This window comes from Azospirillum sp. Marseille-Q6669, assembly GCF_965111635.1.
In genome coordinates this window covers 115,344-173,014 of record NZ_CBCOOP010000007.1, presented here as the reverse complement: position 1 = coordinate 173,014, position 57,671 = coordinate 115,344, and the positions used below count along the sequence as shown (strand labels likewise).

40 protein-coding genes (2 of these 40 cut by a window edge) are annotated in these 57,671 nt (G+C 66.8%); 20 read left to right on the top strand and 20 right to left on the bottom strand.

The window, feature by feature from the left end:
• The 5 genes from rfbD to ACWPXE_RS32155 all read right to left on the bottom strand — a co-directional run.
• Positions 1-117, bottom strand: the 5' portion of a protein-coding gene (rfbD, locus tag ACWPXE_RS32175; RefSeq protein ID WP_454021098.1) for a dTDP-4-dehydrorhamnose reductase. It extends 813 nt beyond the left edge of the window; 117 of the gene's 930 nt are visible here — the first part of the coding sequence; the start codon lies at positions 115-117; its stop codon lies off the left edge, out of view.
• The gene (gene rfbB, locus ACWPXE_RS32170) at positions 110-1,183 is read right to left on the bottom strand and encodes a dTDP-glucose 4,6-dehydratase (protein ID WP_237908217.1); all 1,074 of its coding nucleotides are present in this window, start codon (positions 1,181-1,183) and stop codon (positions 110-112) included. Before rfbB ends, rfbD begins: the two co-directional genes overlap by 8 nt.
• A 92-nt stretch (positions 1,184-1,275) precedes the next feature.
• Positions 1,276-1,839, bottom strand: coding sequence for a dTDP-4-dehydrorhamnose 3,5-epimerase (gene rfbC, locus ACWPXE_RS32165; protein ID WP_237908218.1), 564 nt, complete (start codon positions 1,837-1,839; stop codon positions 1,276-1,278).
• 226 nt (positions 1,840-2,065) lie between these two features.
• Complete coding sequence (locus tag ACWPXE_RS32160; protein ID WP_454021097.1) at positions 2,066-3,748, bottom strand: glycosyltransferase family 4 protein; 1,683 nt, start codon at positions 3,746-3,748, stop codon at positions 2,066-2,068.
• Between the two features lie 112 nt (positions 3,749-3,860).
• The gene (locus tag ACWPXE_RS32155) at positions 3,861-5,552 is read right to left on the bottom strand and encodes a M10 family metallopeptidase (protein ID WP_454021096.1); all 1,692 of its coding nucleotides are present in this window, start codon (positions 5,550-5,552) and stop codon (positions 3,861-3,863) included.
• A gap of 457 nt (positions 5,553-6,009) precedes the next feature.
• On the opposite strand from ACWPXE_RS32155, the gene ACWPXE_RS32150 reads away from it, so the two are divergent.
• The 3 genes from ACWPXE_RS32150 to ACWPXE_RS32140 all read left to right on the top strand — a co-directional run bounded on the left by ACWPXE_RS32150 (position 6,010) and on the right by ACWPXE_RS32140 (position 10,485).
• Positions 6,010-7,149: an NAD(P)/FAD-dependent oxidoreductase gene (locus ACWPXE_RS32150; RefSeq protein ID WP_454021095.1), complete on the top strand. Its 1,140-nt coding sequence runs from the start codon at positions 6,010-6,012 to the stop codon at positions 7,147-7,149.
• Between the two features lie 496 nt (positions 7,150-7,645).
• Positions 7,646-8,782: a dTDP-4-amino-4,6-dideoxygalactose transaminase gene (gene rffA, locus ACWPXE_RS32145; RefSeq protein WP_454021094.1), complete on the top strand. Its 1,137-nt coding sequence runs from the start codon at positions 7,646-7,648 to the stop codon at positions 8,780-8,782.
• Positions 8,783-8,901: 119 nt separating this feature from the next.
• Positions 8,902-10,485, top strand: coding sequence for a hypothetical protein (locus ACWPXE_RS32140; protein ID WP_454021093.1), 1,584 nt, complete (start codon positions 8,902-8,904; stop codon positions 10,483-10,485).
• Between the two features lie 30 nt (positions 10,486-10,515).
• Here the strand turns inward: ACWPXE_RS32140 and ACWPXE_RS32135 are convergent, their stop codons facing one another.
• Genes ACWPXE_RS32135 through ACWPXE_RS32115 form a run of 5 tightly spaced genes read right to left on the bottom strand, consistent with a single transcriptional unit; the run spans position 10,516 to position 14,444 of the window.
• Positions 10,516-11,460, bottom strand: a complete 945-nt coding sequence (locus ACWPXE_RS32135) for a hypothetical protein (RefSeq protein WP_454021092.1) — start codon at positions 11,458-11,460, stop codon at positions 10,516-10,518.
• A 17-nt stretch (positions 11,461-11,477) separates the two neighbouring features.
• Complete coding sequence (locus tag ACWPXE_RS32130; RefSeq protein WP_454021091.1) at positions 11,478-12,140, bottom strand: acetyltransferase; 663 nt, start codon at positions 12,138-12,140, stop codon at positions 11,478-11,480.
• Complete coding sequence (locus tag ACWPXE_RS32125; RefSeq protein WP_454021090.1) at positions 12,137-12,775, bottom strand: class I SAM-dependent methyltransferase; 639 nt, start codon at positions 12,773-12,775, stop codon at positions 12,137-12,139. Before ACWPXE_RS32125 ends, ACWPXE_RS32130 begins: the two co-directional genes overlap by 4 nt.
• Entirely contained in the window at positions 12,772-13,743 is a 972-nt protein-coding gene (locus ACWPXE_RS32120) for a glycosyltransferase family 2 protein (RefSeq protein WP_454021089.1), read from the bottom strand. Before ACWPXE_RS32120 ends, ACWPXE_RS32125 begins: the two co-directional genes overlap by 4 nt.
• Positions 13,740-14,444: a WbqC family protein gene (locus tag ACWPXE_RS32115; RefSeq protein WP_454021088.1), complete on the bottom strand. Its 705-nt coding sequence runs from the start codon at positions 14,442-14,444 to the stop codon at positions 13,740-13,742. Before ACWPXE_RS32115 ends, ACWPXE_RS32120 begins: the two co-directional genes overlap by 4 nt.
• Positions 14,445-14,548: 104 nt before the next feature.
• Here ACWPXE_RS32115 and ACWPXE_RS32110 point away from each other — a divergent pair, with 104 nt between their 5' ends.
• Positions 14,549-14,911, top strand: coding sequence for an EamA family transporter (locus ACWPXE_RS32110; RefSeq protein WP_454021087.1), 363 nt, complete (start codon positions 14,549-14,551; stop codon positions 14,909-14,911).
• 71 nt (positions 14,912-14,982) lie between these two features.
• Entirely contained in the window at positions 14,983-15,834 is an 852-nt protein-coding gene (locus ACWPXE_RS32105) for a class I SAM-dependent methyltransferase (RefSeq protein WP_454021086.1), read from the top strand.
• A gap of 146 nt (positions 15,835-15,980) precedes the next feature.
• Here the strand turns inward: ACWPXE_RS32105 and gmhA are convergent, their stop codons facing one another.
• From gmhA to ACWPXE_RS32075, 6 genes are all read right to left on the bottom strand, one after another.
• Complete coding sequence (gene gmhA, locus ACWPXE_RS32100) at positions 15,981-16,556, bottom strand: D-sedoheptulose 7-phosphate isomerase (RefSeq protein ID WP_454021085.1); 576 nt, start codon at positions 16,554-16,556, stop codon at positions 15,981-15,983.
• An 87-nt stretch (positions 16,557-16,643) separates the two neighbouring features.
• Positions 16,644-18,197, bottom strand: coding sequence for a class I SAM-dependent methyltransferase (locus tag ACWPXE_RS32095; protein ID WP_454021084.1), 1,554 nt, complete (start codon positions 18,195-18,197; stop codon positions 16,644-16,646).
• Entirely contained in the window at positions 18,194-19,441 is a 1,248-nt protein-coding gene (locus ACWPXE_RS32090; protein ID WP_454021083.1) for a glycosyltransferase family 4 protein, read from the bottom strand. The genes ACWPXE_RS32095 and ACWPXE_RS32090 overlap by 4 nt, the downstream gene beginning before the upstream one ends.
• Before the next feature lie 70 nt (positions 19,442-19,511).
• Positions 19,512-20,117, bottom strand: a complete 606-nt coding sequence (locus tag ACWPXE_RS32085; protein WP_237908234.1) for a class I SAM-dependent methyltransferase — start codon at positions 20,115-20,117, stop codon at positions 19,512-19,514.
• Between the two features lie 20 nt (positions 20,118-20,137).
• The gene (locus tag ACWPXE_RS32080) at positions 20,138-24,322 is read right to left on the bottom strand and encodes a glycosyltransferase (protein WP_454021082.1); all 4,185 of its coding nucleotides are present in this window, start codon (positions 24,320-24,322) and stop codon (positions 20,138-20,140) included.
• Between the two features lie 212 nt (positions 24,323-24,534).
• The gene (locus ACWPXE_RS32075; protein ID WP_454021081.1) at positions 24,535-25,563 is read right to left on the bottom strand and encodes a calcium-binding protein; all 1,029 of its coding nucleotides are present in this window, start codon (positions 25,561-25,563) and stop codon (positions 24,535-24,537) included.
• Positions 25,564-26,112: 549 nt separating this feature from the next.
• Here ACWPXE_RS32075 and ACWPXE_RS32070 point away from each other — a divergent pair.
• Entirely contained in the window at positions 26,113-27,069 is a 957-nt protein-coding gene (locus tag ACWPXE_RS32070; protein WP_454021080.1) for a glycosyltransferase family 4 protein, read from the top strand.
• 90 nt (positions 27,070-27,159) lie between these two features.
• Positions 27,160-27,996: an ABC transporter permease gene (locus ACWPXE_RS32065; RefSeq protein WP_237908238.1), complete on the top strand. Its 837-nt coding sequence runs from the start codon at positions 27,160-27,162 to the stop codon at positions 27,994-27,996.
• Between the two features lie 78 nt (positions 27,997-28,074).
• On the opposite strand, the gene ACWPXE_RS32060 is transcribed toward ACWPXE_RS32065, so the two are convergent.
• Together ACWPXE_RS32060 and ACWPXE_RS32055 are read right to left on the bottom strand one after the other, a co-directional pair.
• Complete coding sequence (locus ACWPXE_RS32060) at positions 28,075-30,276, bottom strand: FkbM family methyltransferase (RefSeq protein WP_454021079.1); 2,202 nt, start codon at positions 30,274-30,276, stop codon at positions 28,075-28,077.
• Positions 30,277-30,309: 33 nt separating this feature from the next.
• Positions 30,310-31,713 (bottom strand): ABC transporter ATP-binding protein, encoded by a 1,404-nt coding sequence (locus ACWPXE_RS32055; protein WP_454021132.1) that lies wholly within the window; start codon positions 31,711-31,713, stop codon positions 30,310-30,312.
• A 199-nt stretch (positions 31,714-31,912) separates the two neighbouring features.
• On the opposite strand from ACWPXE_RS32055, the gene ACWPXE_RS32050 reads away from it, so the two are divergent.
• The 6 genes from ACWPXE_RS32050 to ACWPXE_RS32025 all read left to right on the top strand — a co-directional run bounded on the left by ACWPXE_RS32050 (position 31,913) and on the right by ACWPXE_RS32025 (position 46,788).
• Positions 31,913-35,845, top strand: coding sequence for a glycosyltransferase (locus ACWPXE_RS32050; protein WP_454021078.1), 3,933 nt, complete (start codon positions 31,913-31,915; stop codon positions 35,843-35,845).
• A 149-nt stretch (positions 35,846-35,994) separates the two neighbouring features.
• Positions 35,995-40,683, top strand: coding sequence for a glycosyltransferase (locus ACWPXE_RS32045; protein WP_454021077.1), 4,689 nt, complete (start codon positions 35,995-35,997; stop codon positions 40,681-40,683).
• Positions 40,684-40,799: 116 nt separating this feature from the next.
• Positions 40,800-41,840 (top strand): UDP-glucose 4-epimerase GalE, encoded by a 1,041-nt coding sequence (gene galE, locus ACWPXE_RS32040; RefSeq protein WP_454021076.1) that lies wholly within the window; start codon positions 40,800-40,802, stop codon positions 41,838-41,840.
• Positions 41,837-43,510: a glycosyltransferase gene (locus ACWPXE_RS32035; RefSeq protein ID WP_454021075.1), complete on the top strand. Its 1,674-nt coding sequence runs from the start codon at positions 41,837-41,839 to the stop codon at positions 43,508-43,510. Before galE ends, ACWPXE_RS32035 begins: the two co-directional genes overlap by 4 nt.
• 2 nt (positions 43,511-43,512) lie before the next feature.
• Positions 43,513-45,765: a glycosyltransferase gene (locus ACWPXE_RS32030; RefSeq protein WP_454021131.1), complete on the top strand. Its 2,253-nt coding sequence runs from the start codon at positions 43,513-43,515 to the stop codon at positions 45,763-45,765.
• A 189-nt stretch (positions 45,766-45,954) separates the two neighbouring features.
• Positions 45,955-46,788 carry an FkbM family methyltransferase gene (locus ACWPXE_RS32025; RefSeq protein WP_454021074.1) on the top strand — a complete coding sequence of 278 codons (834 nt, stop codon included), beginning with the start codon at positions 45,955-45,957 and terminating at the stop codon, positions 46,786-46,788.
• Positions 46,789-46,801: 13 nt separating this feature from the next.
• Here the strand turns inward: ACWPXE_RS32025 and ACWPXE_RS32020 are convergent, their stop codons facing one another.
• Positions 46,802-48,433 carry a hypothetical protein gene (locus tag ACWPXE_RS32020; RefSeq protein WP_454021073.1) on the bottom strand — a complete coding sequence of 544 codons (1,632 nt, stop codon included), beginning with the start codon at positions 48,431-48,433 and terminating at the stop codon, positions 46,802-46,804.
• A 141-nt stretch (positions 48,434-48,574) separates the two neighbouring features.
• On the opposite strand from ACWPXE_RS32020, the gene ACWPXE_RS32015 reads away from it, so the two are divergent.
• Positions 48,575-49,564, top strand: a complete 990-nt coding sequence (locus ACWPXE_RS32015; RefSeq protein WP_454021072.1) for a lysylphosphatidylglycerol synthase transmembrane domain-containing protein — start codon at positions 48,575-48,577, stop codon at positions 49,562-49,564.
• Positions 49,554-51,041 carry a glycosyltransferase gene (locus ACWPXE_RS32010; RefSeq protein WP_454021071.1) on the top strand — a complete coding sequence of 496 codons (1,488 nt, stop codon included), beginning with the start codon at positions 49,554-49,556 and terminating at the stop codon, positions 51,039-51,041. Before ACWPXE_RS32015 ends, ACWPXE_RS32010 begins: the two co-directional genes overlap by 11 nt.
• A gap of 87 nt (positions 51,042-51,128) precedes the next feature.
• Here ACWPXE_RS32010 and ACWPXE_RS32005 read toward each other — a convergent pair whose 3' ends face one another.
• Positions 51,129-52,421, bottom strand: a complete 1,293-nt coding sequence (locus ACWPXE_RS32005) for a nucleotide sugar dehydrogenase (RefSeq protein ID WP_454021070.1) — start codon at positions 52,419-52,421, stop codon at positions 51,129-51,131.
• Positions 52,422-52,660: 239 nt separating this feature from the next.
• On the opposite strand from ACWPXE_RS32005, the gene ACWPXE_RS32000 reads away from it, so the two are divergent.
• The 5 genes in view from ACWPXE_RS32000 to ACWPXE_RS31980 are tightly spaced (at most 43 nt apart) and all read left to right on the top strand, a layout consistent with a single transcriptional unit that may run on beyond the window.
• On the top strand, positions 52,661-53,830 hold the full coding sequence (locus ACWPXE_RS32000; RefSeq protein WP_454021069.1) for a DegT/DnrJ/EryC1/StrS family aminotransferase: 1,170 nt from the start codon (positions 52,661-52,663) through the stop codon (positions 53,828-53,830).
• Between the two features lie 43 nt (positions 53,831-53,873).
• Positions 53,874-54,818: an NAD-dependent epimerase/dehydratase family protein gene (locus ACWPXE_RS31995; RefSeq protein ID WP_454021068.1), complete on the top strand. Its 945-nt coding sequence runs from the start codon at positions 53,874-53,876 to the stop codon at positions 54,816-54,818.
• Positions 54,819-54,836: 18 nt separating this feature from the next.
• Positions 54,837-56,369 carry a B12-binding domain-containing radical SAM protein gene (locus ACWPXE_RS31990; RefSeq protein WP_454021067.1) on the top strand — a complete coding sequence of 511 codons (1,533 nt, stop codon included), beginning with the start codon at positions 54,837-54,839 and terminating at the stop codon, positions 56,367-56,369.
• The gene (locus tag ACWPXE_RS31985) at positions 56,359-57,084 is read left to right on the top strand and encodes a nucleotidyltransferase family protein (RefSeq protein WP_454021066.1); all 726 of its coding nucleotides are present in this window, start codon (positions 56,359-56,361) and stop codon (positions 57,082-57,084) included. Before ACWPXE_RS31990 ends, ACWPXE_RS31985 begins: the two co-directional genes overlap by 11 nt.
• On the top strand, positions 57,081-57,671 hold the 5' portion of the coding sequence (locus ACWPXE_RS31980) for a GHMP family kinase ATP-binding protein (protein WP_454021065.1). It continues 423 nt past the right edge of the window; 591 of the gene's 1,014 nt are visible here — the first part of the coding sequence; its start codon is at positions 57,081-57,083; its stop codon lies off the right edge, out of view. The genes ACWPXE_RS31985 and ACWPXE_RS31980 overlap by 4 nt, the downstream gene beginning before the upstream one ends.

The window sequence follows — 57,671 nt, the reverse complement described above, 5'->3', positions numbered from 1 at the left end:
GTCCAGCCCCACCGGGGTCAGGTCCGGCGCCCAGGCGGCGCGCAGCAGCTCAAATCCGACCTGACCGTTGGAGCCGAAGACGAGAACGGCGCGGGGGTGAGACGTTGCTTCAGCCATGGGTCGATTCGGCGACGGGAGCCACGCCGAGACGCTGGCCGCCGTAACCGGTGGACAGGCGCTCCCACCAGGCACGGTTGTCCAGATACCACGCGACGGTGCGGCGGATGCCGGTTTCGAAGGTTTCAGCGGGCGTCCAGCCCAGCTCGCTCTTCAGCTTGGAGGCATCGATGGCGTAGCGATGGTCGTGGCCGGGCCGGTCGGTGACGTGGGTGATCAGGTTTCGCCGCGGTCCGCCGGGCAGCGGTCCGGCCAGCTCGTCGACCAGATCGCAAATGGCGTGCACGACGTCGATGTTCTGGCGCTCGCTGTCGCCTCCGACGTTGTAGCTCTCGCCCAACCGGCCGGTCGTCAGGATGGTCCAGAGCGCCGAAGCGTGATCGTCCACATAGAGCCAGTCGCGCACGTTCAGCCCGCTGCCGTAGACCGGCAGGGGTTGCCCTTGCAGCGCCTTCAGCGTCATCAGGGGGATCAGCTTCTCCGGAAACTGCCAGCAACCGTAGTTGTTGGAGCAGTTGCTGGCCACGGTCGGCAGGCCGTAGGTCTCGTGCCAGGCCCGGACAAAATGGTCGGACGCCGCCTTGCTGGCCGAATAGGGAGAATTGGGGGCGTAGGGCGTGGTCTCGGTGAAGCGCCCATCGTCGCCCAGCGTGCCGAACACCTCGTCGGTGGAAACATGGTGGAAGCGGAAGGCCGCCTTCGCATCGCCTTCCAGCGCACGCCAATGATCGAGCGAGACCCGAAGCAGGGTGACGGTGCCGACCACGTTGGTCTGCACGAAGGCCATCGGACCGTCGATGGAGCGGTCGACGTGGGTTTCCGCCGCCAGATGGATGACCGCCGTGGGGCGGTGGTCGGCGAAGACGCGGCGCAGTTCCGCCTCGTCGCAGATGTCCACCTGTTCGAAGGCGTAGCGCGGGTTCCCGGCGAAGGGAGCCAGGCTTTCCAGATCCGCGGCGTAGGTGAGCTTGTCCACGTTGACGATCGAGGCCGTCGTGTTCGCCAGGACCCAACGGATGAAGGCCGAGCCGATGAAGCCCGCACCGCCCGTCACCAGTATGCGCATGCCATTTCCCCCTACCGCGCCTTTTCGAAAGGCGCCATCAAACCGTCAAAGAGCCCACTCTGAAGCCCCCACCCGGCCGGATCGTGCCGGCCTCAGGATGGCTGGAAATCAAACAGGTCGACCGTCTCGGCCAGCCGCGGAGCCACCGCGTCCTTGTCCGAAACCGACACGCCGGCCGTCGCCGGCCAACCGATGCCGAGTGCCGGATCGTTCCACAGGATGGACCGCTCGCACTCCCGCGAATAGAGCGCATCGACCTTGTAGGCAACGGTCGTGTTCGGCTCGAGCGTGCAGAAGCCATGCGCGAAGCCGGCGGGGATGAAAAGTTGCTCCAGCCCGTCGGCGGTCAGTTCCACCGCAGCGTGCCGCCCGAAGGTCGGCGATCCGCGGCGGATGTCCACCACCACGTCCAGGATGCGTCCGGCCAGAACCCGGATCAGCTTGGTCTGGGCGAAAGGAGGAAGCTGGTAATGCATGCCGCGCACCGTGCCGGGCGTGGCCGACAGCGACTGATTGTCCTGAACCCAGCGCCGTTCCAGGCCGTTCAGGGCAAAGGCCTGCTCGTTCCAGGTTTCGACAAAATATCCCCGCGCATCGCCGAACCGCTTCGGCACGACCAGTCGGACATCAGGCAGTGACGTTGACGTTACCTGCATAGGGAGGGATCCCATCGATCAGAAAGCTCCGCGCGTCGAGGCCGAAGGCTTCTCGGGCGGATTGCGGTGAATGGCAAGGCGACGTGCCAAGGCAGGCGGATGATCGGTTGCATCGAACGTTTCGTCAGGACGCCTGCATTCGGCAAAGAATAAATGGAATAGACCGTTCCTTAGCGCAAACACCTGTTGCATCGCAAGCAAAAGCCGGCTGGAACCCGTGCATAACTTAGGACATCATCCCCTGTGCCGGGGCGGCCTCCTGTACGAAGCCGTACTTCATCAGGTGGACGAGGCTGCGCAGCAGCAGCAGGCGGCGCTCCTCGGGGACGAGCGTCAGGATCTGGGCGACCGTGCGGCCTGGGGCGTCCAGGGATTCCAAAGCCATCAGCAGATCGGTGGCCGGTGATACGGTGCCGCCGCGCGCCGTCGAGTTCAGCGGATCGGCGTGCAGCGCTGCCAGGGCCTCGGCCATTCCCGCGCGGGTCAGACTGCCGGCCCGCGCCAGCCGGGTCGACGGGGTCAGGTGGCGCGTCGGGTAGGACGCGAACATGCGCAGGGGATCCGGGCGCAACGGGTTGCCGTCGCGGTCGGGGCGCCGCGGGGCGAGTTCCGCGGCGTGGTTGCGGATTTCCGCCAGCTGGCGCCAGACGTCGAGATACTGCGGGATGATCGCCCGCCAATCGAAGGCGGCAATGGCGCGGGCCCGGCCGGCCTCACCCATCCGCCGCCGCAGTGCGGGGTCCGCAGCCAGCCGCGTGTAGGCGTCCGCCGCCGCGGCCACGTCGACGGCGCTCACCTGCGAGACGCGGCCGATGTAGAAATCATAGGTGTCCAGCCCGGCGGCGTAGCGGTCGGCAAAATCGGGTCCGGTGCCCGGCGGCGGCAGGATGGTGGGAATCCGGAATCCGTCCACTCCGTCGCGCACCGTCTCGCGGTAGCCGTTCCAGTCGGTGACGACGCAGGGCAGCCCGGCCGCCATCGCCTCCACCGGGGAGATCCCAAAGGTCTCCTGCACGTTGTCCACCAGCGAGGTGAACAGGTCGGCGGCGGCCCAGACGCGGGTCCGCACTTCCGGCTTGCGACCGTCCAGGAAGATGGCGTTGACGCTGGGGCAATAACGTTTGGCACCCTGGATGAAGGCGGCGCCGATGGAGTCGTTGCCGAACCAGCCGGCCTGGATCAGGTGGATCCGCTTGCCGGTTCGCCGGACAGCTTCCTCCAGCGCCAGATACATGGCGATCGGGTGCGCCTTGGCGTGGAAGCTGAGGCGTCCCATGAACAGCACAGCGACGTCGTCCTCGCCGATGCCCAGCGCCGCGCGCTCCGCGTTGCGATCCGCCGGGCCGAAGCGGAACGCGTCCGTGTCCACGCCGAGCGGGATCACCGGCAGATGAGGCATCGGGACCCCGGCGGCGCCCAGCCGGTCGCGCAGATACTCCGCGTAGGGCTCCAGAACCGCCTCCACCGAAGCGCGGGCCGCCCAGGATGTGCAGATCACCGCGTCCCACGGTTGCACCGGCGCGGTGGCCAGGGCGCCCAGGGTCTGGGGCGATTCCGAGGTCGTGTGGGTGATGCCGCACAGGCTGTAGCCCCGCTGGTCGCGGGAGCGGCGGCGCCAGGCGAACTGGTCGATGCCCGGTCCCGGCAGGAACAGGCAGCCGACACGGGCCAGCCGCGACGGTTCTCCGGTCGGGTAGAGCGCCACCTCCCGCCCCGGCGCGTGACGGGCGGCGAGATCGGCGAACAGGCGCGCCTGCTCCGCTCCGTCGGCGTGACAGGCGAAGCTGTTCAATCCGGAGTGCCGGAAGAAACCGACGAGGAAGGATTCCCCCGCCACATGGCGGCCCTTCAGGTCCGCCCGCGCGGTCTCGTAACCGTCGGGGTGGAAATAGATGGCGGCGTTGGACACGGGCGGTCGGGGTCCTTGGCGGTTGTGCCGGCGCTGCTCGGGCAAGGTCGGCGGGAGAGTAACCGCCCATCCTCGCCAGAGCAACGCGCCCGAATGTCCGTCCGCACCCCGTTCAGCCGTTCAGCCAGACCGCCAGATAATCGGTGCCGTTCACCGTGCCGGGCATCGCCGTCAGGGACCCCACGGACTTGCCGCTCAGTGTCAGGCTGGCGTCGATGTTGCCGTCGCCGTTGAGATCGATGTGGGCCGTGGCGCCGGTGAAGCCGCCGGCGCCGCCCATCTCCGCCCAACTGATGACCGACGTTCCCGGTTGCCAGCCCCAGACGGTCACGATCTCCCCCGCCTCCAGGTCGGTCACGGTGGACCAAACCGGCTCGCCCGAGCGGGCGTCGAGGAAGAAAGTGTCGTGGCCTTCGCCGCCGGTCAGGAAGTTGGACCCTGTTCCGCCGTCCAGCACATCGTTGCCGGCGCCGCCGTCGATGGCGTCCGTGCCGCCCCGGCTGTTGATGAAGTCGTTGCCGTTGCTGCCGACGATCGCCTCGCCGTCGTCGCTGCCGATGAGCTGCCATTCCAGGGTCTGGACGGGTCCGGAGTAGGTCGAGGCCTCCTGGAGGATCCGTTGTCCCGACGCGCTGTTGGCCACACCGAAGAAGGTGCTGGCCACCGTGCCGGGCGTCGCGTCCCGGCTCAACGCCAGGGTCATGTCGCCGAAGGACAGATGTTCGATGCTGCGCAGGGTGTTCGTGCCCTGCGGGCCTTCCACCATCACTTCACCCGCTCCGCTGTGGCGGATGGTGTAGGACGAGGGCGCCCCCTCGAACACCGCCGTGTCGAACCCGTTGCCGCCGTCCAGCAGGTTGTTGCCGGCCCCGCCGATCAGCGTGTCGTCGCCGGCCCCGCCGTACAGGGCGTTGTCCCGTTCGTTGCCGATCAGGACGTCGTTCCCCGAGCCGCCGATGGCGTTCTCGATCCAGCAGTCGTAGGCAATGCCCAGCGTCCGGGATTCCATGTAGAAGCCGGCCCGCCAAGCCGGTCCCAGGTCGCTGTAGGAACCGGGGCGCAGGTCGATCCGGGCGTCACTGGTCTGGTTGGCCCAGCTTATGGTATCGTTGCCGCCGCCGTCCCAGATGGTTTCGAAGATCGCCTGTCCAGGCGCCCAGGAATAGACGGTGTCCCCGGCGTTGGTCGACATGTTGGCGCCGTACAGATACTGGATGGCCGCGATGTCGTCGACCATGGGGGTGGTCGGAAAACGATCCTGCCAATAGCCCATCTCCGGAGGCGCCCCGGGGTAGGACCGGTAGCTCATCGTGCTGTAGAGCTGGCTGTCGATTCCGGTGGGAGCGATCGGAAAAGCCCCGTATTCCTCATGCAGGTGCTTCAGGCCGAAGGCGTGTCCGATCTCGTGGACGATGGTCTGGTAGGTGTAGGAGCCGGCTGCCCAGGACAGGGTCGGATCGGCAAAGAGGGAGCCGAACCACACGTCGCCCGCTTCCGGCAGATCCACCACGGGCAGAACCGTGTAGGCGGTTGCCGGGGCGTTGCTCCCTCCGAAGCGGAGGTCGCCGCAGGACAGGGCGTTGTCGGCGACCTCGGTACAGGTGATGTTCGCCACCGCCGTCCAGGTGCCGAGCGCTTGGCGGATCGCCGCCTGTGCCGTGCCGGACAGGGTCCAAAGGCTTCCCGGGTCTGGGGTCAGATAGCCGTCCCGATAGGCCGACAGGCCGGCAGTACCGAAAGAATAGGTCAGGGAAACCCCGGCCCCCGGATTGCTCCCTTCGCCCCATTTGTATCCGGAAAGCAATGAATCGATTTCAATGCGTCCGTTTCCCATGATTTCGGATACCGGGGATGTGTAATCCGGTGCGCTCATGGCCACCACCTTTTGAATAAAAGAGGGTTGTTTGTAAAAACATCTCTTCAATTCAGAAACGGAGCGCGGTCATTCAACGAATTCTGAGGAGATATAAACTAAATAATTAATGTAAATAAATAAATTAAGGCTTTAGCGCTTAAGTTACCGTGCTGGGTATTTGATTTTCCTGTGGGGCGTAACGCGGGTGACAACAATGTCTTGGCGGGTGATCTTTCTTGGGCTGACCCTATCCGTCCGGACGTCACTTGCGGGGGCAGTGGGCTGAAGGGGAGTGGTCCGTCTGGACGCGCCGTGCCCATTCCTCTTGCGCGACCGGATGCTTTCGCGGCCTTTTGGACCTGATCGATCCTTGGGATCAGCCCTTTGGAAAGACCGGAGAGGGACGATGGAGCGGGTGGACTGTGTGGTGGTCGGGGCCGGGGTGATCGGGCTGGCGGTGGCCCGCCGGCTGGCCCGCGCCGGGCGGGAGGTGGTGATTCTGGAGGCGGCGGACGCCATCGGCACCGGCACCAGCTCGCGCAACTCCGAGGTCATCCACGCGGGCATCTACTACCCCACGGGCAGCCTGCGGGCGCGTCTGTGCGTGGCCGGGCGTGACGCGCTCTACGCCTACTGCGCGGCGCATGGTGTGGAGCACAAGCGCATCGGCAAACTGATCGTCGCCACCGAGGAGGCTCAGTTGCCCCGCCTGGAGGCCATCCGCGCCCAAGCCGCCGCCAATGGGGTGGCGGATCTCGTCCCGCTCTCCGCGTCCGAGGCCGTGACGCTGGAGCCCGGCCTGCGCTGCGTGGGCGCCCTGCTGTCGCCGTCCACCGGCATCATCGACAGCCACGGTCTGATGCTGGCCCTGCGGGGCGATGCGGAGGCGGCGGGCGCGATGCTGGCCTTGCTCAGCCCCCTGGAGCGCGCCCATCGGGCCGCGGACGGTTTCGAACTGGAGGTCGGCGGGGCGGAGCCGATGCGCATCGCCTGCGGCACGCTGGTCAACGCCGCCGGGCTGGGCGCCTGGGGGGTGGCCCGCAATCTGGAGGATTTCCCGGCGGAGCGTGTGCCGCCGCGGGTGCTGGCCAAGGGCAATTACTACGCGCTGGGGCAGGGGCGCTCACCCTTCGCGCGGCTGGTCTATCCGGTGCCGGTGGATGGCGGGCTGGGTGTCCACCTGACGCTGGATCTGGCCGGGCAGGCCCGTTTCGGCCCGGACGTGGAGTGGCTGGACCCCGCGGGCTACGACCGGCTCGACTACCGGCCTGACTACCGGGTGGACCCGAAACGGGCCGACGGCTTCTACGGTGAGGTTCGGCGTTATTGGCCGGGCCTGCCCGACGGCGCCCTGGTGCCGGCCTATTCCGGCGTCCGTCCGAAGCTGAGCGGCCGCGGCCAGCCGCAGGCCGATTTCCTGATCCAGGGACCGGGGACGCATGGAATGCCGGGTCTGGTCAATCTGTTCGGCATGGAATCCCCGGGCCTGACCTCCTGCCTCGCCATCGCCAACGAAGTGGCGGAACGGTTGGGAGGTTTGTCGTGATCGAGGGTTGGCATGGCCGCAAACGGTGTTCTCATAACTTCGAGCGTAAAGCCTGATTCATCAGGCTTTACGCTCGCCCTCAAACGGCGGGTACGGCTGTCCGGCCGCTTGCCTTTGCAGGTATGGGTCTTCGCGGCCGCCGTCGCGGCCCCTACCGTCGAGTGTAAATGAGGAATTACGCTCGACGGCATCCAGTCCATGATGGGTTCCGCCTGCCGGGCATGGGCCCAAGGCTGTGGTTCGTCGGGCTTGGTAAACGCGTGGCCGCTGGCGATTCCGAGGCTTGAGCCGTTTTTGCTGCGGGGCAGGGGGCAAGCAAATGAAATTTTGCCCCCAATGGTTGCGTTGCCGGCCCGACACTTTGGTATGGACGTCTTCCGGTTGGCCGTGTAACAGGAACCGAGATGCGCGGTGCGGGTTGCAGAAACGTTGGGAGCACCGATGCATTCCGGTCTGCGACGCTCCTGTTGCGACCCCATCCAAGAATGCGTGCTTGATGAAAATCCCATTTAACCTTCCTTCCATCGCCGGCAAAGAGATCGAGCATATTAAGAATGCTATTGAGCGCGGGCAGTTGGCTGGTGATGGGCACTACTCTCGACAATGCCACGCATGGCTGAAAGACTTCACAGGTGTTCACGCATCCCTTCTGACGCATTCCTGCACGGCAGCGTTAGAAATGGCCTCCATCCTGCTCGACATTGGGCCTGGGGATGAGGTCATCATGCCGTCCTTTACTTTCGTCTCGACCGCCAGTGCGGTGGCATTGCGAGGTGGGGTGCCGGTGTTCGTGGATATCAGGCCGGATACTCTGAATCTTGACGAGACCCTCATCGCCGATGCAATCACGCCACGCACGCGAGCAATCAGCGTGGTCCACTATGCTGGTGTTGTCGCCGAAATGGACGCTATAGGTGCCATTGCCCGCCAACACGACCTCGCTGTGATCGAGGACGCGGCACATGCTTTCGGTTCCAAGTACCATGGACGGGCGGCGGGTTCGATCGGCGATATGGCTGCCTTCAGCTTTCATGAAACGAAAAACATCATTGCGGGTGAAGGCGGGGCCCTGCTTCTGCGCGACGCCACCTACAATGAGCGTGCAGAAATCATCCGTGATAAGGGAACGAACCGACAGAAATTTTTCCGTGGCCAAGTCGATAAGTACACCTGGGTCGATATCGGCTCCTCTTACCTTCCAGGCGAGTTGATCGCCGCGTTTTTGTTTGGGCAGCTTGAGCAGGCGCACCGTATACAGAACGAGCGCATGGGATACTGGACGCGGTACGACAAGGCACTCCATGGTTATCGATCGCAGGGCATTGGCTTGCCGAATATTCCAAGCCACTGCACTCATAATGCACACCTCTATTACGCTCTGATGCCAGATTGTGAGACCCGGCAGGAGATGATCCGTCGGTTGCAGTTGGAGGAGATTTTTGCCCCGTTCCATTACGTCCCGCTGCATACGGCGCCGGCTGGCCGACGTTTCGGCCGTGCGGCAAGTGATCTGGCGGTGACGGATGCCATTGCGCAGCGGCTTCTAAGGTTGCCTCTTTATCCAGGAATGGGAAACGATGCTGTCGATCGGGTGATCGAGAGCTTCGGCAGGCATCTTGAAGACATTCTGTGAGCTTTCCCAAGGAAATGGCAGGGATAATTCGAAATTAAATCGGGTGTTTCTATTTCCATAAATTCTTTTTGTTAATTCCTGGATAGAATCCTGTATTATTCCAATCTGGAGTGGAGTCAATGGCAGATAATTTACCAAAAAAGAAGAGATTGCTCTCCATATCAATTTATTTTTTAGTGCCTGCTATTGTTTTTATCTGTTTGTTTTCCTGGCGCCCATTATTTCTTGGTTTCTACCACGATGACTGGTATAATATATTAAGACCTTTGCGTTACTCGGAATACGATGAATTCATAAATCAAATTACCAGACCTCTGTATTGGGCGGGAACGGCTTTTCTCAGGCACACGATTTTTGACAACCCTGTGGCCTGGCACACTGTTCTTGCCGGACTGGTGACGTTGAATGCGGTCGCGATCGGCGCCGTCGGCCATCGCCTTGTCGTGCTCATCTCGGATGATCGGGACATGGCACGCTGGAGCATGGCCTTGTGCGCCAGCGTGTGGCTTGCACTCCCTTGGGCGTTGGGCCTGACCGTTTGGCCAACGCCGACCGTTGGGCAACTGGCAATCACCTGTTTCTGCGGTGTTGCGCTTGTCCTTTTATCGGAGGCTCCCCTTCGAAACCGGCTTTATGCGGGAGGCGGGCTCTTTTTACTTGGTCAATTGATCAATGAACTGTTCTGGTTCGCCTTCATTCCTCTGTTGATAATCAACGCCGCTGCGGATCGTACTCGTTACGGTGCGGTGCGATGGCGCCATATTGGGCTATTGACCGGTGGCTTTCTGGCGCTCCAGGCCATCCCTTTGTTTGCCAACCGGGCTTTGCACGCCTTCGGCATCGGCATCAATCGATCATTCAACCCGAATTGGTTCGACACGATTTTTCTCAGCCTGCGTCTTTTGCCGCAGGAGGTGAACCGTGCCGTAGTCTACCCTCAGGCCTTTTGGGCGGTGCTCGCTGTTCTGTTCGCCGCCATCGCTTACGGTCTTGCAACACACCGCAACCGGTTGCTGATTTTTGCATGTCTCATGGCTGTCATAGCGGGCGGGGTGGGCTCGGCGATTATGTTCGCATTGGCTGGCTATCGGTTGGAGTCGGTCGGTGTTTTTTCCCGGACCATGAGCACAGCCAGTGTGTGGTTCAGCCTGCTGCCGGCGCTTGTCCTTGGCGCGTTCGGAGCGGTGGGTCGGTTGGGGCGCCACGCCGCCATCTTGGCCCTCTGCGCACTGATCGCCATCCTCGGCGTTTCGACGCAGTACCGTTTAGCGGAGTGGGCAACGTCCTGGGAGCGGCAGAAAGCCCTTCTTGCGTCCTTCCCTGGTGAAAAAATCGCCGACACTGCGTCGCCGAACGCCTTTATCGTCGTCTATCTTCCAAAGCAAGAAACGGCGGTTGAAGGGTTCGAGGCCTTTTGGGACATGACCGGTGCGCTGATGAACGCCTTCCCAAGGCTTCAAGAGCGGCTTGCGCCCGAACAGGTCCGTTATTTTGCCACCGCTGTGCGGGCCGACCGCCATCATGTGAAATGGGATGGCGCCGGTATGACGACATCCTGGTGCGCTCCCGCGCAGGGGGAACTTTGGCGTCTTACCGCCGAAGGAGAACTGTATGTTTGGGAAGCTGAAACGGGGAGACTTCACCGTTACGACAAGGGGGTCGACTTTGGGTGCGACGCCCCTCCGCCAAAAAGCGGGTCATGACGAAACGGGAAACCCGCTGTGCAGCCGGTGTCATCGCCGCTCTTCCTGGATCGCCAACCCGAACCCTTCGCGGCCATAACCGTTGCCGTTGTAGAGCATGTAGCGGTGGCCGGCGTGATCGAAAACGCATGGATAGGTTCGTTCCCGACTCTCCCATGGTTCAGGAGCACCCTGGAAGCGGATCGCTGCATCGTCCCGTTTCCAGGTCGCGCCATCGGCCGAGCGGGCAAAGCCCAGCGCATAGTCCGGCCGCCGCCGCGCGTACCACATGGACAGGCTTCCATCCGGTTCACGGATCACCGAAGGGCGGGAAACGGCGAACTCGTCCGGGTCATCGGCCCCCGCGATGTCAATGACCGTTCGATCCCCAGGCGTCCATGTCGTCAAGTCAACGGATCGCGCCTCCTTGATCACGTGGGTCATCTGTAGCCCTGTGTCGCCCCAAGCCAAATGCGAACCGAACCACATGCGCCAGCCGATCCCATCGCGGATCACCCACGGATATCCAAGGGTGAAGGGGTTCTCCCGGCTGCGCCCGACTATGGGAACGGGCGAAACCCGGATAAGCGCCCCGTCGTCCTCGCCGACGGCAAGACCAATGAAGTTCGTGAACGGCACTCGCTGGAGCACGGTCCAACCGAGATAAAAGACGTATGTTCGGCCGTCATGACGAAGGACGCAACCGACCGTCACACCGTCGGCATCGAAAGCCCCTCGCGGTCCTGGTGAGAGAAGAGGGCCTCGGGGCGCCCCCAGCACCTCGAAGCGGTCGCCTTCAAGACCGAGGTCAAGCGCGGCGATGGACGAGCGTTGCTGCGCGTCACGGGTGGAAAAGAAGACGCGGACCCGTTCGCCATCGAGCGGCAAGACCGTCGGATAGCTGGCGTGACTCATCCCCCAGGGGGCAATTCCCGGTGCAGCCTGTACTTGGCCAAGCGGGCGCCAAACATTCCCGATACCGAGCAGCAGAGCCACGTCCTGCCCCCCTTCTGTCAGATGGATTTCAGGCGTGTACTTTTCACGCGCCGCTCTTCCGTATGGTCAATGGGCATATGGACGCTTTCCGCGGCGGTGTCTTTTGTAATCAGCCCTCCTGCTCCCACGAGGGTGAACGCTCCCAGCGAGACATGGTCCCGAATTGTCGTGTTGACGCCCAGGAAGCTGTTTTCGCCGATCGTTACTCCACCGGACACCACCACATGGGACGTGATGAAGCAGTTCGATCCGATCACACTGTGGTGTCCGATGTGGTTGCCGCTCCACAAGGTCACGTTGTCGCCAATGGTCACAAAGGGCTGGATGGTGTTGTCTTCCAAGATGAAAGCGTTTTCCCCGATGCGCTTCGTATAGACGGTGGCCCGCGGACTGATGTAACTCGCCAGCTCATAGCCGGCCTCTTTCAGGGCGGTGCATTTGGCGGCGCGGAGCCGGTTCATCGACTGATAGGAAAGCGCGACAAAAGCGTCGTGCGAAGCGGCTGGAAAGCGGGCTGAGATCTCATCAAGGGCAACCAGCGGACGGCCGAACCGAGTGTGCGCATCAAGATAGCCGGCGTCGACAACAAAAGCGGCGACCACCCGCCCGGCCTCGCGCGTGAAGTAGAAGTCTGCCAATTCGGCAATGTCGCCGGCCCCGAAGATCACGATGGGCTTCATGGCCGTTCCTCCGGGGTGTGCCGAACCAGCAGAGTGAACTCGTAAAGCCCATAATCGTGCCGCAGGGCGACGTGCCGCCCGAAACGTTGGATGCACCAGTCCAGAAGCTCCGCCGGCGAGGCATAGTAGAGGCGCGGGTCCATGCGGTCACGGTCGGAATGGGCGGTCAGGACGTTGAAGGCGATGCCACGCCGTGCCTGTGCCGCCATCGCCGCGATCGTCTCCTGAACGAATCCCAGCCATTCCTGGTCGGGAATGTCAAAGCGGACATTGAAGATGCCGCTGGCAACGACGTAGTCGGCCGGTGGAGGAGCATCGCTTTCCTCAAACACCACATCCACCAATCCGCCATGGGTCTGGCGTGCCGCTCGCACCATGTCGGGGGCGATGTCCACCCCATGGTAAGGATTGGGTCGGCCGTTGCGGCGCAAAAAGGCGGCAAGCGCTCCATATCCGCAGCCCAGTTCGGCGATGCTGCCGCGGTTGTCGGTTCCGACAAGGTCCAACAGCCGGGCGAAGCGAAGTTCCTGCGAACACTCGTCACGCCAATCCGCGCCGCGGGCGGTCGGCCCATGGGTCGCCAAGCGGTCACTGTAATAGGCTGCAACTCGGTCGAGGAATGGCCGGCGGCTCATGGGCTTGCGTCTTCCAGGGCATTGACAGGGGATACGGTGCTCGGTGGCGCCGTCGAACGGTGGATCGCCGTTATGATGGTCCGCGGACGCCGCTTGACCTCAAGAAAGATCGTCCCGATGTAGATGGCAATCACACCGTTGATGAACATTGACAGGCCGCTGAACAGCAGAAGCCCGATCATCACCGAGGTCCATCCCGGAACCCCAATTCCGGTGATGAAATACCGCAGGACCAAGAAGGCGATCAAGAGAACCGATCCGGCGCTGATTGCGAGCCCCGTTAGAAACACCCCGATCAGCGGCGCGATGGAAAACGCGGTGACCGCCATCAGGAACAACCGGAGCAGTTTGCGGAGCGTGTATTTCGTCGGTGCGAGCGCTTCCTTTCTGACCGGTAGCGGAACCTGCCGGAAGCCGGTCACGTGCATGATTCCAACCAGAAAGATTTCCCGCTCATCGAACGTCAGAAGCGCGTCGATGTACCGCCGTGACATCAATCGGGCCGTTGTCACATCGCGCGGAAAATCAAGGTCGCTGAGGAAGCCGAGCAGGCTGTAGAACGCGTTGCGGCACATCTGATAAAGCGGGTTGCCCTTGGGCCGAACCTGAACGCCGTAGACGACATCCGCCCGCTCCCTGACCATGGCTTGATGAAAGTCCACTGCCCACAGCGGGTCCTCTTCCAGGTCGCCGTCCATCATCATGACGAGATCGCCGGTTGCGATGCCCAGCCCGGTCCATAATGCCTTGTGCTGGCCAAAGTTGCGGGACAAGTCCACGACGACGACGCTGGGGTCCCGTTCGGCAAGCGCCACGGCGACGGCCGCCCCGTTGTCGGGAGAGCCGTCGTTGACGAAGACCACTTCATGGTCGAAACCGAGCCGTCGGGCCGCCTCCGCCGCCCGTTCCGCGAAAGGCTCGATGTCATCCGCGGTGCGATAGATCGTCGTGACGAAGGATATCTTCACGGACCGTGAACCTTGACAAGGGACTGGCAATAGGCCGGCGCATCGGGCCCGACCGCGAACAGTACGTCGATCACGGAAACGGCATGGTCGAAAGCCGGCCCCCGTTGGGGATAAGGCGGATAGGGACCATAGCTCATCCAATCGACGGAGATTCCTGCCGCCGTGAACGGCGCCTCGTCAAGATAATCGCGTGCCGACGGGCCGGACAGATAGCGGGTGGCGCCCGCCTTGCGGCAGATGTCCAGCAGCCGGTCTCCACGCTTCCCTTCGGGTTCGAAGTTCCGGTCCCGCACCACGCGGGTGGTGATGCCAAGCCGTTTCAACAATCCGACAAGGAACAGTTCGTTCACCTCGGTCAGCGTGGACAGGCGGTCGGCCTGCTCGTACAGCGTCCGCAACGCCGGAGCTTCATCGGCGAAGAAGGGCGCGCGCCGGTAGGCAAGTTCGATCGCGCGCCAATGCTTTTCCGCCCAAGGTTCGGCAAAGCGGACGTCCTCAATTGACTGTTCGAAACGCGCCTTCGTCGCCACCGGAATGGTAAGCCAGATCGGGCCGTCGGTCGTCATGATCCGGTTGCGGTTATGCCAGTGCCGCTTGACATATTGCGCGCCATCCAGAATGACGTGGACGTCGGTTCGGCCGATCAGATCGAAGAAGCCCTTCCAGGGAATGTAACAGGACTGGATGATCGAGACGTTCATGAAGGGTCCGGTCGGCTGGTGCGTCGTGGGGCTGGCGGTCCGCCGAGAGCTGGTGGTATGCCTATGACGGGGCGGGGTGGCCGCTTGGTTGGGTTGTGCATTCCATGTTGAAATATCTGTTCCTTGCCGGAACTCTGCTCTTCACGGTTTATGGCCAGTTGATCATTAAGGCCCGCGCGGGCGTTCTGGCAAGCGATGTGAGCGAAGGCGCCGGTTCTTATCTCCTGCGCATGTTCCTCGATCCGCTGGTGATAACGGGTTTCGCAGGGGCTGGGATGGCCGCGCTGTGCTGGCTGCTCGCCGTGCGGTCCCTGCCGATCGTGTATGCCTATCCGTTCATGGCCTTGAGCTTCGTCCTGGTGCCTTGTGGTGCCGCCCTGTTCTTGGGCGAGGTCATCAATTGGCCCCAGATGGTCGGTCTCGCTCTTATCGTTGCGGGCGTGGCTCTCACCGCGGTGTTTCGGTAATGCCGTCCTTGGCGATGGGGCTTCGGTTGTGCCCAACCTGCGGTGCTGGCGATACGGTCGAGGTCGATGGGATGCTCTGGCCCACCGGCTGGTGCTGCCCGGCGTGCGGCGGCGGTGTGTCCAGGGTTGACGGTATTCCAATGTTCGCCCCGGATTTGGCAGACACAGTGTCCGGCATTGATCCGTCCGCTTTCGCTGCGCTTAAGGAGGTTGAGCAAAGGCATTTCTGGTTCCGCACCCGAAACCGTCTTCTCACCGGCCTGATCAACCGGCATTTTCCGCAGGCGCGCTCCTATCTGGAAGTTGGCTGCGGTAATGGTGCCGTGTTGGCCGAGGTGGCCGGGCTGCGCCGCTGGACTCGTCTGGTTGGCAGTGAGCTGCATCCTTCCGGCTTGGTCAACGCTCGGGAACGCCTGGAACCGGGAGCGGAGTTCATGCAGATGGACGCGCGGCGCATTCCTCTGCGCAGCGCTTTCGAACTGGTGGGCGCATTCGATGTGATCGAGCACATCGAAGAAGATGAGGCCGTGCTGACCGAACTGGCGGCGGCGTTGGTGCCCGGTGGCGGTTTGCTTTTAACCGTGCCTCAGCATCCCTTTTTGTGGAGCGAAACGGATGCGGCGGCGCATCATGTACGGCGGTATCGCCGTGGCGAACTCGACGCCAAAGTCCGCAAGGCCGGTTTTGAGATCCTTCAGTCTACGTCCTTCTTGTCTTTGCTGTTGCCATTGCTGATGACCTCGCGTCTGGCGTCTGGCCGCCGCTCGTCGCAACGCGCTGCCCACACGGCCGAATTCGCCATAGCTCCCGCATTGAATCGTATCCTTGGTGCCGTCACGGACCTGGAGGTTGGATTGACGCTCCGCGGTGCTTGTTGGCCGGTCGGCGGCAGTCGTGTCGTGATAGCCCGGAAAACGGCCTGAAGTGGGCTGAACCGTGCCGGGTTTCCCGGCAACTGCATTCAGGTTGCTGCTGGCTGTCGGTAATCGGTGCCCGTTGCGGCCATGGCGCTGAGGGTGACGGCGTGCACTGAGTCGAGGAGGAGCCGCTCCTGGGTAGGGGGCCTTCGTCAGACGAAGGCGTTCTCGACCAACTCGCACAGCATGTGGCCGGCGGCGATGTGCATTTCCTGGATGCGCGGGGTGTCGGTGGACGGGACGCACAGGCAGACGTCGCACAGCTCCTTCATCCGCCCGCCGGCTGCGCCGGTCAGGCCGATGGTGCGCATGCCGAGCGCGCGTGCGGCTTCCAGGGCGGCCACCACGTTGCGGCTGTTCCCGCTGGTCGAGATGCCAACCAGCACGTCGCCGGCCCGCCCCAGTCCGCGAACCTGCCGGGCGAACACCTCGTCGTAGGAATAATCGTTGGCGATGGCCGTCAGGGCGGAGGTGTCCACCGTCAGGGACACCGCCGCCAGTGGCGCGCGGTCCCGCAGATAGCGGCCCGTCAGCTCTGCCGCGAGATGCTGGGAATCGGCGGCGGATCCGCCGTTGCCGCAGAACAGCACCTTGCCGCCACCCTTCAGCCCGTCGATCATCAGCCCGGCGGCGGCGTCGATCTGCTCGGCCTGCTGGGCGAAGGCCGCAAAGTTCCGGGACGTCTCAAGCAGGGCTTCGCGGACGCGGTCGGCGGCGGAATGGCTCATCTTCAAGTCCTGGGGTGTGGAAAACGGACGAACCATACGACGGGGCGCCGATGGGCGCCACAGCCCTTTCCGGCGCCCCGCCTTCCATCACAGGATGCCGAGCCGCTGCCACACTGGCAGCTTCTGCGGCAGGAAATCGGCCAGCTTCGCGGCGACCAGCGGGCGCATGACGTCCGGGTCGGAGATGGGTGAACCATCCTCGGCGAAGATCGTGCGCCCAAGCGTGCGCAGCGCGTCCATCACAAAGCCGCTGAGGGGCTGGATATCCACCGGCTGCCCGGCCAGAAGACCGGCCAGGACGAGACGCTCCAGAGAGTCGGCCCCGATGCCCAGCCCGATCGTGGGCGCCGCCAGGAAGAACAGGCTTTCGTCGACCAGCATGCGCCGACCGATCGCGCGGTTCAGCCGTCCGGCCGCCTGATGGCCTTCCTCCGCAGGTTCCACCAGGGGATGGACTTGGTTGGCGGAAATCAGGAGCGCCACAAAGCGGGAGATCGTGCCGAAATCGTGCCGCGCCATCGTCGGCAGCGCCGCGATCTCGCCGAGGCTCGGCGTGCCCGTGGCAAGCGCGTCGAGGATTGGCAGGCCGAGCCCCGGATCGTGGCGCAGTTCGCCCAGCGGAACCGGAACCGCCAGCCCGGCGCTCTCGCGCGGGACCGTCAGGGTGAAACGAAGCCGCTGGAGTTCCGCGGTGGCTTCCGCGGCGGGCAGCCGGTCCAGGCCGCGGACGAAGATGTCGCGGCGGAACACCTGATTCATGGCGAAGTCGCGCACCGTCTCCGCCAGCGTCGGGTCGGCGATCTCCGCCAGGATGGCCCGCAGTTCCGGACGGACCGACAGCTCGTCGAAATTGTGCGGGATGTTGGCGGAGCAGGCGTAGCCCAGCTTCGCTCGTGCCATGTCCTGCGCCACCTGGGCATGGCCCAGAGGCTCCCAATGGGTGTTCAGATACTCGTGCGTCAGATAGTGGCGATCCTGCTTCGCGATCGTTTCGAGATGCTGCCCGGGGGTGGCGTTGGCGGCGAAATAGCCGGCCCCGCCCTCGCTCAACCGGCCGATGAAGCCGAGCGCCGCGTCGAGCTGCCGGTCGCTGCGGGCCGGGTTGGCCGCCGCGTGCGCCAACATCAGCTTCTGCAGAGGAAGCAGCGGCGCCCAGCCGGGCATGGCGTTGTAGCTGACGAAGACCAGCCCGCCGGGCTTCAGCGCCTTCTCCAGGATGTCCACCACCGCCCGGCGGTTCTCCGGGCTGACCCAACTGTAGACGCCGTGCAGGACGATGACGTCGAAACCCTCGCCGGCCTCGTCCGCCGGCAGCGCTCCGGCGGCCACCTCCTGGAAGCTCCGCTCCAGAAAGGTGACGTTGGACAGCCCCGCCTCTTCGGCCAGCCGGCGCGCCCCGGCGACGTGCAGCGGGTTGAAGTCGATGCCGGTGAAACGCCCGTGGGGGTGGGTCGCCGCCAGGATGTTCAGGGTCATCCCCTGGCCGCAGCCCAGCTCGCAATAGCGGAAGGCCCGGTCGGTGCGCGGCGGCCGGATGCCGTTCAGCAGGCAGACGTAGGACAGGTAACCGGGCGTCAGCTCGCGATAGGCACCATGGGTGTAGGCGATGTCGGCGTTGTAGCCGTCGCTCCACGCGCTCATGTCGGGGTCCTTTCCGCGGGGTTCCGTCCGGCGATCAGATCGTCGATCAGAGCGAGATGACGGGGCAGGGTGACGGTGCGGAGATCGTAATTCTCGACCACCGTCCGCCGCGCCCGGTCGCGCAGGGTCTGCATACGGTCGGGATGCTCGAACACCTCGTCGACCCGGTCGGCCAAGGCCGCCCCGTCGAAGAAGTCCACCAGCAGGCCGTTCTGCCGGTCGCGCAGGACCTCCTCAACCGGGATGGTGGCGGAGCCGATCAGCAGGCAGCCCGACGCCATGGCCTCCAGGAAGGACCAGGACAGAACGAAGGGATAGGTCAGGTAGACGTGGGCAGACGAGACGCGGAGCACCGACAAATAGGTGCCGTAGGGGATCTTGCCCAGGAAATGCACGCGGCTTCGGTCGATACCCGACCCGATCTCGGCCATCAGGATGTCACGGTAGCTCCTCCCGTCACCGGACACCTGCCCGTAGCTGACCTCGTCGCCGCCGACGATCAGCACATGGGCCTTGGGCCGCCGCTTCAGGATCTCCGGCAGGGCGCGCATGAAGACATGGAAACCCCGGTAAGGCTCCAGGTTGCGGGCGACATAGGTGATGACCTCGTCCTTGCGGGTCAGCGTCAGGCCCGACGGCAGGCGCAGCCACGCGTCGGGCTCCGGGTGGACGATGGTGGTGTCCACGCCCTCGTGGATCACGCTGATGCGCGAACGCATGTAGTCGGGATAGAGCGACCACTGCCAGCCGGTCGGGGTCTGGCCCCAGTCGGCGGCGTCGAAGCCCAGCGTGTTGATGACGTTCTTGGTGCGCACCCGTGGGCCGTCGTTCTCGGTGACCGGCACCGTTGGATCGAAGCCGATGTCGGCCCCGTGCAGGTGATAGAAGAACTCGAAATAGGCGAGCAGAGGAACATCCGGCCAGACGTCCTTCATATACAGCGTCTCGCCCCAGCCGTTGTGCCCGATCATGATGTCGGGGCGGAAGCCTTCGGCCTTCAGGCGGCGGCAGACCTCATGGACGCTCTGCCCATAGACGACCGCCAGCTCCAGTTCCTGGATGTAATGGTGCGTCGTCGGCTTCGCCGTCCGGAAGGGCTGGTAGACCGCGCGCTCCACGCCGGGAATCTGGGCTGGGCTGTCGTGCGAGATGAAAACCACCCGGTTGCCCGGCTGGGCTGCCAGATGCTGCACGATGTGCTGGTATTGGCCCGGAAAGTTCTGGTGGACGAAGAGATAGTTCATCGCGTGCCGCCGATTCCGCAAAGAAGGCCCGCCATCCGCTGCGGGCCAGGATGAGCATGGTTCCCGAGCCTCAGCCGGCGGACGGCGGGACGAGGCCAAGCTCCTTCAGCGCGTCCGCCGGCGCGGGTGGACGGAAAGCCTTGACCTGCAATTCGTACGCCTCGGCCCGCCGCCAGATCGCCACCGGTTCGAAACCCGCCTCCTGCAACAGGCGCCCGAGCAGGTTCGGGGTGAAGCCGGTGCGGTGGGCCATGAAGCGGTTTCCCATGGCCAGGGCCGGACCATAGCCGTACACGACGTCCAACGGCCGGATCGGGCCGTTCCTGGAGTCATAGAGGGGCTCGTCCAGCCGATCCTCAGCCACCAGCTTCGCCACCGCCTGCAGGTCGGGCACGCTCAAGAAGAGCGTGCCACCCGGCGTCAGGACGCGCAGGAACTCCCGCAGCGCCACCGGCACGTCGTGCGGGTCGAGATGCTCCAGATTGTGCGACGACCAGACGGCATCCACCGACCCGTCGGGCACCGGAACCATGTCCGTTATCGAAGCGATGATGTCCGGGTCGACCTTCGGGTCGATGTCGAGACGCAGCTCCCGCCACCCATCCGTCGGCAGGGAGCTGCCGAGGATGGAAATGGCGCGCTGACCGCATCCGACATTGAGCACGGTCTTGAGCATCGGCCTGTGGGCGTTCCGGATCAATAGGAACGCGGCTGGGTGCCGCCGGCCTTCTCGACGAAGCGCAGCAGGAAGCCTTCCAGAGCGTCGCTGATCGCGTCGGAGCGGCAGGGGCTGCCGTTCTGTCCGGCGGGCGAGCGGTAGCCGCTGACGAAGGCCCCCTCATAGACGCAATCGAAACGCTCGGCCGTGGCGCCGCGCAGGCGGATCGAGAAGCCGACCAGGGGCGTGCCCAGGCCGCGGCTGCCGCACATGCCGCCACCGCTGATCCAGGGGGTTTCCCAGCCGTTCGCGGTCAGGCCCTTGTACTCGATGTCCTCGGAGGCGATGCCCTCGACCGGGGTGATCGAGAAGGCCTCGATCCACAGACGCTGTCCGACCGCGCCGGCCCAGTTGGAATCGGCGAAACGCAGATCGCCCTGGCGCTGGATGTGGGCCAGGATTTCGGTGCGCGGACGGACAGTCGATGAAGCTGCCGGCGCTTGGAACTGCGCGCCCTTGACCGGAGCGGACGCTGCCACCGGAGCGGCGGCCTGCTGAGCCGCGGGAGAATCCGCCGGGGCATCGTCGATGCGGGCGAACTGGAGCGAGAGCAGCGCGTTCTGCCGTTCGGTGTGCTTGTAGGAGGACAGGATCAGGTTCGCGGGCCCACCCGACACCTTGATGATGATGGTGTCGCCCGGCTTGCTAAGCCAATTTCCGGCCACGCTGCCAATCATCTCGACGGTGGTGCCGGAATGGTTGTTGGGGGACGCAGCGAGCTGAACGCTGGGAAGAGGAAACTCGCCGGCCGCCGCCATGCCGCCGCCGCTCGTGACGATCAGCGAATAGAAACCGGGTGCCAGCGACAGGGTCTGGGCCGTCGCCTTGATCTGAGAGGGTTGTTGGGCTTCTGTGGACGCAACTTTACCGATCATCGACGACCCCCCGCGGGACTGGGAAATTGAACAGAAGGCGTTCGGACCATCCGAATCCGCCCCCGGAATGCTTGGCCTGTAATCTGACCGAAAGGAAGAGGACTGCCCGATTGCTACGCCATGCGGCGTATGAGCGTCAAGAATGCCCAGGAGGGCGTCGTTGATTGTCGCAGCCTCCAGCAACGGTGGCAGCAGATGGCCGCCACCCTTCTCATGGATGCGCTCGGACATCGCTCCCAGGTCGAAGGCCACCACCTCCAGTTCGGCCTTCCAGGCGGTGGACAGGGCGTAGCACCAGGTCTCCGGCGAGATGGACGGCAGAAAGGCGATGTCGGCCTCCTGCGCCCGCACCAAAGCCACCGCCTCCGCCTCCGTGAAGCGGCCGGTGACGAAGCCGTGCCCCGTCTCGAACAGGGGCGGGTCCGCCTCGCTGAAGCCGACCACCACGAATTCCAATGGCAGGCCGCGCGCCGCGGCGTCGCGGGCGCAGGCCAAGAGAACCTCGTAGCCTTTCTGGATGCCGACGGCGCCGATCGTGCAGACGCGCCACCGGCGGCCGTCCCGGCGGCGGGGCGGCTGGGGTGGCGGCGGGGCGATATCTTCCCAGGGCCTGACCTCGATGGGGCGCGGGGCGATGTGACGCAGCAGCCGCGCCGCCACATCGCGGGTCGGCGCCGTCACCCGACGCGCGCCGGCGGCCAGAGTGCGCGTGCGCCGGCGCAGAGCACCCACCGTCAGTTCCGGGTCGGCACGGTCGTCCGGATCGGCGGTGCAGCGTTCGCAGGCGGCCAACTCCGGCTCCCCGCAATAGCGCCCGTCCTTGTCCACCAGGCTGAGGCGCGGGCAGATCAGGCCGTAATCGTGGATGGTGAGATCATAAGGAACGCCGAGCCGCCCGGCCAAGTCCAGCACCGCGGGGTCATGGCCCAGCAGATGATGGATCTCCACCGCCGCCGTGCCGGCCAGCCGCAGGGCCTCGACCAGTTCGTCAAGTTCTCCGCGGGTGCGGAACACCAGATCGCGCAGGTCGGGCCGGTCCATGGCCTCGATCCGGCAGCGGCGCTCGGACGGGATGGAAGGATGGCGCCGGGCATTCTCCTCATCGTCCTCGTCATCGTCCTCGTTTCCCTCCGCGGCTCCGGCGGTTTCGGGAATGAGCCGCAGGACGCGCCAGCCCTCCGCGCGCAGAACGTCGGTGCGCTCCTCGATGAAGCGGGCGACCCCGCCACGCCCGGCGAGCGTGACCAGCAGGACGGCGGGTCCCTGTGCGGTTCCGCCCCCCTCCGCCCAGCGGGCGAGGTCGAGGCGTCGGCGCGCGGCCATCAGCGGGTCGGCGGCGATAAAGTCCTGGACCAGCGCGTCGTATCCGGGATGCAGCCGTTCCAACAGGTGGCTGTTGCGCGCGGCGAGGATCGCCTTCTGCCGTCCGAAGGAGCGTCCGCCCACATGTGCTACGAAAACGTCGGCGGCCCCGAGATGGCGCCAACCCAACCGGTGCGCGCGCAGACAGAAATCGTTCTCCTCACCATAGCCGCGCCCGAACAGCCACTCTTCGAAGGGGCCGGTCTCCCTGAGGCAATCGCGCCGGATGTAGGCGCAGAAGCCGACCGCCGTCGGCAGGTCGACCCGCAACCCGGCGTTCACCGTGCGGGCCAGCCGGTCGAGCGCCGCCGTTTCCGTCAGGGACGGCGGGAACGGCCGGTCCGCCCCCGAGGGGTAGTTGAGGATCGTTGCGTCGTTGGACAGGGGGGTGACCGTGCCGACGTCCGCCGCCGACCAAGCCGCGGCGCGCAACCGTTCCAGCCACGGTCCGGCGACCAGCGTGTCGGCGTTCAGCAGCACGGCGTCACGGTCGGGATGCAGGGCCAGCCCCCGGTTGACCGTGGCTGGAAAGCCGAGATTGTGCTGGTTGCGGAGCAGCGTGATGCGTCCCGCCTCGGCGAGCGCCTTCAGTTCGCGGACAAGGTCCTCATCCGGGCTGGCGTCGTCGATGACGACGATCTCGCACGGCGTGGCATCCCCCGCCGCGAAGACTGACCGCAGACAGGCCATCGTCTCCTCCCGCCCGCGGTGGACCGGGATCACGATGTCCACCATGGGCGATGCCCCAGTGGTTGGCGAAGCGGCTGGAGGGCGCCCCGTCCCTGCCGGACGGGATGGCCGCGGACCGACCGGCGTGGAACGCCGTCCGATCCGGCGGGGGCCGGGCCAGGGAAGGGGGCTGCCAGCCAGGGGAGCATGTCCTGGTCCGGCGGTGACGTGGAGACGGCCGGGCGAGAGGCCGGCGACGACCGGATCGATGAGGAAGCCGTAATGGCCGTCCTCGACCCCTTGGGCTCTCACCCCCTGTACCGGACGGTTCGCAGTCACGGTCACGGTGCGTCCGGCCTCGTCCGTCACTTGGACGGTGACGGACTGCGGCGGATCGCCGGGGCACCAAGCCCAGCCGGAAAGCACCGCTTCGGCGGCCCCGCCGGGTCCATCATCAAGCAGGACGCTTCCTTCGACCGCTGCATGGTGCCTGGGATGCAGGGGCGTGCCGAGCAGGGGCTCTCCGTCCAGGGTGATGGAGAGTGGCTGCCCTTCCAACTCCGGGCCGACGGGAAGAACGAAACGGATCGGCCCACCGTCGCCCTGCTGGCCATATTGCCGCAGGAACGACGCCCGGCCCATGACGAGCAGGGCGGCATCCTGGGAGGATCCGATTCGGATTAGGCCGTTCCGGTTCGGTGACGACGAATCCGGCGCAAGGGCACCGACGATCCTCAGGCCTATGTCGGCAGTCGCCCAACCGACGGCCTGCCCGGTCAGTACGGCGTGGTCGGCAAGGTCTCCCAACAGGGGGGCGACGCTCACCGGGAAACGGTTCAGTTGTTGGACGATCAAGGGAAGCAGGCGGTCCGCCGCTCCCAGACGGGCCAAGGCCTGTCCCAACGCGATAGCCGCGGTTGGAACGGCGGCCTTTTCAACCGTATCGCTCAGCAACGGCGGCACCTCGGCCGGGCGGTCCGCCGCGATCAGCAGGGCGGCGAAGAAAGCCTTGAGCGCGATGTCGTTCGGAGCGAAGCGGGCGCCGCGTTCGGCCCAGCGCAGCGCGGTGCCCAGATCCCCCCGTGCGAGGGCGCAGCGGGCAAGGCCGGCGGCACCATAGACGTGGGTGGCATTGTGGCGCAGCAGAATGCCCGCCGCCGTCTCGGCCTCGGCGATGCGCCCATCGGCAATCAGCCCTTCCAGGCGCTGCACGTCCAGGCGCCGGGCCTGGGTTTTCGAGCTGCCGGCCGAACCCATGAAGAACGATCCCCTGCCTCGATTTGGGGTGTCCCGATCAGGGATGTCCCGATCGGAGTTGCGGCTGTCCGCAAGGGCGCCGGAGCCGCCCGGCGGATCCTTGTCGGTCTTCGCTTCCACCCTTCATGCCGAAGAAAGGCAGAGACATGAAGCGCATAAAAATGGACCTGCCGATCGCTCGGCAGGTCCATCAGATAATGCAGAGACTCTTCTTAGACGGCGAAGTTGCTGGAGGTCAGGTTGGTGACCCCGGCGACCGTGATCTGGGTGCCGTCCGACAGCGAGATGACCGAGCTGCCGCCGGTGACCGTGACGCGCGACGCGACCTGGGCCGCGGTGAGGCCGTAGCCCTGGACCGCGATGAGGTCGGTGCCGGCCTTGAAGTCGCCGATGACGTGCTTGCCGCCGCCGAAGACGGTGCTGAACACGAAGATGTCGTTGCCTTCACCACCGAACAGCGTGTCGTTGCCGACGCCGCCGATGATCGTGTCGTTGCCGGCGAAGCCGCCAAGGACGGCGTTGCCCGACTTCGCGGTGCTGCCGATCAGAAGATCGTTGCCCGAACCGCCAGCGATCGTGGTGTTGCCCGAGCCGCCGAAGATCGTGTTGTTGCCCGCCGCCGAAGCGATGGTGGTGTTGCCCTGACCGCCGGCGATCAGGTTGTTGCCGCCGGTGATCGCCAGGTAGGCGTTGCCCGTGCCCGCGCCGATGGTGGCGTTGCCGCCCGCCGCGAAGACGGTGTCGTTGCCCGCCGCGAAGATCTGGTTGTTGCCGCCCACCGCGAGGATGGTGTTGTTGCCGGCGCCGGCGGTCAGCACGTTGTTGCCGGCCGCGGCCACGACGGTGTCGGCACCCGAGCCGCCGAGGATGGTGGCCGAAGCGCCCGCCACGGTGCTGGTGCCCAGCAGCTGGCCGCCCGAGCCGCCGACCAGGGTCTGGCCGGTGCCGGTGCCGGCCTGCAGCACGGTGCCGGCGGCGTCGTTCGCGACGAGAACGTTGTTGTTGCCCGAACCGCCCAGGAGGGTGGCGGCGGTGTTGGTGTTCAGCACCAGCGCCGTGTTGCTGTCGCTGATCAGGCTGAGCGTCTTCGTCGGCGGAAGGGCGCTGTCGCCGATTACGAGCGCCTTGGTGTCCTTCGTCGTCGCGACGAGGCTGGTGTTCTGGAGAACCGCACCCGCCAGGGTGGACGCGGTCTTAACTTCGCTGGTAATACCACCGGTGATCGTGGTCGACGTCGTCATATTTTTGAACCCCCGCCAAAGTGTCTAAAACTTTGCGCCTTATGGCATGCCTTGCGCTCGATATCATTGGTAACCCGTTTTTGCAAGTGCGGAATGGAACCATCCGATAGAATAACCACTTATGGGAAAGCAATCCGAACGGATGAGGGGCTCTAGCGATAATGTTTCACATCAGTAACAGACTCGCAGGTTGCGCCAAGCCTGGATGCGAGAAGCGGATCGCATGATTTGCTTTCCTCACAGCATGCGCAGGTGGATTTGTTCAGCATCTTTTAGGAAAATGACTGGGAACCGGTTTCGCGTCGCATCCCGAGCGTTCCAGGTACAGCGATCCATCCCTTGGGGAAAGCCGGGGTTCCGGCCTTCCCCAAAGGCCTTCCGCCGTTCCTGGTTTGCAGCACCGCCGCCGCCGTGCCATTGTCCGAAGAAATATATACTGCGGCCATGCGTATCCTGCTGCTCTCCCGCTACAGCCCTCGGGGCCCCAGCAGCCGTCTCCGGCATTACCAGTTCCTTCCGGCACTGGCTGACGCGGGAATGTCGGTTGCCGTGGCTCCCTTGTTGCCCGATTCCTACCTGGAAGCCCTTTACACGGGGCGGTCGCGTCCGTTGCGCCGCATCGCGGCGTCCTATGCGGCGCGCATCCGCCAGATGGCGTCGGTGCGCAATTTCGACCTTCTGTGGGTCGAGAAGGAATTGCTGCCCTGGATTCCCTATGGGATGGAGCGTTGGATCCTGGAATCGGCCCCACCCTACGTCGTTGATTTCGATGACGCCTGGTTTCATCACTATGACCGCAGCCGCTGGTCCCTGGTGCGCCGGCTGCTGGGCAGCAAGCTCGACCGAGTGATGCAGCGTGCGGCCCTGGTGACCGTTGGAAACGATTATCTCGCCCGAAGGGCCGAGTCGGCTGGTGCCCGCTCGATCGCGACCCTTCCCACCGTGGTCGATCTCGCGCGCTACCCCACCGGAACGGCCCAGGCCGATGGTCTTCCGGCGGTGGGCTGGATCGGGTCCCCAATCACCGACCATTATCTCAATCTGGTCGAAGAGCCGCTGCGCCGGATGGTGACGGGGAGCGAGGCCCGGATTTTCCTGGTCGGCGCCACCCCCGCGGCGCTGAGCGGGCTGCCGGCCGATCGCCATGAATGGCGGGAGGAGACGGAAACCAGTCGCATCGCCCAGTTCGACATCGGCATCATGCCGCTGGCCGACACGCCCTGGGAACGAGGCAAGTGCGGTTACAAGCTGATCCAGTATATGGCTTGCGGCAAACCGGTGGTGGCGTCTCCGGTCGGCGTCAACCGGGACATTGTGGAGCATGGGGTCAACGGCTTCCTGGCCGAAACCCCGGAAGAGTGGACCGGCGCGCTGCGTCGCCTCGCCGCCGACCCCGACCTGCGGCGGCAGCTGGGTGCGGCCGGCCGCGCCAAGGTGGAGCGGCATTACTCCCTGGAAGGCACGGCGCCGCGCCTGGTCGAGTTGCTGCGCGCCGCGGCGTCCTGACAGATATGGGACGGTGCGGTTTCGCATTGCGCCACCCTTCGAGTCGGGACTAGAACGCCCGCGCCCTTTTCAAGACGGAACCCGTCGCTCATGACCATGGCTGCAAGCACTTCCCACGTCCCGTCCGGCCTGCTCGGCCTGTTCACGGAGCCCTGGCACCACCGGGCCCTGGTCCGGCGCCTGGTCCGGCGGGAGATCGAGGCGCGCTACCGGGGATCGGTCCTGGGAATCCTGTGGGCCTTGCTGACCCCGTTGCTGATGCTGGCCGTCTTCACCTTCGTCTTCTCGGTGGTGTTCCAGGCCCGCTGGGGAACCTCGACCGGTGGAAAGGGGGAGTTCGCCCTGATCCTGTTCGCCGGCCTGATCGTCTTCACCATGTTCTCCGAAGCGCTGGTCCGCGCACCCGGCCTGATCCTGGAGAATCCCTCCTACGTCAAGAAGGTGGTGTTTCCCCTGGAGATCCTGCCCTGGGTGATGGTGCTCTCCAGCCTGTTCCAAGTGGCGGTCAGCCTTCTCATCCTGACCGCCTTCTATCTGGCGGTCTTCGGGCTGCCGCCTCTGTCGGTCCTGCTGCTGCCGCTGGTGTGGCTGCCGCTGCTCCTGTTCTGCCTGGGCGTCGGCCTGCTGCTGAGCGGGCTTGGTGTCTATCTGCGCGACCTGCGGGCGATCATGCCGGTGATCAGCCAGCTCCTGATGTTCCTCAGCCCGCTGTTCTACCCGGCGAGCGCGCTGCCGGAAGCCTTCCGCGGGCTGCTGCACCTGAACCCGTTGACCGGCATCATCGAGAACACGCGCACGGTGCTGTTCGCCGGCGCGGCCCCCGACTGGACGGTGCTTGGCATTCAGATCCTGGCCGGCCTGCTGTTCGCGGTCCTCAGCCTGCGGCTGTTCCGCTATCTGCGGACGGGGTTCGCCGATATCGTGTGACGGCGCGAACCGGACGATGAAAAGGCGCCCGGCGGACGAGCCCGCCGGGCGCCTTTTTTTGTTGCGATCCCTGAAGACTCAGGCCGGAGCCTTCACTGCCACGACATGGTAACCGACGGTGAACTGCGGGATCGGGCAGGCATCGTCGAGATTGTGGAGATAACGGGGCAGCAACTCCCCAAACAGCCGCCCGACGGCGCCGTCGAACCCGCCGTGCAACTCGCGATGGCGGTCCATGGTCCAGGCCACGCGGGCGCATTCCTGGGACAGCATCCGGAAGAAGCCGCCGTTCGGCACGGTTTCCCGCAACGTCAGCCCGGCCCGCTCGCAGGCGTAGCGGTACCAGTGGGGCGTGAAGCCGCCATAGTAGTGATAGGGTTCCTGGTGCAGCCCCGACCCGAGGGGGGCGGTCAGCAGCAGCGTGCCGCCGGGGGCGAGGACGCGCGCCATTTCCCGAACCGCGGCGGCGGGTTCGGGCACATGCTCCAGCACCTCTGTGCACAGCACCACGTCGAACGCGCCATCCGGAGCCGGCAGGTTCAGAATGTCGCTGACAAGATCGATGCTGCCGTAGATTCCTTCATTGCGTTCCGGGCTCTGGAAGCCTTCATACTGCTTGAAATCATGGGACGTGTAGGCACCATGAGCGAACAGGGGCCGGTAGCGGCAGGTCCCCGCCCCAACGTCGAGTACCCGTGCCCCCGCCGGAATCCGGGCGGCCTGCGCGGCAACCCAGCGGTCGCGGTCCCGCTGGTTGAAGTCATGGATCTCCTCCAAGGAGGTGGATGCGCCTTCTGTTGCCGTGAGCCTGGTGAGGAAGCCCGCCAGATCGTCCGGAACGGAAGCGGGCTGCGAAGAAGATACGCCAAAAAGAGCGGGATGGGCGTTCGGAGCCGGCGGTAGCCGACCGTCGGCCAGGAAGGCGCGGAGCTGTTCGCGCCAGCGTTCCCAGGTCGGGCGCTCCGCCTCGGCGACGGTGCTCTCCCAGAGCAGGGCTTCGACCGCGGCGATCTGCTCGTCCAGCGGCCGATCCTTGTCCTTGACGGCACGGGCGGTCACGTTGTGCAGCGGCGGCTCGTGACCGGACTGGTGCTGCTCGATCACCACGTCGGTGAAGCCCAGCTTTTCCAACGTATGACGGAAACGGTCACCGAACCAATGGCCGACGTGATAACCCCAACTCGCCGTCTGGTCGCCTTCCATGTGGCGGAGTGCGCGCAGCTTCAGCGTAAGGGGCAGGTCGCCGGCGACCTCGCGGGCACAGGCCACCGTGTCGGGGGTTTCCAGATGCAGCGTGCCACCCGGCTTCAGCCAGCGGTGCCAACGCACCAGCAGGCCATAGGCCGCCACGCGGTTGAAATGCTCGAAGACGTGATGCAGCCGGACCTCGTCCACCGACCCATCCGGGAAGTGCAGCCCCAGGACATCGGCTTCCAGATCGGGGCGCACCGCCATGACGTTATGGGCATCCGCCGGATAATCGATGTTGACGTAGCCCGGCAGCCGCGTCTCTCCACAGCCGAGATGCAGGCGAAGGGGAACGCCGGCATAGCTTAATCCCAGAGCCACCAAGGCCGTCAGCCCATCGGGCCACTGCGGCGGGGGCGGGGAGGGCAGCAGCGGGGTTACGATGGACGGTGGTGCTTCCTGCCACGAGGCATAGACATCACCCCACACGAGCGGGTGCGGATGCTGTGCCAGTTCATCAAGCAGCCTGTCCGCTCCGACCCAGGTTCCATGACGGAACACCGCGGATTCGCCAAAAGCGACATTGAAATGGCGATAGCCGAGCCCTGAGAGCCGTTCGATGCAAATGCGTGTTTCGTCCAATCCTTCCCGACAGAATTCGAAGGAAATCACAGGAATTGGCTGAGTCAACCCAGCCAGCACGAACCGTTCGAATCCCTCGACGTCGATCTTGCAGTAGTCTGGCGTTCCATGAGCCGCGATGGCGGCGTCCAGGGTATTGACCTCCACCTCGACACTACGGTCCCAATTGTGCTCTTTGAAACGGCCTTGCTTCCACGTTTCCGAGAAGGTGGAAATGGTCGGTGCATCCGAGCAGACCGACAAAGTCAGGTGGCCCGACTCGGCGCCCATCGCCATTGGAACCACCTGCACAGTCGGCACATCGGCGAAGCGGCGGCGAAGGGATGCCGCACAATCCGGCTGCGGCTCGAAGCATATCACGCGCGCTCCTCCCGCAGCGAAGGCAGCAGCCTTGTCGCCGATGTTCGCACCGACGTCGAAAATAAGAGGAGAGCGTGAGATGGTGGTCATAGTTCCAGAAATCTCCATAGCCCGTTCGGCACTTCAAGCTGGAAGTAACGGGCGGATTTCAACGCGATGCATGGGAATGCCGATCAGGCCGTTGGCGACACTGCTGTAACGCACGTCAAATTCGAGCACATGGTAGAGCCAGTGGTGCTGCACATGGTTGTCCGCCGTCCCGTCGGCAACCGCGAGATTCATTGTGTAGCGCCCGCCTGCGATGTACGGGAAGGTGAAAGAAAACTCGGCTTTGAAGCGATCCCCCGGCTCGGCGGAGAAGGAATAGGCGTCACAGCTGCGGGCGGTGTCCCAGGCAAAAATGACCTGTCCAAGCCGGTCGTAGATGGCAAAGCCGACGATCGGGCTCAGCACAGGGACTGTGGTTTCCATCTCGACCACAAGGGTGACGTCCGTACCGCCGTCGATCAGGCTCGTGTCCTTGCCCGCAGTGTCCCGGAATGCCGCATGGACGATGTTGATGCCACGCTCACCGGTCCAGTCGGCGTCTTTGCGGAAGTCGAAAACATCGACACGGCTGACCGGAGCGGGCAAGGGAGCGGAGTTTTCCGGAACAGCCCGGCTCGGTTCGGCAGTGTCCGTCGCCGCAGGCTCACATTGCGCCAGCGTTTCCTGCGAAGCAGCCGGCAAGGGCTCCTCCACGTCCTTCTCCTGTCTTTTGCCAAGTTCCTGGGCGAGGTAGGCGGCAGGGTCGGTCCGGCCCTGGGGATTGGCCATCCACGCCTGATAATGATGAACCACTTCCTTGGGCACGCCGTCTTCGATCAGCCGCCCGCCGTTCAGCCAGACCGCCCGGTCGCACAGGGCGGCGACCGCCGCCATGTCGTGCGACACGAACAGCAGGGTGCCGCGCTCGCGGAACTCGCGGATGAAGCGGGTGCATTTCTGGGTGAAGGAGATGTCGCCGACCGACAGGATCTCATCCACGATCAGCACTTCGGCGTCCACATGGGCGGCCACGGCGAAGGCCAAGCGGGCCTGCATCCCGCTGGAATAGGTGCGCACCGGCTGGTGGATGAAATCGCCAATGTCGGCGAAGGCGGCGATGGTGTCGCGCCGTTCGGCGATCTGCTCCTCCGTCAGGCCAAGCACCGAGGCCGACAGGGCGATGTTCTCCATACCCGTGAATTCGGGGTTGAAGCTGGTTCCCAGCTCCAGAAGCGGGGCGATCCGCCCGGTGATCGACGCGGTTCCGGCGGTCGGCTGAAGCACGCCGCTGATGACCTGGAGCAGCGTGGACTTGCCCGCCCCGTTGCGCCCGACCAGCGCCACCGATTCCCCGCGCCGGACCGTCAGGTTCACGTCCTTGAGCGCCCAGAACTCCTTATAGAAACGGCGCTTGCGGCCAAGGAGGAGCTGAAGCAGCCGATCCTGCGGCCGTGAATAGATATGGTAGCACTTGCTGACGTTCCGGACATCGATGGACACGTCGGCGAGGGTGGGTGACTGATCGAGCACGGCCGCTTCCCTGGTGAAGGCCGGAAACCAGACCGGTATTCCGCCGGAAAGTCAAGAATCCGAAGCGGGTCAACGCTGCGGTTGCGTCCCGAGGCTCCTTGCCGGTGTGTGGCGGGATGTTTAAGGTGCGCGCGCGAAACGGTGTGGCGTGCTCTGCTCAGGAACTCCAATGATCTTCGAAACCCTTGACCGGATCGGGCGCGCGGGCGTCCGGGTGCAGCGCCTTGCGGCCGTTGGGCCGTTGGGTGCGATTGCGGAGGGAGCGGAGACGCTGGCGCTGGATGGGCCGCCGGCCTCCTGGGTCGAGCGGCTGGCGGCCGGAGCCGCGGAGGGCACGCCCATCGACGGGCTGCTGGCCGGGGACGACGAGGCGGTGCGCGCCCTGCTCGCCGCCGACACCGACGGGCGGGCGCTCGATGCCCTGGCCGTCGTCCTGGTCGCCGGCGAGGCCGCCCGGCCGCCGCTCAGCGCGCCGCTGTTCGACCGCGGCTTCGTTCCCCTTCGGGGTGACGGGGAGCTGCGCGCCTATGTCCGCTCCAGCCGGCTGGCCGATCCCGCGCTCGCCGGGGGGAACGGCCCGGGCTCGGTCAGCATGACCACGCTGGGCGGCAACGGCCGGTTCGCCAACCAGCTCTTCCAGTACGCCTTCCTGCGCCTGTACGGGCTGCGCGCCGGGGCGGGGATCGCGGTGCCGGCCTGGGAGGGCGAGGGGCTGTTCGGCCTGTCCGACCCGCGCCCCGGCGCCGAGCCGCATCCGGAGCTGCGCTTCTACGGCTTCGACGACGACGACCTCGCGCTGTGGGCGATGGACGCCCCGCCGGTCGGCGTCGATTTCTGGGGTTACTTCCAGGAGGTGCCGGAAAGCTGGACGCGCCACCGGGACTTCCTGCGCCGCCTGTTCCGCCTGCGCGCCGACTGGAGCGAGCCCGTCGACGCGGCGGTGGCGGGGCTGCGGGCGCAGGGGCGGACGCTGGTCGTCCTGCATGTGCGGCGCGGCGACTACGCCGGCTTCGACAAGCGCGAGCTGCCCTGGTACCGCATCGTGCCGACGCTCTGGCACCGCGCCTGGCTTGAGGCGGTGTGGCCGACGCTGGCGGACCCCATCCTGCACATCGCGACCGACGATCCGGGGGCGGTGCTGCCGGAGTTCGAGGACTATGCCCAGCTCGACGCGGCGGCGCTGCGGGCGGCGACGGGGATGCCGGCGCACGTGCTGGACTTCGCGCTGCTCGCCCGCGCCGACCGTCTGGTGCTGGCCAACAGCAGCTTCTCGCGCTTCGCCGCCCTGCTGGCCGGGCCGGAGCAGCAGGCCGTCCTGCCCGACTTCCAGGCGAAGGGCTTCGTGCCCTACGAGCCGTGGGCGGACCGGGCCTTCTGGCAGCGCTTCGCGACGCCGGAGGCGTGCCGGGACACCTACGGCTCGACGCCGGAGGCCCGGCTGCGGCGCTCGCTGATGGTGCGCGGCATGCTCGGCCAGACCCAGGCGGCGCTGCGCTGGAACGAGGGGCAGGTCGCCGCCCTGACACGCGAGGCCGAACGCCTCGCACGGCTGAACGGAAATCTCGAAAACCTGCTGACGCTGCGCGACATCGCGATTGCCCGGCTGACCGCCGAACAGGCCACGATCACCGCCCGGCTGACCGCCGAACACGCCACGGCCACCGCCCGGCTCACCGCGCGGTATGAGGACGCCATTGACGATCTGGCCATGGAACACGAAGCGGCCATGGAGCGTCTGTCCGCCGAACGTGACGCCGCGCGGAACGAGCGGGAGGCCCTGAAGGCGGCGCACCGGGCGGAACTGAACGCGGTCGCCGCCAGCACCTCCTGGCGGGTGACTGCACCGCTGCGCCTGTCGAGCCGACTCCTGCGCGGCGCGGCGCGCAAAACCCGCGGGGGGGTCGGATTCGCCCTGCGCCGGGATTGGCCGGGGCTTCAGGCCGCCGTGCTGGCCAACCTGAACCGCAGCGGGCAATCCCTTCCGATGGATGCCGCGCCGGCGGGGTCCGAGGCCGCTCGGGAAATCGCCGCTCGGGAAATCATGGCCGTGGGGATGGTGAAGGCGCCCCCCCTTCTGGAGCCGCCAGTTCCGGCACCTCCCGCCGTCGCCGCGGCGCTTCCCTTCACCTTCTCCGGCAACGTGTGGATCGGCCGCGGCGAGGTCCCCGCCCGCCGCACACTGGTGGCCGGCATTTTGCGCACGCCCCAGCCCCACCGCTCGCCGCTCGTGACGGTGGTCGTGCCCTGCTACAATTACGGGCGCTTCGTCGAGGAGGCCGTGGACAGCGTCCTGGCCCAGACCTTGACCGATCTGGAGGTGATCGTCGTCGACGACGGCTCGACCGATCCCTTCACGAAGGATGTCCTGGACCGGCTCGACCGGCCCCGCGTCACGGTGTTGCGTCAGGCGAACGCCGGATTGCCGATGGCTCGGAACAACGGAATCGCCCTGGCGCGGGGAACCTACATCTGCTGCCTGGACGCCGACGACACCCTCGAACTCTCCTACCTGGAAAAGGCAGTCGCCGTCATGGAGGCGCGCGCCGATGTCGGCTTCGTCTATTCATGGCTGCGCCTGTTCGGGGACGAGGAGGGGATCTGGCGGACGGCGCCCTTCGACCTGGAACGCATCACCATCGAGAACCACGTCAGCGTGTCGGCGGTTTTCCGCCGTTCGCTGTGGGCGGCCGCCGGCGGCTATTCCCCAGTCATGCGTGGCGGCTACGAGGATTGGGAGTTCTGGCTTCGCCTGGGAAGCCTGGGCGTGGAGGGCTGGTGCATCGCCGAGCCGCTGATGAACCATCGCCGCCATGGCCGGACGATGACCGCGGAAGCGCAGGACATGCACCAGGAGCTGATCGGACGCATCCGTATGCTCAACCCGGAAGTCTTCGAGCCGGCCTTCCGCGCCGACGTCCGCGCATCCATGGCTCCGTTGCCATCGGCGACCCCTTTCGACTGGCTCGACCGGACGGCGGCGGGCAAGGGAGCGAAACCGGGATTCCTGCTGATCGTTCCGTGGCTGGAGGTCGGCGGATCGGAGACGGTTCTGCTGACCATCCTGGAGGCGGTGCGCGACGATTTCGACATCGTCATCGTCACCACCTTGCCGGCTGACAACGCCTGGGCGGACCGCTTCCGCGCCTTCACGCGGCGCCTCTACCATCTGCCCCAGCTCTTCGATGCGGAGTTCCATATCGCGTTCCTTCAGGCCGCCGTCCGCGCCTGGAACATCGAGCAGGCGATGATTTCCGGCTCCGCCCTCGGCTATCTGGCGGCGCGCGCCCTGAAGAAGGCCAATCCCCGGCTGCGGATGTTCAACCTGCTCCACAACGCCTGGGGCGACGGCTACATCCGGTTCAGCGTCGAGAACGACGACGCCATCGACACCCATGTGGCCATCGCCGAGCGCGTGCGGTCGGGCCTTCTGGAACGGAAGGTCGATCCGGCGAAGATCGTCTGCATCCGCAACGGCATCGACACCGAAGAACGCTTCAACCCGTCCCGCCACGACCGGGCCGCCGCCCGCGCCCGGCTTGGCTGCCCGGACGACGGCATCCTGATCGGCTTCGTCGGCCGGCTGAGCGCGGAGAAGCGGCCCGTCGATTTCGTGACCATGGCGTCGCTCCTCGGCGACGACCCGCGCCTGCGCTTCGTGATGGTGGGCGACGGCCCCCTCGCGCCGGAGGTGCGGGCGGCCGCGAGGGTGTCCGGACTGGAGGAGCGCCTGACGATGCGGCCGCACGGGGACGCCGGCGAGATGCCCGGCCTTTACGCCGCTCTCGATCTCCTCGCCCTGACCTCCGACATCGAAGGTCTGCCGATGGTCCTCGTGGAGGCGATGGCCATGGAGGTGGCCGCCGCGGCGACCGATGTGGGCGATGTCGCGACGTTGGTTCGGGCGGGCGAAACCGGCACCATTCTGCCGATCGGCGACCCGGCCAAGGCGGCGTCCCTGGTCCGCTCCCTGGTCGCCGACCCCCAGGCCCTCACCGCGATGCGGCGGCGGGCGCGCGCCACCGTCCTCGAGGAGAAACTGACCACACGAAGCATGGCGGCCAGCTATCGCCGGCTGTTTCTGTCCGAAACCATTCCGGCGTAGGCCCGAGGGCTCCGGAACGGCGTGTCCATGGCCTTCCCGCGAGCCCCCTCGGGAGCCTCGGCTGGGTCCCGAGGCTCCTTGCCGGTGTGTGGCGGGATGTTTAAGGTGCGCGCGCGAAACGGTGTGGCGTGCTCTGCTCAGGAACTCCAATGATCTTCGAAACCCTTGACCGGATCGGGCGCGCGGGCGTCCGGGTGCAGCGCCTTGCGGCCGTTGGGCCGTTGGGTGCGATTGCGGAGGGAGCGGAGACGCTGGCGCTGGATGGGCCGCCGGCCTCCTGGGTCGAGCGGCTGGCGGCCGAAGCCGCGGAGGGCACGCCCATCGACGGGCTGCTGGCCGGGGACGACGAGGCGGTGCGCGCCCTGCTCGCCGCCGACACCGACGGGCGGGCGCTCGATGCCCTGGCCGTCGTCCTGGTCGCCGGCGAGGCCGCCCGGCCGCCGCTCAGCGCGCCGCTGTTCGACCGCGGCTTCGTTCCCCTTCGGGGTGACGGGGAGCTGCGCGCCTATGTCCGCTCCAGCCGGCTGGCCGATCCCGCGCTCGCCGGGGGGAACGGCCCGGGCTCGGTCAGCATGACCACGCTGGGCGGCAACGGCCGGTTCGCCAACCAGCTCTTCCAGTACGCCTTCCTGCGCCTGTACGGGCTGCGCGCCGGGGCGGGGATCGCGGTGCCCGCCTGGGAGGGCGAGGGGCTGTTCGGCCTGTCCGACCCGCGCCCCGGCGCCGAGCCGCATCCGGAGCTGCGCTTCTACGGCTTCGACGACGACGACCTCGCGCTGTGGGCGATGGACGCCCCGCCGGTCGGCGTCGATTTCTGGGGTTACTTCCAGGAGGTGCCGGAAAGCTGGACGCGCCACCGGGACTTCCTGCGCCGCCTGTTCCGCCTGCGCGCCGACTGGAGCGAGCCCGTCGACGCGGCGGTGGCGGGGCTGCGGGCGCAGGGGCGGACGCTGGTCGTCCTGCATGTGCGGCGCGGCGACTACGCCGGCTTCGACAAGCGCGAGCTGCCCTGGTACCGCATCGTGCCGACGCTCTGGCACCGCGCCTGGCTTGAGGCGGTGTGGCCGACGCTGGCGGACCCCATCCTGCACATCGCGACCGACGATCCGGGGGCGGTGCTGCCGGAGTTCGAGGACTATGCCCAGCTCGACGCGGCGGCGCTGCGGGCGGCGACGAGGATGCCGGCGCACGTGCTGGACTTCGCGCTGCTCGCCCGCGCCGACCGTCTGGTGCTGGCCAACAGCAGCTTCTCGCGCTTCGCCGCCCTGCTGGCCGGGCCGGAGCAGCAGGCCGTCCTGCCCGACTTCCAGGCGAAGGGCTTCGTGCCCTACGAGCCGTGGGCGGACCGGGCCTTCTGGCAGCGCTTCGCGACGCCGGAGGCGTGCCGGGACACCTACGGCTCGACGCCGGAGGCCCGGCTGCGGCGCTCGCTGATGGTGCGCGGCATGCTCGGCCAGACCCAGGCGGCGCTGCGCTGGAACGAGGGGCAGGTCGCCGCCCTGACACGCGAGGCCGAACGCCTCGCACGGCTGAACGGAAATCTCGAAAACCTGCTGACGGAGCGGGACATCGCGGCGAACGCACAGGTGGAAAACCTGCTGGCGGAACGGGACGCCGCCATCGCCGACCGCCAGACCGCCGTCGCCATCGTGGCCGGCGAGTATGAGGAAACCCTCGCCCGCCTGTCCGTGGAGCACACGGCGGCGGTGGGGCGTCTGTCCGCCGAACGTGACGCCGCGCGGAACGAGCGGGAGGCCCTGAAGGCGGCGCACCGGGCGGAGCTGGACGCGGTCGCCGCCAGCACCTCCTGGCGGGTGACCGCACCGCTGCGCCTGTCGAGCCGACTCCTGCGCGGCGCGGTGCGCAAGGCGCGCCGGGCGGTTGGACTGACCCTGCGCCGGGATTGGCCGGGTTTGCGGGCTGCCCTTCTGACCAACCTGACGCGGGGAGCTCCGCCCGCGCGCCCGGCGGATCAGCCGTCGGAAACGCGGTCGCCGGCGGAGCGGGGCAACGAGAACCGCGCTCTGTCCCACGCTCTGAGGAAGCCGGCCCGTGCGATCGATGCCCTGGTCGCAGGGTCGAGCGCACGGGTGACGGTGGTCATCCCCTGCTACAACTACGGCGCCTACGTCGCGGACGCGGTCCGGTCCGTCCTCGACCAGACCTACCCGCGGGTCGACGTCGTCGTGGTCGACGACGGCTCCACGGACCCGGATACGCGGGCCGCGGTGGACGCCCTGGCCGGGCAGCGCGTGCGCGTTCACCGGCAGGTCAATCAGGGCCTGTCGGCGGCGCGCAACAACGGCGCCGCGCTCAGCGACGCCGACTATCTGATGTTCCTCGACGCCGACGACCGTCTGGCGCCGGTGGCGGTGGCCGCCCTGCTGGCCGAACTGGAGGCCAACCCCGACCGGGCTTTTGCCTACTGCCACCAGCGCTTCTTCGGCGACACGGAGCTTGTCTGGGCGCCGCAGCCCTACAACGCCTACGACCTGCTGTGGGCGAACCATCCTTCGGTCTGCGCGCTGGTGCGGGGCGACTGGTTCCGGCGTTCGCCCGGATACCGTCCACAGATGCTGTTCGGCTACGAGGACTGGGAGTTCTGGCTGGCCCTGTCGGCGATGGAAGGGTACGGCCTGTGCGTTCCCGTGCCGGCCTTCGAACACCGCCGCCACGGCGTGACGATGACGCACGAGGCGCATCGCCGGCAGCGCTTCCTGGCCGGCCGCATCCGGCATCTAAACGCCCCGCTCTACCGGCTGGACGCCGTGGCGGAACGCAAGGCGGAATGGCGCCCGCTGGTGTCCGTCATCATCCCCTTCTACAACGGCCATCTGTTCCTGGACGAAACGGTGGCCTCGCTCGGCGCGCAGACCATGCGCGACTTCGAGGTCATCCTGGCCAACGACGGGTCGGAGCATCCGGACTCGCTCGCCATGCTCGAACGCCTTCGGGAGCGGACGGACCTTCGGGTGCTCGACTGTCCGCACCGCGGCCTGCCGGCCACCCGCAACGCGGGGGCGCTCGCGGCTCGCGGCGAGTACATCTTCTATCTCGACAGCGACGACCTGCTGGACCCGACCGCCCTTGAGAAGCTGGCCCTGGCCGCCGCGACCCGGCCCGGCACTGCCTTCATCTATTCCGGTGTGGTGCATTTCGGGGCGATCGAAGGGGTCTGCCTCGACCCGTTCGACCGCGAACGGCTGACCCGCGAGAACTATCTGGCCTTCTCCTGCCTGATCCGCCGCGACGTCTACATCGCGGTCGGCGGCATGGACGAGGGCCTGACCGACTGCTACGAGGATTACGATTTCTGGCTGCGGCTGATCGATGCGGGCCATGAGGGCTACCTGGTTCCGGAACCGCTGTTCCGCTACCGGCGCCACAACCTCGGCAACCGCACCAAGCTGGCCCGCGAGACCAGCCACGAGGACATGCTGGAGCGGCTGCGGCAGCGCAATCCCGGCCTCTACGGCCGCCCACCGGTCGACCGCTCCGGCTGGAAACTGATCGCGCCCGAATCGCCGTTCGACGGTCTGCGGCCCGAAATCCGCGCCTTGGCCGAGGTCTGGCAAACGCATGTCGGGGTGCCCACCGACCGCTACCGCCGGCCCAACACGCCCCTGCCGTTCCCGCCCACGCAATGGCGGGACCCGCGCACCGGCGTTCTGTTCTTCATTCCCCACTGCGCCATCGGCGGAGCCGAGCGGGTGGATCTGGAAATCCTGGCCGGCCTGCCACGCGACCGTTTCCACGTCACCTTGCTGGTCGAGCAGGCCGGGGAGCATCCCTGGCTCGACCGCTACCGAACGCTCGTCGACGAGGTCGTCCTGCTGCCGTCGCTCACCCCGGATGCCGAGGAGCAGCAGGCCGTCTGCCTGCATTACGCCATGGCGCGGGCCGCCGACCTCGTCTTCGTGCGGAACAGCGGTCTCGGCTATCGTTTCGTCGAGCGGCTCAAGGCCATCACCGACACGGTCCGCGCGGTCGATCTTCTGCACCTCCATTGCAAGGATGGGGATTGGGTTCGCGCGTCGGTGCTGCACCACGACCAACTCGACCGCCGTTTCGTCATCACGCGGGAGCTGCGCGACCACGCCACCCGGACTTATGCCCTGGACGAGGACCGCTTCGAGGTGATCCATTGCGGGGTGGACCCGGCCCGCGCGCTCGCCCCGGAGGACCGGGCGGCGCACCGCTGCCGCATCCGGGAAACCTTCTCCATCCCCCTGGAGGCCCGGACCATCGGATTTGTGGGGCGCGTGGCCGCCCAGAAGGACCCGCTGCGCTGGATCGAAACCGCCGCCGTGCTCGCCCAGGCGGAGCCGGACCTGCATTTCCTGGTGGTCGGGGACGGCGAACTGATGGAGGAGATGAAGGCCGCCGCCGACCGGCTGGGCGTGGCCGGGTGCATCCGTTTCGCCGGCTATCACGCCGATGCCGATCCCTTCATCGCAGCCATGGATCTGCTTCTGGTCAGTTCGGCCTACGAAGGGCTGCCGCTCGTCATCATGGAGGCGATGCTGCAAGGGGTGCCGGTGGTGTCCACCGACACGGGAGGTACCGCGGAGTGCCTGGACGACCGCCTCGGAGCCCTGGTTCCGGCGGACGCGCATCCGGACGTCCTGGCGCGGGCGGTGCTGGATGTCCTGGCCCGCGCCGCCACCGATCCAGAGCTGCCCGTCCTGACCCGGGCGCGGATCCTCGACGGCTTTTCCACCCCGCGCATGCAGGAGCGCTACCGCGAGACGCTGGCCACGCTGGGGGCCGGTCTCGATCGGGACAAGAGGCTGTCCGACTACCAGCTCCGCCTGATGGAGGCACCACTCTTCCGTTGAGAATCCAATGAGCTTCGCGGACGGACCAATCATTCGGGCCATGTTGACAGCGCCGGTGCGATCTTTTAGCCCCGGGTGGCGCGGACATCGGGCGAAACAGAAGGAAAGATGCTGACATGTCTTACGAAGCGGTGACGCAGGGCGAAGCGGTGGCGCAAAGCCGTGTTCTCGTGACCGGTGGGGCGGGCTACATCGGCAGCCATGTCCTTCACGCCCTGACCGATGCCGGTATCCCCGCCGTGACGGTCGACAATCTGTCGACGGGCCGCCGCGCGGCCGTGCCGGAGGCCGTGCCGCTGGTGGAAGGCGACATCGGTTCCGTCGACCTGCTGGAACGGGTGATCCGCGAGCACGCCGTCGATGCGGTGATGCATTTCGCCGGCTCCATCGTCGTCCCGGAATCGGTGACGAATCCGATCGCCTATTACCGGAACAACACCCTCAACAGCCTGACCCTGCTCGACACCTGCGTTCGGCTGGGCGTCGACAAGTTCGTCTTCTCCTCCACCGCAGCCGTCTACGGCGCGCCGGAAACGGTCCCGGTCGGCGAGGACACCCCGACCCTTCCGATCAACCCCTACGGCGCCTCCAAGCTGATGACCGAGCAGATGCTGCGCGACGTCGGGGCCGCCCACGGCCTGCGCAGCGTCATCCTGCGCTATTTCAACGTGGCCGGAGCCGATCCGGCGGGCCGCACCGGGCAGGCGACGCCGGCCGCGACGCATCTCATCAAGGTCGCCTGCCAAGCGCTGCTCGGCCAGCGGCCGGCGCTGTCGATCTTCGGCACCGACTACCCGACGCCCGACGGGACCTGCATCCGCGACTACATCCATGTCAGCGACCTTGCCGATGCGCATGTGCTGGCGCTCCTCCACCTGCGGCGCGGCGGGGAGAGCCTGCTGCTGAACTGCGGCTATGGCCGCGGCGCCTCGGTGCAGGAGGTCGTCCGCACCCTGGAGACGGTGAGCGGCGAGACGGTGCCCGCCTCGTTCGCGCCGCGCCGCGCCGGCGATCCGCCGCAGCTCGTCGCCGGCGCCACCCGCATCCGGGAAAGCCTCGGCTGGGTGCCGAAGCACGACGATCTGGAGGTGATCGTCCGCAACGCCCTCGACTGGGAGCGCTCGCTTCAACGCCAGGGAGCCGCCCCGCCGCGATGAGGATCGCCGTCCTCAGCAAGGACCCCGCCCGAGGCGGAGCGCCGCGCGCCATGCGACGCCTGATCCGGGGGCTGCGGGAACGCGGCCACCGGGTGGACCTGTTCTGCCTCGACCATGACGCCGACCCGGCGGGCAGCATCGGCGTGCGCCCCGTGGCCGAATCGGGCGCCGGAGACGCCGCCTGGTTCTTCGGGTCCTACATCGCTGGGCGCCGGACGGACCTGTCCAACACCGTCTTCACGGCCCAGACGGTGGGTTGCGCCCTTGCCGAAATGCCGGTTCTGAGGCGTTACGACGTCATCAACATCCACTGGGTCGCGGAATTCCTGTCCGCCGGCGGGCTGGCGGCGCTCGCCCGCCTGGGCCCTCCGGTGGTCTTCACGCTGCACGACATGGCTCCCTTCACCGGCGGCTGCCATTATTCGGCGGGCTGCGAGGGCTACGCCGCGGGCTGCGCGCCCTGTCCGCAACTGTCCGGCGATCCACTGCGCGTGACGGGGCGGGTGCTGGAGGGCAAGCGCGCGGGTCTGGCCCGCCCGAACGTCGCCGCCGCCTCGCCCTCCGTCTGGCTGGCGGAGGCGGCGCGGCGCAGCGGAGTCTTCGCCGAGGGCAGGGTGCATGTCCTTCCCAACGCCCTGGAAACCGATCTGTTCGTCCCCGCCGCCAAGGCGGATGCCAAACGGGCCTTCGGCCTCGACCCGGAAGACCGTGTGCTGCTGTTCGGGGCCTATCACGCGGGCGAACGCCGCAAGGGCTTCGAGCATCTGACGGCGATGCTCCGCCACATGCGGGAGGAGGGGCGGGGGCGTGGGCTGCTCGACGCCGGGCGCCTCACCGTCGCGACCTTCGGCCTTGCCGCGCCGGAGCTGTCGGAGCAGGGGGTGCGGCTGCACGATCTCGGCTACATCGGCGACGACCGGCGGCTCGCCGCGGCCTACGCCGCCGCCGACGCGGTCGTCCTGCCCTCGCTGGAGGACAACCAGCCCAACATCATGCTGGAGGCCATGGCCTGCGGCACCCCGGTCGCCGGCTTCGCCGTCGGCGGCCTTCCAGATGTGGTGGAGGACGGGGTGAACGGCCGGCTGGCGGCGCCCTTCGACCCGGCGGCCCTGGCACGGGCCGTCCTGGATCTGGTGACGGACCCGGCGGTGGCCGCCGCCTGCGGCCAAGCCGCGCGCCGGACCATCGAGGCGGGGTTCGCCCTCGGCCATCAGGCGGAACGCTACGAGGGGTTGTTCTCCGTGATGCTGGAGGAGAGTGGCTGGCGGGCCGAAGCGGGGGAGGCGGCCCCGGCTGGCGGCACCGTCGCGGCGCCGCTCCGCGCGGATGCGGGCTTCGCCGACGGCCTGTACACGCTCTGCCGGGATTTGCACGACGAGAAGGCCGCCTTGCAAGCCGAACTCGACCGCAGCCGCGCCGATCTGGCGGCCATCGACCGTCGCATCGAGGGCACGCTCGAGCGGGTGCGCGGCTCGACCGCGCGGCGGGTCCTGGGCCGCCCCCTGAGCGGGGCGCTGCCCCCGCCCGGGGCTCCGGCGCCGGAGAAGCTCGACCGGCTGGCCGCAGCGTTGCTGTCGGGCTGGTGGGATGCCGGGGCGCCGCTGCGCCTGCTGGTCCGCGCCGCTTACCGGCTGGGATTCGGACGGAAATCGGAAGGCCTGCTGCCGTGACCATGACATCCGAGGCACCGCCGGTGACCGCACCGGTCCGGGTTGCGGCTTCCTTCCTGACGGGCCTCGAAGCGCTGAGCGAATCGCAGGACAGCGGGAGAACCGTTCCGCAACGGCCCCGGACGGTCTGCATCGTGACGCCGGACATCGCCGGACCGATCCGCAACGGCGGCATCGGCACCGCCTACCGCGAGATGGCTCTGGCGCTCGCCGGCCATGGGCACAGCGTCACCATCCTCTACACCCATGGCCGCCACAGCGAGACCGACGGCGTCGAGGCGTGGATCGACCGCTACGCCGCGCAAGGGGTCACGCTGGTTCCCCTGCCCGAGGAGCCGGCGGCCATCGAAGCCATGCACACGCCCAAGGTCGCCTACCGCGTCCACCGCTGGCTGAGCGAACGCCGCTTCGACATCGTTCATTTCCCGGAGTGGGGCGGCACCGGATTTTACGCGCTCGCCGCCAGACGCCAGGGCGTCGCGCATCGGGACACGGTCATGGTGGTGACCGCCCATTCGCCCACCCTGTGGCACCGGATCAGCAACGGCGAGATGGTCTCGTCCCTCGACCATGTCGTGACGGACTTCTGCGAGCAGCGCTCGGTCGAGTGGGCCGACGTGCTGGTCAGCCCGAGCGCCTTCATGCTGCGCTGGATGGCCGAGGCGGGCTGGACCCTGCCGCCCCGCTCCGTCGTGCAACAGAACATCCTCAGCCTGCCGGACGGGCCCGACGCCACGCAAGCGCCCCGGCGCCCCGTGGAGGAGCTGGTTTTCTTCGGGCGACTGGAGCCACGCAAAGGCCTGTTCGACTTCTGCGACGCGCTCGACCGGCTGGTCGCGTCGGGAGGGCCGCTGCCCGCCCGCGTCACCTTCCTCGGCAAGCTGGCGCCGCGCGCCGACATCGACGTCGCCGCGGTCTTGGCCGTGCGCGCCGGACGCTGGCCTTTCCCCCATGCCATCGTCGGCGACAGGGACACCGCAGCGGCGCTTGCCCTGCTGGCCGAGCCGGGGCGGCTGGCGGTCATGCCGTCGCGGCTGGAGAATTCCCCCTACACAGTGCTGGAGGCCCTGGCCCACGGCGTGCCGTTCATTGCCCGCGCGACCGGCGGAATCGCCGAGTTGATCCATCCCGACGACCGGGCGGACACCGTCTATGACGGGCCGGGAGCGACGCTCGCCCGGCGTCTGGCCGCCGTGCTGACGGACGGCGCGCGCGTCGCCCGCCCCAGCGTCCCCTTCGCCGAGACGCGCGCCGGCTGGTGCAAGGCGCACGACGCGGGTTTCTGGATCGCCGCCAGCGAAACGGCAACGGAGGACGCGCCCGGCGAGCCGCCGCTGGTTTCGATCTGCATCGCCCATCACAACCGGCCGCGCGACCTCGTGCAGGCGGTGGGTTCGGCCCTCGCGCAGAGCCATCCCCGCTGCGAAGTGCTGGTGGTTGACGACGGCTCCACCGACCCGGCGGTGCCGGCGCTTCTGGACGGTCTGGAACGGGACCATGCCGGGCGGCTGCGCGTGATCCGTCAGGACAACCGTTACCTGGGCGCCGCGCGCAACCGGGCCGCGGCGGAGGCGCAGGGCGAGTATCTGCTGTTCCTGGACGATGACAATCTGGCCCGCCCGGAGGAGGTGGCGACCTTCGTCGCGGCGGCCCGGCGGACCGGGGCCGACGTGCTGACCTGCGTGACCGAGGTGTTCGAGGGCGACGATCCGCCCGTGCCGGGCACCACGCCCGCGGCGGTCTGGCTGCCGCTGGGCGGGGCGGTGGCCGCGGGCTTCTACAACAACGTGTTCGGCGACGCCAACGCGCTGGTCCGGCGCGACACCTTCCTGGCGCTCGGCGGCTTCACCGAGGAGCATGGGCTGGGACACGAGGATTGGGAGTTCTTCGCCAAGGCCGCCCTGGCCGGCCACCGCGTGGAGTGCGTCCCGGAGCCGCTCTACTGGTACCGCCGCCGGTCGAGCGGAATGCTGCTGTCCCAGCGCGCCCGCGCCGACAATTTCCTGCGCAGCGTCCGCCCCTATCTGGCGGTGGCCCCGACGGACTGGCGCCCCCTGCTGCTCCATGCTCTCGGCCTCAAGCAGGCCGCCGACACGGCACCCGCCCAGCCGCCCGGTTCTGTTTCCAGCGATCCGGCCCTGGCCGACCGGGCGGCATGGCTGGAGGCCGAACTGGCCGCCGTCCACCGCTCGACCTCCTGGCGGCTCACCGCCCCGGTGCGCTGGATCGGACGGTGGCTGGCCGGACGGCGCTGACCGCGCAATAACAGAAGCGGTCCGAAGACAGGAAACAGGCATCCCTGCCCATAAGGGTACCGGCCAAAAGTCCCGGTTGCCCCCAACCATGGGAGCCCGTATTCCTGGAACAGAAAGGTCAATTTCCGAAGCACGCAAGCATTTTTGCCAATCCTTTTCCTACAACGCGCCAAAGCTTGAGGGGGGACCATGCTTGCATTCTCAGGAAGCGCTCAGGAATTATTCAGAAAATCACTGCGGATATGGCGCGCCCTTGATCGCCGAACGGTCTGCCGAAACGTCGTCTTCGACCTCGGCATGAACAAGGGGGAGGATTCCACCTTCTATCTTCGGAAAGGCTTCAACGTCGTCGCGGTCGAAGCGAATCCGATCATCAGTCGAAGAAACGCCGAATTGTTCACCTCGTACGCCGAGCGCGGCCAGCTCACGATCTTGAACGTCGGCATATGGAGCGAGGAGAAGGAGCTTCCCTTCTACGCCAACCTGGACAACGACCACTGGAGTTCCTTCGATCCGGCCTATGGGTGCAGGGACGGAACGCGCTTCGAGATCACACGCATCCCATGCGTCCGGGTGGAAACGTTGTTCAAACGCTTCGGCACGCCCCATTACATGAAGATCGACGTCGAAGGGGCGGACCGGCTGATCCTGTCCGACATGCGGGCGCTTACGGCGCGTCCAGCCTTCGTCTCGGTCGAGGAATACGGGGTGGCGTGCATCGACGATCTGCACGCGTTGGGTTACGATCGTTTCCAGATCGTGCCGCAGAGCGCCCGGCTGAAGGCCCAGTACACCCCGCCCATACCGGCCCGCGAGGGCATCTATGTCCCCGCCTCGTTCAACGGGAACGATTCCGGCCTGTTCGGCCATGAACTGCCCCCCGACAGATGGCGCTCCCTCGCCGACGTCCGCGCGGACTTCCTGTCCGGCGTGCGCGGCGAGGACCACGTCTACAAGGGGCCCGAGGGGGAGTGGTTCGACGTCCACGCCACGACGGCCAGGGTTCTGAACGCCGGACCGTGACGCCTCCTCACCGTCAGGGGCCTTTGCGCAGGAACAGCGTCATGCCCCCTTCGAAGGGCTGGGACTGGAAGGCGGCGTCCGCTTCCAGCCGGCGGCGGATCGGACCGTTGATCTGGTTCAGGAAATCGCCCTGCCGCTCCAGATCGGAATCGAGCATGACGATCCGATTGATGTTCATGTCCGCCAGACGCTTCCAGGCGCTGTCCACGTCGGTCTGCGCGTAGCCGAGGCTGGTGTAGTAGCAGCGCCAGCCGACCGCCGCGCGCCCGCGCGCGGACAGGAAGGACAGCGTGTTCGCGTTCAGCCAGGGCTGTTCGGTGCCGATCAGGTTGATGCGTCCGGCTTCGGAGGATGGGCAGGTGGCCTCTGCCAGACGCTCGACCACCGACAGGCGGGCTCCGTCGGTCACCCGGGCCTGAAGCCAGGGGTTGCCGGCATGGAGCGGCAGCCACCCCAGCGCCATCGCGTGGACGGCCCCCCACTGCAGGGCCAGGAAGCCAGCGACCGCCGCCGGCACCGCGGGGCGCCCCGTCGCCGCCACAGCCACAGCCACCAGCAGGGCGACCGATGGGAACAGGGGGAGGAGGAAGCGGCTTTCCTCGTTGATGTTCAGGCTGAAGGCGGTCAGGACGACGGCGATCTGCACAAGCGCCGCGATCACCAGCGGAACGGAGGGCGCAAGGTCCGGAGTGGCCGCGGAGCGTCCCCGCAGCATCCGCCACGCCAGAAGGGAAAGGACCACCAGCGCCGCGAGGAGGGCGGCGGCGGCCGCGTCCGGCAGAAACAGCGCGGCCTTCAGGCTGCCCAGCCAGAAGACCAGCTTGGTGGAGAAATCGCCCACGGTGCCGTAGTGGAGGGCAACGCTGCCGGTCGCCGATTGGAACGCGTGGCGCAAGGTGTGCTCGGCGTTCACCACGTACCAGCTGGCGGTGAGGGCCGTCATCCCAGCGGCGGCCACCACCAGCAGGCCGGTCGCCACGGGGTTTTCCACCCGCTTGGCCGGAGGCTGCCGGACCAGCCCCGCCAGGGCGACGAGCCCGAAGCCGAAGACGTAGACCGGGCTGGTGGTCTTGGCCGCCAGCCCCAGCGCGGTCGCCAGGGCGAGCCAAGCGATCAGGCGGAGCCGTCCCATCCCCCCCCGGTTGACCGCGATCCACAGGAACAGGCAGACCGACAGGAGTTGGACCGGTTCGGCCAAATACTGGTGGGTCATGCCGACGAACAGGGGACTCGCCGCCATGGTCAGCACGCCGGCCCCGACAGACGCCCATCCCGCCGGACCGCGCGGCTCGAGAAGCCGGACGAGGCTGGCGCAGAGCAGCGCCAGACACGCGGCCTGCGTCGCCAGGATGGACAGCAGCAGCGCCGTTTCCCATCCCAACAGGCCGTTGAGAGGGGCGAAGAACTGGCCGACCCAGACCACGGCGGGCGGCTTGCTGGCAATCGCGTGAAGCATCAGCCGGCCCCAGGCGGCCAGACCGTCGCGGACGGCCGTGCTCCACAAATCCGCGCTCACTTCCCCGTACCAGGATTGATCCCACGGCCAGACGTGACGGTCGGTGAGGACCCAAAGCAGGGAAGGGAGGAGAAGAAGCAGGACGGCGATCCTGCCGATGCGGGCGGGTGTATCCGACGGGCCGTGCATGGATGGGCGGTTTCCCTGGAGATGCGGCGCGCCCGCGAAAGGGGCGAAATTGCGGAAGGCATAGCAATCTTACCGGTGGAAGGCTACAGTGCGCCCGCCTTCCGTAATCCAAACGTCGTGTCGATGAGATCCGAAGCCGCTTTGTCCATCCCTTCCCGTTCAGGGCATAAGATCCTGCCGCTTCTGGGCAAGGTCGGGCTGACGGTGGCGCTGATCGGCTGGCTGATGGCCCAGGCCGATTGGGCGGGCATGGCGCACCGGCTGGCGAACGCGCCTCCGGGGCCGCTTCTGCTGGGGCTGGGACTGAGCTTCCTCGCTGTCCTCTTCGCCGGCGAACGCTGGCGCGCCGCCTGCCGCGCCACCGGTCTGGTGATCGGCCCGGTGAAGGCGCTGATGCTGATGACCGCCAGCCTGTTCTTCGGGCAGGTGCTTCCCGGCGCCATCGGCGGCGACGCGGTGCGCGGCTGGTTGACCTGGAAGGAGGGACAATCGCCCGGCGCGGTGATCCTGGCGCTGGTGCTCGACCGTCTGCTCGCCCTGCTCGGCGTGTGCCTGCTGCTGTTCGCCGGTTTGCCGCGGCTGGCCGCGGTCGTGCCGCCGGACATGGCCTGGATGCTGCCGGCGCTGGTCCTGCTGGGGGTAGCGGGCTTCGCCGCCGGGCTGTCCATCGACCGCCTGCCGCTGCCGGGCGCCTTGCGCACGCACCGGCTGGTGAACGCCGCCTTCACGCTGGTCGCGCGGCTGCGCGCCGCCTTCCTGGCGCCGGCCACGCTGAAGGCGCTCGGCCATAGCGTGCTGGTCCACATCTGCACGCTGGCCGCCACCCTGCTCTACGCGCGGGCCATCGGCCTGTCCCTCGGCCCGTTCGACATCCTGGCGGTGATGCCGACCGCGATCATCGCGACGGCGCTGCCGATCTCGCTGAACGGCTGGGGTGTGCGCGAGGGCACCATGGTGGCCGGCTTCGCCCTGTTCGGCGTTCCGTTCGAGGACGCCCTTCTGCTTTCCCTGATGATCGGGCTGTCGGTGACGCTGACGGCCCTTCCCGGCGGCCTCGCCTGGCTCGCCCTGTCCCGCGGAAGCCGAAACGCTTCCGGAAACGCTGTTTCGGACCGTACCCATGACCGTTGAAGCCCTTGAGGAAACCGTGGCCGGCGCCCCCGCCGCCGGCGAAACGCGCACCCTGTCGCCCCGTCAGCAGGGGGTGAGAGAGCTGTTCGACCGGCTGGCGGCGGAGCGCGATCGCTGGGTCGAGCGGAACAGCGCCTTCCACGAGGCCGACCGCGCCTATCTGCGCTTCCTCGTGCCGGAGAACGCCTCGGTGCTGGAGGTCGGCTGCGGCACGGGCGACACTCTGGCTTTCCTGCAACCGTCCCGTGGCGTGGGCATCGATCTCAGCCCGGCGATGGTCGAGCGGGCGCGGCAGCGCCATCCGGGGCTGGAGTTCCACACTGGCAACGCCGAGGACCCGGCGGTCCTGGCGGCGGTCACCGGCACCTTCGACGTGATCCTGCTGTCCGACACCATCGGCTTCCTCGACGACATCGAGGAGACGCTGCGCCACCTGCACCGCTTCGCGACACCGCGCACCCGCATCATCGTCAGCTACCACTCCCGCCTGTGGGAGCCGGTTCTGGGCCTTGCCGAGAAGCTTGGACTCAAGATGCCCCAGGGCCAGCTCAACTGGCTGTCGAGCGCCGACATCGCCGGGCTTCTGACGCTGGCCGGCTGGCAGCCGGTGAAGCGGGAGTGGCGCCAACTCGTGCCGCGCCGCCTGCTCGGCCTGGGCACGCTGATCAACCGCAGCGTCGCCCCGCTGCCCGGCGTCCGGAAGCTGTGCCTGCGCAACTACGTGGTCGCCCGCCCCGCACCGCAGGTGCCGGAGAAGCAACCATCCTGCACGGTGCTGGTCCCCTGCCGGAACGAGCGCGGCAACATCGAGAACGCCATCCGCCGCCTGCCGCGCTTCTGCCCGGACCTGGAGGTCATCTACGTCGAGGGCAACAGCAAGGACAACACCTACGAGGAATGCCTGCGCGTCCAGGCCGCCTATCCGGACTGGGACATCAAGGTCATGAAGCAGCCCGGCAAGGGCAAGGGCGACGCGGTGCGCGCCGGCTTCAACGCGGCGCAGGGCGACATCCTCATCATCCTCGACGCCGACCTGACCGTCCCGCCGGAGAGCCTGCCGAAATTCTACCGCGCCATCGCGTCCGGCCAGGGCGAGTTCATCAACGGCACGCGTCTGGTCTACCCGATGGACGACGAGGCCATGCGCTTCCTGAACTGGATCGCCAACCGCGCCTTCGCCCGCATCTTCTCCTTCCTGCTGAACACACGCTTCACCGACACGCTGTGCGGCACGAAGGTGCTGTGGAAGAGCGACTACGACCAGATCGTGGCGAACCGCCATTACTTCGGCGACTTCGACCCGTTCGGCGACTTTGACCTGATCTTCGGCGCGTCCAAGCTGAACCTGGAGATCGTCGAGGTGCCGATCCGCTACGCCGACCGCAGCTATGGCGAGACGCAGATCAGCCGCTTCAGCCACGGCTGGCTGCTGCTGCGCATGGTTCTGTTCGCCTGGAAGAAGCTGAAGGCGTTCTGACCGCCGCCATCGGCTGGAATTGGAAAGCCCCGGACTGTTCGCTCGGTCCGGGGCTTTTTCATGTCGAGGTTCGGTGCGGGGCCGCGGTTACAGCCGCCAAAGATCCACGCCGTCCGGCACGCCGCCGCGGTCGAGCAGGCCCTTTACGTCCATGACGAGGCCACGGCGGTCCTTCAGCAGGCCGGTCACCAGCCCCCAGCCCTCCGCCCGGTAGACGGCGTGGGGAACGGCCAGCACCACCGCGTCGGCGGGCGGCAGGGCGTCCCGCGCGGTCAGGGTCAGGCCGTACTCGTGGGCCACCTCTTCCGCCGAAGCCAGCGGGTCGTGAAGCGCAACCTCCACCCCGAAGCTCGCCAACTCGGCCACGATGTCCACCACGCGGGTGTTGCGGATGTCGGGCACGTCCTCCTTGAAGGTCAGGCCCAGCACCGTCACCCGCAGCGGGCTGGCCGACCCGGCGCTCCGGCGCAGAAGCCGCTTCACCGTCTCCTGCGCCACATACTGGCCCATGGTGTCGTTGATGCGCCGGCCCGCCAGGATGACCTCCGGGTTATGGCCCAACTGCTCCGCCCGGTGGGTCAGGTAATAGGGGTCCACGCCGATGCAGTGCCCCCCGACCAGCCCCGGATGGAACTTCAGAAAGTTCCACTTGGTGCCGGCGGCGGCCAACACGTCGCGGGTGTCGATGCCCATACGGTGGAAGATCACCGCCAGTTCGTTCATCAGCGCGATGTTGACGTCGCGCTGGGTGTTCTCGATCACCTTGGCGGCCTCCGCCACGGCGATGGAGGCGGCTTCGTGCACGCCGGCCTTCACCACGCTGCCGTAGACCGCCGCGACGAGCGCCCGCGTCGCCGGATCGGAGCCGGAGACCACCTTGGTGATTGTCTCGAACCGGTGCTCCTTGTCTCCGGGGTTGATGCGCTCCGGCGAATAGCCGATTGTGAAGTCCCGCCCGTAGGTCAGGCCCGATTCGGCCTCCAGCACCGGCACGCAGTCCATCTCCGTGGCGCCGGGATAGACGGTGGATTCGTAGACCACCACGTCGCCACGCTTCAGATGCCGCCCGACGGTGCGGCTGGCGGCCAGCAACGGGCGCAGGTCCGGGCGCCGGGCGTCGTCGATCGGGGTCGGCACGGTGACGATGTGGAAATCAGCCCGCGCCAGATCGGCCGGGTCGGCGGTCAGGTGCAGGTTGGCCGCGGCGAGATCCGCGTCCGCCACCTCGCCCGTGTGGTCGTGCCCGTCCCGCAGCTCCTGGATGCGGCGCGCGTCGATGTCGAAGGCGACGACGGGAACACCCGTCCGGCCGAACGCGACGGCCACCGGCAGGCCGACGTAGCCGAGGCCGATCACCGAGATGCGGCGGGAGTGGGTCATGATGGCGCGGATTCCTAAAAAGAGCGTCGGAGCGGAAAGAGGGTCTTATACACGCTCCGTGCCCGCGCGGGAGGATGGAAACAAGCGCCCGGCGGACCGGCGGCGATCTCGCTTGAGGCATTAAACTGTTGTTAATGACCGCTCAAGGACAACAGACTGGAAGCCCAGCACCGGGGACGCCTGCCCGCTGGGGATCTTTTCAGGCGGTTGTCGCCGGGTTCAAAATCGAGGTCGAGCGGATGTTCTACGAGTTGGCGGCCTCCTCTTGGAGCGTTGAAGAGGCCGAGGCCTTGCAGCGCGTTATCGCTTCGGGCCGCTTTACCATGGGCGAGCAGGTGGCCGCCTTCGAGCGGGAGTTCGCCGACTGGTTCGGCGTCCGGCACGCCATCATGGTGAATTCCGGCTCCTCGGCCAACTTGGTCTCGGTCGCCGCCCTCGCCTACAAGAAGGACCGCCCTCTCCAGCGTGGCGACGAGGTCATCGTTCCGGCCATCTCCTGGGCCACCACCTATCATCCGCTCCAGCAATACGGGCTGAAGCTGCGCTTCGTGGACGTTGAGCTTGAGACGCTGAACATGGACGTCTCGAAGCTCGAACAGGCGCTGACGCCGAAGACCCGGGCCATCGTGCCGGTGTCGATCCTTGGCAATCCGGCCGCGTTGGACGTGATCCGCGCCTTCGCCGATGCGCACGGGCTCTATGTCCTGGAAGACAACTGCGAGTCCCTGGGCGCCGAGCTGAACGGGCGCAAGACCGGCACCTTCGGCGACCTCAACACCTTCAGTTTCTTTTTCTCGCACCACATCTCGACCATGGAAGGCGGGATGGTGCTGACCGACCACCTGGAGCTAGCGCACCTCTGCCGGGCGATGCGCGCCCACGGCTGGACGCGCGACCTGCCGCCGGACACTCCGCTGTTCGAGCGCACCGCCTCCGACCACTTCGAGGCCTACCGTTTCATTCTGCCCGGCTACAACGTCCGCCCTCTGGAGATGGAGGCCGCGGTCGGGCGCGAGCAGCTGAAGAAGCTGCCAGCCATGATCGCCGCGCGCCGGACCAACATGGCGCTGTTTCGGGAGCTGTTCGCCGGGGACGAGCGCTTCATCATCCAGCGTGAGAACGGCCTGTCCTCCTCTTTCAGCTTCACCATCATCCTCAATCCGGCGCGCAAGCCCGACCGCGAGGCGGTCTTCGCGGCGCTGAAGGAGGCGGATATCGGCTTCCGCATCATCACGGGCGGCTGCTTCCTGCGCCACGACGTGCTCCGGCATTACGACTACGAGATCGTCGACCGCATCGAGAACGCCTACACCGCGCACGACCTGGGCTTCTTCGTCGGCAATCATCCCCATGACCTGACGCCACAGATCGAGCGCCTGCGCACGGTCCTCGACCGCGTCTGTTCCTGACACCCCCTGCCCCCACAAACCGTCCCCCTCCCCGGAAACCGCGATGGCCGACAGCATGAACATCCTCATCACAGGCGGCGCCGGCTATCTCGGCTCCATCATGGTTCCGGCGCTGCTGGAGGCGGGCCACCGGGTCACCGTCCTGGACAACTTCTTGTTCCGGCAGGTGTCTCTGGCGCATGTCTGCGCACACCCGGGCTTCGATATCGTCCGCGGCGACGCCCGTAGCGAAGAGGTTCTGAAGCCGCTGGTCAAGGATGCCGACGTGGTGATTCCGCTGGCCGCCCTGGTCGGGGCGCCCCTGTGCGACGCCGACACGCTGGCCGCAACCTCGACCAACCGCGACTCGGTGTTGACGTTGATCCGCCAGCTGTCTCGGGAGCAGCGCATCATGATGCCGGTCACCAACTCCGGCTACGGCATCGGGGAGCAGGGCAAGTTCTGCACCGAAAACACGCCGCTGCGCCCGATCTCGCTCTATGGCCGCACCAAGGTGGAGGCCGAGCAAGCGGTACTGGAGCGCGGCAACGCCATCTCCTTCCGGCTGGCCACGGTGTTCGGTATGGCCCCGCGCATGCGGGTGGACCTGCTGGTCAACGACTTCGTGCACCGCGCCGTCAACGACCGCGCACTCGTGCTGTTCGAGCCGCACTTCAAGCGCAACTACATCCACATCCGCGACGTGGCGCGGGCCTTCCTGCACGGGCTGGCGAATTTCGAGACCATGAGGGACCGGCCCTACAACGTTGGCCTGTCGGACGCCAACCTGTCGAAATGGGAGCTGTGCGAGCGCATCCGTGCCCAGCTGCCGACGTTCGTGTTCCTGGAGGCGCCGATTGGCGAGGATCCGGACAAGCGCGACTATATCGTCTCCAACGAGCGGATCGAGGCCACCGGCTACAAGCCGGCCCACGGGCTGGACGACGGCATCCGGGAGCTGGTCAAGGGCTACCGCATGCTGCGCAACGGCGTTCACGGCAACATCTGACCGGGAAGGACCGTCGCCATGAGCGATGATCGCCTTGATCTCGTGCTGATCCATCCGGGCGGCCGCGGCCGGATCTACCAGAGCCTCGGCGACGAGCTGACAGCGATCGAGCCTCCCTTGTGGTGCGGCCTAATCGCCACCTACTGCCGGCAGCGGGGGCACAGCGCCGCCATCATCGACAGCGAGGCGGAGGGGTGGGACCCTGCCACCGTCGCCGCCCGGGTGGCGGCGATGGCGCCGCGGCTGGTCGCGATCGTCGTCTACGGCCACCAACCCTCGGCCTCCACTCAATCCATGCCGGCTGCGGGCGCGCTCGCCGACGCGGTGAAGGACGCGGCGCCGGAGCAGACGGTCATCATCATCGGCGGCCATGCCGCCGCCCTGCCGGAACGCACCCTGCGCGAGGAGGCCGTGGATTTCGTCGCCACCGGCGAGGGGCCGGTCACCGTCGACGCGCTGCTGCGCGCGCTGAAGTCCGACACGCCCGACGACTTGTCGGAGGTGCCGGGCATCGTGCACTGGCGGGACGGCGAGGTGCGGCGGACGGCACCCGCCCCCCTGGTCGAGAACCTGGACCGCGACCTGCCGGCCTCCTCCTGGGATCTCTTGCCGATGGAGAAATATCGGGCGCACAACTGGCAGTGCTTCGGCAACATGGACGCGCGCAGGCCCTACGCGTCGATCTATACGACGCTCGGCTGCCCTTACAAATGCAGCTTCTGCTGCATCAACGCACCCTTCGGCAAGAATGGCTACCGGTTCCGCTCACCCGAGACGGTGCTTCGCGAGATCGATCTTCTGATCGAGCGGTACGGAGTGCGCACCTTCAAGATCGTGGATGAGATGTTCGTGCTGAACGAACGGCACGTCACCGCGATCTGCGAGGGGCTGATCCCGCGCAACGAACGGCTTGGCGGTGCGCTGAATTTCTGGGCCTACGCCCGGGTCGACACGGTGAAGCCACGCATGCTCGATATGCTGCGCCGGGCCGGCTTCAGCTGGCTGGCGCTGGGCATCGAGTCGGGCAGCAAGCATGTGCGCGACGGCGCCCGGAAGGCGCTGCGCAGCGAGGACATCGTTGGCATCGTCCGCGCCATCCAGGAAGCGGGGATCAACGTCATCGGCAACTACATCTTCGGCCTGCCGGACGACGACGCGGACTCAATACGCGACACGCTCGATCTCGCCAAGGAACTGAACTGCGAGTTCGCCAACTTCTACTCGGCCATGGCCTACCCGGGATCGCCTCTGTACGACGAGGCGGTGCGCCAGGGGTGGGACCTGCCGGAGAGTTGGAGCGGCTTTTCCCAGCACAGCGCCGATTGCAAGCCGCTGGCGACGGAAACGCTGACGGCCGCCGAGGTCCTGGCGTTCCGAGACAAGGCCTTTACCGAATACTTCACCAACCCGCGCTATTTGAAGATGGTCGATCAGCGCTTCGGCGCCGACACCAGCCGCCACATCCGTCGGATGACCCGGCACACGCTGCACCGGAATCTCCTAGAGGCGGCGGGTGCGGACGCACGGGAAGGGAGCAACGATGAAACCTGAGGGCGCCCTGGCGGACCTCGACGTCGCCGTCCTGGCCGGCGGCCTCGGCACCCGCATCCGCGATGCCCTGGGCGACACGCCCAAGGTACTGGCCCCGGTGGCGGGCCGCGCCTTTCTCGACCATCTTCTGAATCGTCTGGAGGGCTTCGGCGCGCAGCGCGTGGTGCTGTGCCTCGGCCACCTGTCCGATCGGGTGACGGCGTGGCTGGCGCACGGGGGTTTCGACGGCGCCCTCGACATCATGTGCCGAATCGAACCGCGGCCGCTCGGCACCGCCGGCGCCCTGGTCCATGCGCGCGACGCGTTGCGCTCCAACTTGGTGCTGGTGTTGAACGGCGACACCTTTGTGGATGCCGATCTCGGCGCCTTCGTTGCCGCGCATCGGGCTTCGAAGGCCGAGGCATCGGTGCTGTGCGTGGAGGTGGGGGACACCGCGCGCTATGGCCGGGTGGACGTGGATTCCGACGGCCGGATCTGCCGCTTCGCCGAAAAGGCGCCCGGCCGCGGAACGGTGAACGCCGGCGTGTATCTCTTCTCCGCCACGTTCCTGGACCGCCTGGTCGCGACGGAGGCAACGTCGCTGGAGCGCGACGTCCTGGAAAGAGTGCCAGCGGGAATGCTGCACGCCCATGTCGTCCAGGCGCGTTTCATCGACATTGGCACTCCCGAAAGCCTCGCAGCGGCGGACGACATGCTGGCTCGGTCGGACGCATGATCATCAGCCGCACGCCCTTCCGCGTCTCCCTTTTTGGCGGCGGAACCGACTTCCCGAGCTGGTACCGCGCCCATGGCGGGGCCGTGATCGGCGGCGCCATCGACAAATACTGCTACATCAGTCTGCGCACGCTGCCGCCCTTCTTCGAGTACCGGCACCGCATCGTCTACTCGAACATCGAGCAGGTCGGGGACGTTGCCGATATCAGGCACCCCGCTGTCCGCGCGGTGCTGGGCGAGATGGAAGTGACCGATGGGCTGGAGATCCACCACGACGGCGACTTGCCGGCACGGTCGGGGCTGGGGTCCAGTTCCTCCTTCACGGTTGGGCTTCTGAACGCTCTTTACGCTTTCCGTGGCCGGATGGTGAGCAAGGAGCAACTGGCCGACGAGGCCATCCGCATCGAGCAGGAGGTGATCGGCGAGACGGTCGGTTCACAGGATCAGGTGTGGGCGGCTTACGGGGGATTGAACCGGATCGACTTCAGCATGGATGGTTCCATCGCCGTCACCCCACTCATCATGGACCGCGAGCGTCGGGAGAGCCTGCAGAACCACCTCGTTCTCTATTTCACCGGCCTGTCGCGC

Excerpts from the sequence above, each read along its gene's own strand:
- ACWPXE_RS31995 (WP_454021068.1), top strand. The coding sequence starts at position 53,874 with ATGGCCGACAGCATGAACATCCTCATCACAGGCGGCGCCGGCTATCTC.
- ACWPXE_RS32110 (WP_454021087.1), top strand. The coding sequence starts at position 14,549 with ATGTTGAAATATCTGTTCCTTGCCGGAACTCTGCTCTTCACGGTTTAT.
- ACWPXE_RS31990 (WP_454021067.1), top strand. The coding sequence starts at position 54,837 with ATGAGCGATGATCGCCTTGATCTCGTGCTGATCCATCCGGGCGGCCGC.
- ACWPXE_RS32105 (WP_454021086.1), top strand. The coding sequence starts at position 14,983 with ATGCTCTGGCCCACCGGCTGGTGCTGCCCGGCGTGCGGCGGCGGTGTG.
- rfbB (WP_237908217.1), bottom strand. The coding sequence starts at position 1,183 with ATGCGCATACTGGTGACGGGCGGTGCGGGCTTCATCGGCTCGGCCTTC.
- ACWPXE_RS32140 (WP_454021093.1), top strand. The coding sequence starts at position 8,902 with ATGGCAGATAATTTACCAAAAAAGAAGAGATTGCTCTCCATATCAATT.
- ACWPXE_RS32060 (WP_454021079.1), bottom strand. The coding sequence starts at position 30,276 with ATGACCACCATCTCACGCTCTCCTCTTATTTTCGACGTCGGTGCGAAC.
- ACWPXE_RS32085 (WP_237908234.1), bottom strand. The coding sequence starts at position 20,117 with ATGCTCAAGACCGTGCTCAATGTCGGATGCGGTCAGCGCGCCATTTCC.
- gmhA (WP_454021085.1), bottom strand. The coding sequence starts at position 16,556 with ATGAGCCATTCCGCCGCCGACCGCGTCCGCGAAGCCCTGCTTGAGACG.
- rfbC (WP_237908218.1), bottom strand. The coding sequence starts at position 1,839 with ATGCAGGTAACGTCAACGTCACTGCCTGATGTCCGACTGGTCGTGCCG.
- galE (WP_454021076.1), top strand. The coding sequence starts at position 40,800 with ATGTCTTACGAAGCGGTGACGCAGGGCGAAGCGGTGGCGCAAAGCCGT.
- ACWPXE_RS32090 (WP_454021083.1), bottom strand. The coding sequence starts at position 19,441 with ATGAACTATCTCTTCGTCCACCAGAACTTTCCGGGCCAATACCAGCAC.
- ACWPXE_RS32030 (WP_454021131.1), top strand. The coding sequence starts at position 43,513 with ATGACATCCGAGGCACCGCCGGTGACCGCACCGGTCCGGGTTGCGGCT.
- ACWPXE_RS32080 (WP_454021082.1), bottom strand. The coding sequence starts at position 24,322 with ATGGGTTCGGCCGGCAGCTCGAAAACCCAGGCCCGGCGCCTGGACGTG.
- ACWPXE_RS31985 (WP_454021066.1), top strand. The coding sequence starts at position 56,359 with ATGAAACCTGAGGGCGCCCTGGCGGACCTCGACGTCGCCGTCCTGGCC.
- ACWPXE_RS32150 (WP_454021095.1), top strand. The coding sequence starts at position 6,010 with ATGGAGCGGGTGGACTGTGTGGTGGTCGGGGCCGGGGTGATCGGGCTG.
- ACWPXE_RS32020 (WP_454021073.1), bottom strand. The coding sequence starts at position 48,433 with ATGCACGGCCCGTCGGATACACCCGCCCGCATCGGCAGGATCGCCGTC.
- ACWPXE_RS32115 (WP_454021088.1), bottom strand. The coding sequence starts at position 14,444 with ATGAACGTCTCGATCATCCAGTCCTGTTACATTCCCTGGAAGGGCTTC.
- rffA (WP_454021094.1), top strand. The coding sequence starts at position 7,646 with ATGAAAATCCCATTTAACCTTCCTTCCATCGCCGGCAAAGAGATCGAG.
- ACWPXE_RS32000 (WP_454021069.1), top strand. The coding sequence starts at position 52,661 with ATGTTCTACGAGTTGGCGGCCTCCTCTTGGAGCGTTGAAGAGGCCGAG.
- ACWPXE_RS32095 (WP_454021084.1), bottom strand. The coding sequence starts at position 18,197 with ATGAGCGCGTGGAGCGACGGCTACAACGCCGACATCGCCTACACCCAT.
- ACWPXE_RS32065 (WP_237908238.1), top strand. The coding sequence starts at position 27,160 with ATGACCATGGCTGCAAGCACTTCCCACGTCCCGTCCGGCCTGCTCGGC.
- ACWPXE_RS32050 (WP_454021078.1), top strand. The coding sequence starts at position 31,913 with ATGATCTTCGAAACCCTTGACCGGATCGGGCGCGCGGGCGTCCGGGTG.
- ACWPXE_RS32045 (WP_454021077.1), top strand. The coding sequence starts at position 35,995 with ATGATCTTCGAAACCCTTGACCGGATCGGGCGCGCGGGCGTCCGGGTG.
- ACWPXE_RS32130 (WP_454021091.1), bottom strand. The coding sequence starts at position 12,140 with ATGAAGCCCATCGTGATCTTCGGGGCCGGCGACATTGCCGAATTGGCA.
- ACWPXE_RS32010 (WP_454021071.1), top strand. The coding sequence starts at position 49,554 with ATGACCGTTGAAGCCCTTGAGGAAACCGTGGCCGGCGCCCCCGCCGCC.
- ACWPXE_RS32005 (WP_454021070.1), bottom strand. The coding sequence starts at position 52,421 with ATGACCCACTCCCGCCGCATCTCGGTGATCGGCCTCGGCTACGTCGGC.
- ACWPXE_RS32075 (WP_454021081.1), bottom strand. The coding sequence starts at position 25,563 with ATGACGACGTCGACCACGATCACCGGTGGTATTACCAGCGAAGTTAAG.
- ACWPXE_RS32035 (WP_454021075.1), top strand. The coding sequence starts at position 41,837 with ATGAGGATCGCCGTCCTCAGCAAGGACCCCGCCCGAGGCGGAGCGCCG.
- ACWPXE_RS32125 (WP_454021090.1), bottom strand. The coding sequence starts at position 12,775 with ATGAGCCGCCGGCCATTCCTCGACCGAGTTGCAGCCTATTACAGTGAC.
- ACWPXE_RS32025 (WP_454021074.1), top strand. The coding sequence starts at position 45,955 with ATGCTTGCATTCTCAGGAAGCGCTCAGGAATTATTCAGAAAATCACTG.